40 protein-coding genes and 1 tRNA gene are annotated in these 46,457 nt (G+C 62.8%); 21 read left to right on the top strand and 20 right to left on the bottom strand.

Features of this window, described 5'->3' with window-relative positions; all coding sequences use genetic code 11:
• Positions 1-154 precede the first annotated feature (154 nt).
• Positions 155-928 (bottom strand): DUF6597 domain-containing transcriptional factor, encoded by a 774-nt coding sequence (locus ACP7B7_RS26895; protein WP_426078735.1) that lies wholly within the window; start codon positions 926-928, stop codon positions 155-157.
• Between the two features lie 144 nt (positions 929-1,072).
• On the opposite strand from ACP7B7_RS26895, the gene leuS reads away from it, so the two are divergent.
• The 10 genes from leuS to ACP7B7_RS26845 all read left to right on the top strand — a co-directional run bounded on the left by leuS (position 1,073) and on the right by ACP7B7_RS26845 (position 14,731).
• Entirely contained in the window at positions 1,073-3,712 is a 2,640-nt protein-coding gene (leuS, locus tag ACP7B7_RS26890; protein ID WP_426078734.1) for a leucine--tRNA ligase, read from the top strand.
• 4 nt (positions 3,713-3,716) lie between these two features.
• On the top strand, positions 3,717-4,328 hold the full coding sequence (lptE, locus tag ACP7B7_RS26885) for an LPS assembly lipoprotein LptE (protein WP_426078733.1): 612 nt from the start codon (positions 3,717-3,719) through the stop codon (positions 4,326-4,328).
• A gap of 9 nt (positions 4,329-4,337) precedes the next feature.
• Positions 4,338-5,354, top strand: coding sequence for a DNA polymerase III subunit delta (gene holA / locus ACP7B7_RS26880; protein ID WP_426078732.1), 1,017 nt, complete (start codon positions 4,338-4,340; stop codon positions 5,352-5,354).
• Between the two features lie 27 nt (positions 5,355-5,381).
• A complete protein-coding gene (locus tag ACP7B7_RS26875; protein ID WP_426078731.1) occupies positions 5,382-6,647 on the top strand; it encodes a glutamate-5-semialdehyde dehydrogenase in 1,266 nt (421 codons plus the stop codon).
• Between the two features lie 89 nt (positions 6,648-6,736).
• The gene (locus tag ACP7B7_RS26870) at positions 6,737-7,171 is read left to right on the top strand and encodes a CopD family protein (protein ID WP_426078730.1); all 435 of its coding nucleotides are present in this window, start codon (positions 6,737-6,739) and stop codon (positions 7,169-7,171) included.
• Positions 7,172-7,182: 11 nt separating this feature from the next.
• On the top strand, positions 7,183-7,797 hold the full coding sequence (locus ACP7B7_RS26865; protein ID WP_426078739.1) for a 2-hydroxychromene-2-carboxylate isomerase: 615 nt from the start codon (positions 7,183-7,185) through the stop codon (positions 7,795-7,797).
• A 104-nt stretch (positions 7,798-7,901) separates the two neighbouring features.
• Positions 7,902-9,104: a THUMP domain-containing class I SAM-dependent RNA methyltransferase gene (locus ACP7B7_RS26860; RefSeq protein ID WP_426078729.1), complete on the top strand. Its 1,203-nt coding sequence runs from the start codon at positions 7,902-7,904 to the stop codon at positions 9,102-9,104.
• A 179-nt stretch (positions 9,105-9,283) separates the two neighbouring features.
• Positions 9,284-10,579 carry a multidrug effflux MFS transporter gene (locus ACP7B7_RS26855; protein WP_426078728.1) on the top strand — a complete coding sequence of 432 codons (1,296 nt, stop codon included), beginning with the start codon at positions 9,284-9,286 and terminating at the stop codon, positions 10,577-10,579.
• Between the two features lie 155 nt (positions 10,580-10,734).
• On the top strand, positions 10,735-11,439 hold the full coding sequence (locus ACP7B7_RS26850; protein ID WP_426078727.1) for a DUF4197 domain-containing protein: 705 nt from the start codon (positions 10,735-10,737) through the stop codon (positions 11,437-11,439).
• A gap of 283 nt (positions 11,440-11,722) precedes the next feature.
• The gene (locus tag ACP7B7_RS26845; RefSeq protein WP_426078726.1) at positions 11,723-14,731 is read left to right on the top strand and encodes a YjbH domain-containing protein; all 3,009 of its coding nucleotides are present in this window, start codon (positions 11,723-11,725) and stop codon (positions 14,729-14,731) included.
• A 99-nt stretch (positions 14,732-14,830) separates the two neighbouring features.
• On the opposite strand, the gene ACP7B7_RS26840 is transcribed toward ACP7B7_RS26845, so the two are convergent.
• Both ACP7B7_RS26840 and ACP7B7_RS26835 read right to left on the bottom strand, forming a co-directional pair.
• The gene (locus tag ACP7B7_RS26840) at positions 14,831-15,187 is read right to left on the bottom strand and encodes a diacylglycerol kinase (RefSeq protein ID WP_426078725.1); all 357 of its coding nucleotides are present in this window, start codon (positions 15,185-15,187) and stop codon (positions 14,831-14,833) included.
• Positions 15,188-15,461: 274 nt separating this feature from the next.
• Positions 15,462-15,725, bottom strand: coding sequence for a hypothetical protein (locus tag ACP7B7_RS26835; protein ID WP_426078724.1), 264 nt, complete (start codon positions 15,723-15,725; stop codon positions 15,462-15,464).
• A gap of 306 nt (positions 15,726-16,031) precedes the next feature.
• Here ACP7B7_RS26835 and ACP7B7_RS26830 point away from each other — a divergent pair.
• The 3 genes from ACP7B7_RS26830 (at position 16,032) to galE (ending at position 17,975) form a co-directional block, all read left to right on the top strand.
• Positions 16,032-16,105: transfer RNA gene (locus ACP7B7_RS26830), tRNA-Gly, on the top strand.
• Positions 16,106-16,196: 91 nt separating this feature from the next.
• On the top strand, positions 16,197-16,877 hold the full coding sequence (gene trmB, locus ACP7B7_RS26825) for a tRNA (guanosine(46)-N7)-methyltransferase TrmB (RefSeq protein ID WP_426078723.1): 681 nt from the start codon (positions 16,197-16,199) through the stop codon (positions 16,875-16,877).
• A gap of 78 nt (positions 16,878-16,955) precedes the next feature.
• A complete protein-coding gene (galE, locus tag ACP7B7_RS26820) occupies positions 16,956-17,975 on the top strand; it encodes a UDP-glucose 4-epimerase GalE (protein ID WP_426078738.1) in 1,020 nt (339 codons plus the stop codon).
• 27 nt (positions 17,976-18,002) lie between these two features.
• On the opposite strand, the gene rfbC is transcribed toward galE, so the two are convergent.
• The 5 genes from rfbC to ACP7B7_RS26795 form a co-directional block, all read right to left on the bottom strand.
• The gene (rfbC, locus tag ACP7B7_RS26815) at positions 18,003-18,548 is read right to left on the bottom strand and encodes a dTDP-4-dehydrorhamnose 3,5-epimerase (RefSeq protein ID WP_426078722.1); all 546 of its coding nucleotides are present in this window, start codon (positions 18,546-18,548) and stop codon (positions 18,003-18,005) included.
• A 41-nt stretch (positions 18,549-18,589) separates the two neighbouring features.
• Positions 18,590-19,483 carry a glucose-1-phosphate thymidylyltransferase RfbA gene (gene rfbA / locus ACP7B7_RS26810; RefSeq protein WP_426078721.1) on the bottom strand — a complete coding sequence of 298 codons (894 nt, stop codon included), beginning with the start codon at positions 19,481-19,483 and terminating at the stop codon, positions 18,590-18,592.
• A complete protein-coding gene (gene rfbB / locus ACP7B7_RS26805) occupies positions 19,483-20,562 on the bottom strand; it encodes a dTDP-glucose 4,6-dehydratase (protein ID WP_426078720.1) in 1,080 nt (359 codons plus the stop codon). Before rfbB ends, rfbA begins: the two co-directional genes overlap by 1 nt.
• 383 nt (positions 20,563-20,945) lie before the next feature.
• Entirely contained in the window at positions 20,946-22,232 is a 1,287-nt protein-coding gene (locus tag ACP7B7_RS26800; RefSeq protein ID WP_308924139.1) for a Glu/Leu/Phe/Val family dehydrogenase, read from the bottom strand.
• A 148-nt stretch (positions 22,233-22,380) separates the two neighbouring features.
• On the bottom strand, positions 22,381-23,352 hold the full coding sequence (locus ACP7B7_RS26795) for a LysR family transcriptional regulator (RefSeq protein WP_426078719.1): 972 nt from the start codon (positions 23,350-23,352) through the stop codon (positions 22,381-22,383).
• Positions 23,353-23,523: 171 nt separating this feature from the next.
• On the opposite strand from ACP7B7_RS26795, the gene ACP7B7_RS26790 reads away from it, so the two are divergent.
• Positions 23,524-26,283 carry a M16 family metallopeptidase gene (locus ACP7B7_RS26790; protein WP_426078718.1) on the top strand — a complete coding sequence of 920 codons (2,760 nt, stop codon included), beginning with the start codon at positions 23,524-23,526 and terminating at the stop codon, positions 26,281-26,283.
• A 43-nt stretch (positions 26,284-26,326) separates the two neighbouring features.
• Here the strand turns inward: ACP7B7_RS26790 and recQ are convergent, their stop codons facing one another.
• The 4 genes from recQ to ACP7B7_RS26770 all read right to left on the bottom strand — a co-directional run bounded on the left by recQ (position 26,327) and on the right by ACP7B7_RS26770 (position 31,143).
• Entirely contained in the window at positions 26,327-28,150 is a 1,824-nt protein-coding gene (recQ, locus tag ACP7B7_RS26785) for a DNA helicase RecQ (RefSeq protein ID WP_308924142.1), read from the bottom strand.
• 6 nt (positions 28,151-28,156) lie between these two features.
• Positions 28,157-29,002 carry an undecaprenyl-diphosphate phosphatase gene (locus ACP7B7_RS26780; RefSeq protein WP_426078717.1) on the bottom strand — a complete coding sequence of 282 codons (846 nt, stop codon included), beginning with the start codon at positions 29,000-29,002 and terminating at the stop codon, positions 28,157-28,159.
• 172 nt (positions 29,003-29,174) lie between these two features.
• Positions 29,175-30,335, bottom strand: a complete 1,161-nt coding sequence (locus ACP7B7_RS26775; protein WP_426078716.1) for an MFS transporter — start codon at positions 30,333-30,335, stop codon at positions 29,175-29,177.
• Positions 30,336-30,369: 34 nt separating this feature from the next.
• The gene (locus ACP7B7_RS26770) at positions 30,370-31,143 is read right to left on the bottom strand and encodes a DeoR/GlpR family DNA-binding transcription regulator (RefSeq protein WP_426078715.1); all 774 of its coding nucleotides are present in this window, start codon (positions 31,141-31,143) and stop codon (positions 30,370-30,372) included.
• 168 nt (positions 31,144-31,311) lie between these two features.
• Here ACP7B7_RS26770 and ACP7B7_RS26765 point away from each other — a divergent pair, with 168 nt between their 5' ends.
• Complete coding sequence (locus tag ACP7B7_RS26765) at positions 31,312-31,527, top strand: hypothetical protein (RefSeq protein ID WP_426078714.1); 216 nt, start codon at positions 31,312-31,314, stop codon at positions 31,525-31,527.
• Positions 31,528-31,547: 20 nt separating this feature from the next.
• Here the strand turns inward: ACP7B7_RS26765 and ACP7B7_RS26760 are convergent, their stop codons facing one another.
• From ACP7B7_RS26760 to ACP7B7_RS26730, 7 genes are all read right to left on the bottom strand, one after another.
• A complete protein-coding gene (locus ACP7B7_RS26760) occupies positions 31,548-31,745 on the bottom strand; it encodes a Fe-S-cluster oxidoreductase (RefSeq protein ID WP_426078737.1) in 198 nt (65 codons plus the stop codon).
• A gap of 158 nt (positions 31,746-31,903) precedes the next feature.
• Positions 31,904-32,776, bottom strand: a complete 873-nt coding sequence (locus ACP7B7_RS26755; protein ID WP_426078713.1) for a head GIN domain-containing protein — start codon at positions 32,774-32,776, stop codon at positions 31,904-31,906.
• A 145-nt stretch (positions 32,777-32,921) separates the two neighbouring features.
• The gene (locus tag ACP7B7_RS26750) at positions 32,922-34,427 is read right to left on the bottom strand and encodes a DASS family sodium-coupled anion symporter (RefSeq protein WP_426078712.1); all 1,506 of its coding nucleotides are present in this window, start codon (positions 34,425-34,427) and stop codon (positions 32,922-32,924) included.
• A gap of 152 nt (positions 34,428-34,579) precedes the next feature.
• Positions 34,580-35,659, bottom strand: coding sequence for a porin (locus ACP7B7_RS26745; RefSeq protein ID WP_426078711.1), 1,080 nt, complete (start codon positions 35,657-35,659; stop codon positions 34,580-34,582).
• 73 nt (positions 35,660-35,732) lie between these two features.
• Complete coding sequence (locus tag ACP7B7_RS26740) at positions 35,733-37,292, bottom strand: aldehyde dehydrogenase (NADP(+)) (RefSeq protein ID WP_426078736.1); 1,560 nt, start codon at positions 37,290-37,292, stop codon at positions 35,733-35,735.
• Positions 37,293-37,416: 124 nt separating this feature from the next.
• Positions 37,417-38,331 (bottom strand): 5-dehydro-4-deoxyglucarate dehydratase, encoded by a 915-nt coding sequence (kdgD, locus tag ACP7B7_RS26735; RefSeq protein WP_426078710.1) that lies wholly within the window; start codon positions 38,329-38,331, stop codon positions 37,417-37,419.
• A gap of 167 nt (positions 38,332-38,498) precedes the next feature.
• Positions 38,499-39,245, bottom strand: a complete 747-nt coding sequence (locus ACP7B7_RS26730) for a FadR/GntR family transcriptional regulator (RefSeq protein WP_426078709.1) — start codon at positions 39,243-39,245, stop codon at positions 38,499-38,501.
• 200 nt (positions 39,246-39,445) lie between these two features.
• On the opposite strand from ACP7B7_RS26730, the gene ACP7B7_RS26725 reads away from it, so the two are divergent.
• Both ACP7B7_RS26725 and garD read left to right on the top strand, forming a co-directional pair.
• Complete coding sequence (locus tag ACP7B7_RS26725; protein WP_308924152.1) at positions 39,446-40,855, top strand: MFS transporter; 1,410 nt, start codon at positions 39,446-39,448, stop codon at positions 40,853-40,855.
• Positions 40,852-42,414 carry a galactarate dehydratase gene (gene garD / locus ACP7B7_RS26720; RefSeq protein WP_426078708.1) on the top strand — a complete coding sequence of 521 codons (1,563 nt, stop codon included), beginning with the start codon at positions 40,852-40,854 and terminating at the stop codon, positions 42,412-42,414. Before ACP7B7_RS26725 ends, garD begins: the two co-directional genes overlap by 4 nt.
• 9 nt (positions 42,415-42,423) lie before the next feature.
• On the opposite strand, the gene ACP7B7_RS26715 is transcribed toward garD, so the two are convergent.
• Positions 42,424-42,882 (bottom strand): nuclear transport factor 2 family protein, encoded by a 459-nt coding sequence (locus ACP7B7_RS26715; RefSeq protein WP_308924153.1) that lies wholly within the window; start codon positions 42,880-42,882, stop codon positions 42,424-42,426.
• Between the two features lie 172 nt (positions 42,883-43,054).
• On the opposite strand from ACP7B7_RS26715, the gene ACP7B7_RS26710 reads away from it, so the two are divergent.
• The 4 genes from ACP7B7_RS26710 (at position 43,055) to ACP7B7_RS26695 (ending at position 46,341) form a co-directional block, all read left to right on the top strand.
• A complete protein-coding gene (locus ACP7B7_RS26710) occupies positions 43,055-43,705 on the top strand; it encodes a TetR/AcrR family transcriptional regulator (protein WP_426078707.1) in 651 nt (216 codons plus the stop codon).
• A 165-nt stretch (positions 43,706-43,870) separates the two neighbouring features.
• Positions 43,871-44,521, top strand: coding sequence for a protein-L-isoaspartate O-methyltransferase family protein (locus tag ACP7B7_RS26705; RefSeq protein ID WP_308924155.1), 651 nt, complete (start codon positions 43,871-43,873; stop codon positions 44,519-44,521).
• A gap of 15 nt (positions 44,522-44,536) precedes the next feature.
• Complete coding sequence (locus tag ACP7B7_RS26700) at positions 44,537-44,860, top strand: rhodanese-like domain-containing protein (protein ID WP_426078706.1); 324 nt, start codon at positions 44,537-44,539, stop codon at positions 44,858-44,860.
• Positions 44,861-45,000: 140 nt separating this feature from the next.
• A complete protein-coding gene (locus tag ACP7B7_RS26695; RefSeq protein WP_308924157.1) occupies positions 45,001-46,341 on the top strand; it encodes a TolC family outer membrane protein in 1,341 nt (446 codons plus the stop codon).
• Positions 46,342-46,457: the final 116 nt, after the last annotated feature.

Here is a 46,457-nt window from a genome sequence, read left to right as displayed (position 1 = left end):
TCTTGTTGTCATGTTCAACTCCTCAGGTGGTGTATTTTCCACCTATCGAGGTGTCCGAGCAAATTAGACCACAGCAATGTGCTGCTCCTCTGAAGTTGAATGGAGGGTGCCAGCATGCCACGTTCGCCGGCGCCCTGATTGTAAAAATGGAAGCTCAAGCCCGGTGCCGCGCCAGCCAGGCATCGGGCGAGGCACGCGCAAAGTCGCGGAAGTCATGGATCAGGTGCGATTGGTCGAAATAACCATATTGCAGGGCCACCTGGGCCCAGTCGGCGTGTGCCGGCAGGGTCTTGAGCGCACTGTTGACGGCGCGAAATCGGCTGATGCGGGCAAACAGCTTGGGGCTGATGCCGACATGCTGGCGAAATTGCAGCGCCAGGTGCTGGCGCGAGACATGCAACTGCGCCGCCAACTGCTCGACGCGCAAGTCGCCACGGGCGTTGTCAATCAAGGCGACCGCGTGCAGGGCCAGGCTGGACATCGACGGCGCCGGTTGGCTTCGCAGGCGCAGCAGCAAAAAATCTTGCAGGATCTGCATGCGTTGTGTATCCGGCAAGGGCTGTGTCCACAGCGCATCGCCAAGGCGTGCCGCCAGCTCGCGGCCCCACAGCTGCCGCAACTCGGTACGCCCATCGTTCAGCTCGCAAAGCGGCAGCTGGAAAAAGCGCGCCGCCGCGCCGGGCTTGAAGCGGGCCGCCACCGTCTGCACCAGGCCGCAGCTGACCACCTGGATCGGCGCCGTCATCATGCCGACCGCAAAGCTGGCGTCCTGCTGGTCCTGGCACAGGATGTCGATGCAATTGTCAGGCAGCACCTGGTGCGCCATGGGCCGGTCGCGCGCGTGCACGCGGCAGGTCCAGACGCAGTCCAGCCAGGGCCGCAGGGCAGGGACGGGGGCGGTTTCCTGGTAGACGAACATGGCCTGCATCAAGGAGCATGAGATTGCCGCATCTTACACAGCATATTTGTACGCCGGCAAAAATATGCGCGCCCGGGGCGGCGGCCCGCCGCGCTACAGGGCGGCGACAACCAGTATAATGCTCGGTTCATATCCACTAATTGGTCGCACATCATGCAAGATAAATATAGTCCCGCCGACGTCGAACAAGCCGCCCAATCGCACTGGAAGGCAATCGAGGCCTACAAGGCCGTCGAACACGACCCGCGTTTCCCGAAAGGCAAGTACTACGCTTGCTCGATGCTGCCTTACCCTTCGGGCAAGCTGCACATGGGTCACGTGCGCAACTATACGATCAATGACGTGATGTACCGCTACCTGCGCATGAACGGCTACAACGTGCTGATGCCGATGGGCTGGGATGCGTTCGGCATGCCTGCGGAAAACGCGGCGATGGAAAATAACGTGCCGCCGGCGCAATGGACCTATTCGAACATCGCGCACATGAAGCAGCAGATGGAATCGATGGGTCTGGCGATCGACTGGTCGCGCGAAATGACCGCCTGCAAGCCGGAATACTACAAGTGGAACCAGTGGATGTTCCTCAAGATGCTGGAAAAAGGCATCATCTACCAGAAGACCGGCACCGTGAACTGGGACCCGATCGACCAGACCGTGCTGGCCAACGAACAGGTGGTCGACGGCAAGGGCTGGCGCTCGGGCGCGCCGATCGAAAAGCGCGAAATCCCCATGTACTACGCGCGCATTACCGACTACGCCGATGAATTGCTGGCCTATGCCGACGACAAGCTGCCGGGCTGGCCCGAGCGCGTGCGCACCATGCAGACCAACTGGATCGGCAAGTCGACCGGCGTGCGCTTCGCCTTCCCGCATGAGATCAAGGACGCCGACGGCGTCCTGATCGGCGACGGCAAGCTGTATGTGTTTACCACCCGTCCGGACACCATCATGGGCGTGACCTTCTGCGCCGTGGCCGCCGAGCACCCGCTGGCGCTGCACGCCGCGCAAGGCAATCCCGAGCTGGCCGCCTTCAACGCCGAATGCAAGCTCGGTTCCGTGATCGAAGCGGACATGGCGACGATGGAGAAGAAGGGCATGCCGACCGGCCTGTTCGTCACCCATCCATTGACCGGCGCGCAAGTCGAAGTGTGGGTCGGCAATTACGTCTTGATCACCTACGGCGACGGCGCCGTGATGGGCGTACCGGCGCACGACGAACGCGATTTCGGCTTTGCGAAAAAATATGACCTGCCGATCAGGCAGGTCATCGAAGTCAAGGGCCAGGAATTCTCGACGGACGCGTGGCAGGAGTCGTATGGCAGCAAGGAAGGCGTGTGCATCGCCTCGGGCAAGTACGACGGCCTGCACTTTGCGTCCGCCGTTGATGCGGTGGCGGCCGACCTGGCGGAACTGGGCCTGGGCGAAAAGAAAACCACCTTCCGCCTGCGCGACTGGGGCATTTCGCGCCAGCGCTACTGGGGCACGCCGATCCCGATGATCCATTGCGCCGACTGCGGCGTGGTGCCGGTGCCGGAAAAAGACCTGCCGGTGGTGCTGCCGGAAGACTGCGTGCCGGATGGCACCGGCAATCCGCTGAACAAATACGAAGCGTTCCTGCAGTGCGACTGCCCGCAGTGCGGCAAGCCGGCGCGCCGCGAAACCGACACCATGGATACCTTTGTCGATTCGTCGTGGTACTACATGCGCTATACCTCGCCAGGCAGCAATGACGCCATGGTCGACGAGCGCAATGACTACTGGATGCCGATGGATCAGTATATCGGCGGCATCGAGCACGCCGTGATGCACTTGCTGTACGCGCGCTTCTGGACCAAGATCATGCGCGATTTCGGCCTGGTCAAGTTCGACGAGCCGTTCGTCAACCTGCTGACGCAGGGCATGGTGCTGAACGAAACCTATTACCGCGAAGACGCCGCCGGCAAGAAGACCTGGTTCAACCCGGCCGATATCAATCTGACGATGGACGACAAGGGCCGTCCGCAAGCGGCCACCCTGGTGGCCGACGGCGCGCCGGTGGAAATCGGCGGCACGGAAAAAATGTCGAAGTCGAAGAACAACGGCATCGACCCGCAAGCGCAGATCGAGCAGTACGGCGCCGATACGGCCCGTTTGTTCACCATGTTCGCCTCGCCGCCGGAACAGACGCTGGAATGGTCGGGCAGCGGTGTCGAAGGCGCGAACCGCTTCCTGCGCCGCGTGTGGAATTTCGGTTACGCGCAGTCGGCGACGATCCAGGCCGCGCTGGCTGGCGGCGCCGCGCCGGCCACCGGCGACGCGCAGAAAAACCTGCGCCGCGAATTGCACAAGATTTTGCAGCAGGCCGACTACGACCTGAAACGCATCCAGTACAACACCGTGGTGTCGGCCTGCATGAAAATGCTCAATACCCTGGAATCGGCCAAGCTCGATGACAGCGCCCAGTCGAAAGCCCTGATCGCCGAAGGCTATTCGATCTTCCTGCGTTTGTTGAATCCGGTGGCGCCGCATATCACCCACGTGCTGTGGCAGGAGCTGGGCTACGCCGGCGTGCATGGCGATCTGCTCAACGCCGAATGGCCGCAAGTCGACCCGCAAGCTTTGGTGCAATCCGAGATCGAAATGATGATCCAGGTGAACGGCAAGCTGCGCGGTTCGATCACGGTGGCCAAGGATGCGGACAAAGCCAGTATCGAAGCGCAAGCGCTGGCCTGCGAGAGCGTGCAGAAGTACATTGAAACCACGCCGAAGAAAGTCATCGTCGTGCCGGGCAAGTTAATCAGCATCGTGGTGTAACGTTATGACGACTTCTTCTTCCGGTTTGCTTGCACTTGTCCGCGTCCGCGTCCTGTTTGCCGTGTGCCTGGTATTGACCTTGTCGGCTTGCGGCTTTCACTTGCGCGGCTCGAACGGCAGTTTCATGCTGCCGTTCGCGACGATGAATATCGGCTTGCCCGATACTTCGCCGCTGGCGATCGACCTGAAGCGCTATATCCGCGCCATCGGCAGCACGGAAATCGTTGACACCAGGGAGGCGGCCGACGCCACCCTGGAAGTGCTGGCCGACCCGGAGAAGACGCGCACCAAGTCCATCCTGTCGCTGAACAGTAACGGCCGCGTGCGCGAATACCAGCTCGGTTATTCGATCCAGTTCCGCGTGGTGGACAAGGCCGGCAACGTGTTGCTGGGCCTGACCACCATCGCGCTGAACCGTCCGATCGCCTTCAATGAATCGCAGGTGCTGGCCAAGGAAACCGAAGAAGCGCAGCTGTACCGCGACATGCGCAACGACCTGGTGCAGCAGATCATGCGCCGCCTGGCCGCCATCAAGCCGGTGCTGCCGGCCATGTCGGTCGCGCCTGTCGCGCCGGTGACCCCGGTCCCGGTCCCGGTGCCGGCCGTGCGGCAGTAAGGCTACGCCATGCAATTGCGGATAGACGCGCTTGACGCGCATGTGGCCAAGCCGCTGGCGCAGCTGTATGTGATCACCAGCGACGAACACCTGCTGGCGCTGGAGGCGGCCGACAAGATCCGCCGCGCCGCGCGCAAGCAGGGCTACACCGAGCGCGATGTGCTCAGCGTCGAGCGCAGTTTCAAGTGGGGCGAGCTGCTGGCGGCCAACCAGGAACTGTCGCTGTTCGGCGATAAAAAACTGATCGAGCTGCGCATCCCCACCGGCAAGCCAGGCAAGGATGGCGGCGCGGCGCTGCAAAGCTACGCCAAAAACCTCAGCCCCGACAACCTCACCCTGATCACGCTGCCCAAGCTGGACTGGGCCACGCAGAAGGCGGCCTGGGTCGCCAGCCTGCAGCAGGCGGCCGTCTATATCGATATCCCGAATGTGGAGCGGGCGCAGCTGCCGGCCTGGATCGGCCAGCGCCTGGCCGCGCAAGGCCAAAGCGCCGAGCGCGCCAGCATCGACTTCATCGCCGAACGGGTGGAGGGCAATCTGCTGGCCGCGCACCAGGAAATCCAGAAACTGGGGCTGCTGCACGAGCCGGGCAAGCTGACCTATGAACAGGTGCAGGACGCGGTGCTGAACGTGGCCCGCTACGATGTGTTCAAGCTGTCCGAAGCCATGCTGGGCGGCGATCCGGCGCGCCTGGTGCGCATGCTGGAAGGCTTGAAAGGCGAGGGCGAGGCACTGCCGCTGGTGCTGTGGGCGGTGTCGGAGGAAATCCGCACATTATTGAAACTAAAAGCCGGCATGGCGCAGGGCAGGCCGCTGGGCGCGCTGATGAAGGAAATGCGCATCTGGGGCCCGCGCGAGCGCATGATGGAACCGGCCTTGCGGCGCGTGTCGCTGCCGGTGCTGGAAAAGGCGCTGCAGGAAGCGGCGCAGGTCGACAAGATGATCAAGGGCCTGCGCGCCAAGGCACATGCGGGCGACGCCTGGGACGCGCTGCTGCAGCTGGCCCTGACGATCTGCCGAGGCTAAGCTTACGTAACCATTATGGATAAAAGCATGGATATCAAACAGTATATGCAAGACGTGGGCACGCGTGCCCGCGCCGCCTCGCGCGCCATGGCCCGCGCCGACAGCGCCACGCGCAACCGCGCCTTGAGCCTGATCGCCGCCGCCATCGTGCGCGACGCCGACCTGCTGCGCGCGGCCAACCAGCGCGACCTGGACGCTGCGGCCGCCGCCGGCCTGGCGCCGGCCATGCTCGACCGCCTGACCCTGTCCGATGCGGCGATCGCCACCATGGTCGAAGGCCTGACGCAGATCGTCTCGCTGGCCGACCCGATCGGTGAAATCTCGAACATGAAGTTCCGCCCCTCCGGCATCCAGGTGGGCCAGATGCGCGTGCCGCTGGGCGTGATCGGCATTATCTATGAAGCCCGTCCGAACGTGACGGTGGACGCGGCGGGCCTGTGCATCAAGAGCGGCAACGCGACCATTCTGCGCGGCGGCTCGGAAGCGATCCACTGCAACCGCGCGCTGGCGAAACTGGTGGCCGAAGGCCTGGCCGGCGCCGGCTTGCCGGAAGACGCGGTGCAGGTGGTCGACACCACCGACCGCGCCGCCGTCGGCGCGCTGATCACCATGCCGGAATATGTCGACGTGATCGTGCCGCGCGGCGGCAAGGGTCTGATCGCACGCCTGATGGACGAGGCCACCGTGCCGATGATCAAGCACCTCGACGGCATCTGCCACGTGTATATCGACGCCAAGGCGGATATCACCAAGGCGCTGGACATCGGCTTCAACGCCAAGTGCCACCGCTACGGCACCTGCAACACCATGGAAACGCTGCTGGTGGCGCGCGCCATCGCGCCCACCGTGCTGCCGCAGCTGGCCGAGCGCTATTTGACGAAACAGGTCGAACTGCGCGCCGATCCGGAAGCGCTGGCGATCCTGCAAGGCTACCCGCACCTGGTGGCCGCGACCGAGGAAGACTGGCGCACCGAATACCTGGCGGCCATCCTGTCGGTCAAGGTGGTCGACGGCATCGACGAGGCGATGGACCATATCAACCGGTATTCATCGAAACACACCGAGTCCATCATTACCGAAGACTACAGCGACGCGCTGCGCTTTTTGCGCGAAGTCGATTCGGCGTCGGTGATGGTCAACGCCTCGACCCGCTTTGCCGACGGCTTTGAATATGGCCTGGGCGCCGAGATCGGCATTTCGAACGACAAGCTGCACGCGCGCGGCCCGGTGGGCCTGGAAGGCCTGACCTCGCTCAAATACGTGGTGTTCGGCCACGGCGAAGTCCGCAAATAAAGTCGCAAACAAAGTACGAAAACAAGCCGGCGCTGGCCGCTCGCAAGGCGGCCCGCGTTTCACCTCCACCCCTGACAGCGGACACCCACATGGCATTTCTCTGGATCAAAGCCTTCCACATCATTTTCGTCATCTCCTGGTTCGCCGGCCTGTTCTACCTGCCGCGCATTTTCGTCAACCTGGCGATGGAAACGGAAACCGTGGCCACCGAGCGCCTGCTGCTGATGGCGCGCAAGCTGTACCGCTTCATGTCGCTGCTGGCGCTGCCGGCCATGGTGCTGGGCCTGGCGCTGCTGTGGATGATGTATGGTGGCGCGGGCGGCATGAAGATGCCGGGCTGGATGCATGCCAAGCTGACCTTCGTGGTGCTGCTGCTCGGTTACCACCATGCCTGCGGCGCGATCCTGCGCAAGTTCGAAAAAGGGATCAACCAGCGCAGCCACAAGTGGTTCCGCTGGTTTAACGAGGTGCCGGTGGTGATGCTGCTGGCGGTGGTGGTGCTGGTGGTGGTCAAGCCTTTCTAAGGGAGTCGATGATGAGTGCAAGCCAGAACAAGGTAATCCAGTATTTCTTTGCGCCCCATTCGCCATGGACCTACCTGGGCCACGCGCGCGTGATGGCGATCGCCAAAAAGCAAGGCGCGCAGATCGACGTACGCCCGTTCGACCTGGGCAAGGTCTTCAGCGTCTCCGGTGGCCTGCCGCTGGCCAAGCGCGCGCCGCAGCGCCAGGCGTATCGCCTGGCAGAACTGGCGCGCTGGTCGGCCTTCCTGGACGTGCCGTTGACCCTGCAGCCGAAGTTCTTTCCCGTCTCACCGGAAGCGTCGGCCAAACTGATCATCGCCACGCGCCTGGCGCACGGCGTCGACGCCTCCTTGACCCTGGCGCACGCCATCATGCGCGGCGTGTGGGCCGAGGAGCGCAATATCGGCGACGAAGACACCCTGGCGCAGATCGCGCTGGACGCCGGTTTCGACGGCCGCCAGTTGCTCAAAACGTCCGAGACGGCCAGCGTGCAGGCCGAATACGACGCCAACACGGAAGCCGCCACCGCCGCTTCCGTGTTCGGCTCACCCTGGTATATCGTCGATGGCGAAGGGTACTGGGGCCAGGACCGCCTCGATTTTGTCGAGCGCGCGCTGGCGAAGTAGTGTTAGCAGCAGACGCAGGTCGGATTAGCGCTTCGCGCGTAATCCGACAAGCTTTTGGATTTTTTAGTTAATTTGTTTTTCAACGGATAAAAGGTATCCTTATTATGGCTTCATATTTTTGCCCATGCCCGCGCGGCATGGAAGCGGCGCTGGCCGAGGAACTGGGCGAGATCGCCCAGGACAGTGCGACCATGAAGGTCCACAACCAGGTGCCGGGCGGCGTCCACTGCTCGGGCGACCTGGTCGATTCCTACCGCATCAACCTGCATTCGCGCATCGCCTCGCGCGTGCTGATGCGCATGGCCCATTCCGGCTACAAGACGGAAAACGACATTTATGACCTGACCCTGGCGCAGCCATGGGAAGACTGGTTCGGCGTGCATCACACCATCCGCGTCGACGTCACGGCCGTCAAATCGCCGCTGCGCAGCCTGGAGTTCACCACCCTGAAAATCAAGGATGCGATCTGCGACCGCTTCCGTGACCAGTTCAACGAGCGCCCGTCCGTCAACACCAAGACGCCGGACATGCGCATCGTCGGTTTCCTCGACGCGCATACCTTTACCGTCTACCTCGATACCTCGGGCGAAGCGCTGTTCAAGCGCGGCTGGCGAGAAGAAACGGGCGACGCGCCGCTGCGCGAAAACCTGGCCGCCGGCCTGTTGCGCGTGTCGGGCTGGAAGCCGGGCATGGTGCTGTTCGACCCGATGTGCGGCTCCGGCACCATCCTGGCCGAAGCGGCGCAGATGGTGCAGGGCATTCCGCCGGGCGCTTCGCGCAGCTTCGCGTTCGAGAACTTCCACGACTTCGATCCGGCGCCATGGAACGCCTTGCGCAACGCCATCACCGCCAATCCGTTGCCGGCGGAGCCGACCATTTTCGGCAGCGATATTTCCGGTGACATGGTCGCCATGACGCGCCACAACCTGCGCTGCGCCGGCGTGCGTTTCGATGTGCCGCTGAAACAGATCGAGGCGCAGGAAGTCAAGCCGCCGAGCGACGTGGCCGGCATCATGCTGACCAATCCGCCATACGGCGAGCGGATCGGCGTGCGCGGCGACAGCAGCCTGCCGGAAGACGAATTGTCAACCTCGTTCTACACGGCCATGGGCACCACCCTGAAACAGCGCTTTGCCGGCTGGACCGTGTTCCTGTTTACGGCAGACCTGGGCCTGCCGAAACTGCTGCGTTTGAAAGAAGCGCGCAAGACGCCGTTCTTCAATGGCGCGCTGGAATGCCGTCTGTTCCGTTTCGATATGGTCGCAGGTTATAACCGCCGCGAAGAAGCGAAACCAAAAAACATCTGATTAAACCTGCTACGCGTTGCCACTTGCGGCCTGCGATGCTCACCGTACCTTCGTACGGTTCTGCTTCTCGGCCACAATTGGCTGCCGCTCGCTACGGTTTTCTCAGGTGTTTTAAAAACTGAAAAATGCCGCATCCCGCGCGGACCGATGCCGGTCCGCGCTTCCCACCTTGGACAACCATGTTTCCCACCCCTCCGGCGGACTTGCCGCCCGACCCCGTCACGCCCGTGCCGCCCCCCGTTCCCAGCCATATGGCGCCATTGAGCCGCGGTGCGCTGGCGCTGATGCTGGCCGGCCTGTCGATGCTGGGCCCTTTGTCGATCGATACCTATTTGCCGGCCTTCGGCGCCATCCAGGGTTCCTTGCATGCGTCGCCGCTGGAAGTGCAGCAGTCGCTGACGTTCTACATGCTGGCCTTTGCCGGCATGGTGCTGTGGCATGGCGCGCTGTCCGATACCTTTGGCCGGCGCAATGTGATCCTGGTGTCGCTGCTGATGTTCGCCATCGGCTCGCTGGGCTGCGCTTCGGCCCATACCGTGCACTACCTGTGGTTTTTCCGGATATTGCAGGGCGTGTCGGCCGGCGCCGGCGTGGTGATCAGCCGCGCCATCATCCGCGACCTGTACGCCGATGCGGCCGCCGCCAGGCTGCTGTCGCTGGTGACGATGATCTTTTCGATCGCCCCGGCCGTCGCGCCCATCCTGGGCGGCTGGATCGTGATCTGGTTCGACTGGCGCTCGATCTTCCTGTTCCTGGCGTTGTATACGGTCGTGCTGCTGGCGTTCTGCTACTGGCGCCTGCCCGAGACCTTGCCGTTGTCCAGGCGTCAGCCGTTCAATCCGCGTTTCCTGGCCCAGAGCTATGGCGAGATCCTGCGTTCGCCGCTGTTTCACATCAAGGCCGGCATCGTTGCCCTCAATTTTGGCGGCCTGTTCCTGTTCATCACGGCCGCGCCGGAAATGCTGCCCAAACAACTGGGGTTGGGACCATCGCAGTTCGCCTGGCTGTTCATTCCCTGCGTCAGCGGGATTTTCATGGGCGCCCTGGCGGCCAACCGCCTGGCCGGCAAAATCAGCTTTGCGCGCCAGATCGGCATCGGTTTTGCCTTCCTGCTGGGCGCGGCCAGCATCAACGTGGTGTTCCACCTGGTCTTGCCGCCGATGTTGCCGTGGAGCGTGCTGCCGCTGTTCTTCTACACCTTCGGCATGTCGCTGGTGGGGCCCGGCGCCACCTTGCTGGCGCTCGATCTGTTCCCGCATATCCGCGGCACGGTCGCCTCATGCCAGTCGTTCGCCAGCACCCTGCTCGGCGCGATCGTGGCCGGCGTGGTCTCGCCGATGCTGTCGGGCTCGGTGCTGTGGCTGGCCTCGGGCCAACTGGCCTTTACAGCCCTGGCGCTGGGTTTGTGGCTGATTTCACGGCGTTTCCGTCATCGTCTGCTGGGGCCGTTGAAACTGAGGACAGGCGGGCGCTAACGTGCGCGAATACAACAGCATGTGCGCTATAGTCACCGCCCGCCGCCTCTGGCGCGGCGCGGCTGTCTAAAATACTGGCGTCCTGGGTGTTTTGCTGTGCTAAGGTTTTGATGCCTGCATTGATAATTATTTAAAGTTTCTTATAAAGGAAAAAAATGCGCCAGAGTGCCTTTCCTGTCCGCCGCGTCATCATCCTGTGTGCGTTGACCCTGTTATCGTCGACCGCCGGCGCCGCCTTGTCGCTGGCCTCGCTGAGCAACCAGGACGCCAGCAGCGGCCTGAAAGCGGCGCTCGATGCCGGTTCGGCCGCCGCCGTCGCCAAGCTGGGCGTGGAAAATGGGTTTCTGAACAATGACAAGGTCAAGATCAAGCTGCCCGGCATCGTCGAGCAGGCCAGGCCGCTGCTGAAGATGACGGGCCGCGGTCAGCAGCTCGACGAGCTGGTGGTGGCGATGAATCGGGCGGCCGAATCGGCGGTGCCGCTGGCCAAGCCCTTGCTGCTCGACGCCGTGAAATCGATGAGCGTGACCGACGCCAAGAATATCCTGTCCGGCGGTGATACTTCAGTGACCGACTTTTTCCGCCAGAAGACCGCCACGCCATTGGCCGCCAAATTCCTGCCCATCGTCAAATCGGTCACCGATCGTTCCGGCCTGGCCGCCACCTATAACGGCACCATGAGCCAGATCGGCAAGACCGGCCTGGTGCCGCAACAGCAGGCGACGGTGGAAGGCTATGTTACCGACCGCGCACTGGCCGGTTTGTATTTGATGATAGGCGAAGAGGAAAAAGCCATCCGCCGTGATCCGCTGGCTTATGGCAGTAAAATCATCGGCAAGGTGTTCGGCAGCCTGAAGTAGGCCAGGCCCTTGCAATGCGGCGGCTACTGTGTCGAACACGAAACAAGTCACGCATTTAATACAAGAAAACAATGTTAAAATCTTGCGGCATGGATTCTTGACGGCCTGATGACGCTGTTTTCACCGCGGGGTCTCAAGCATACTTTAGTGGCGAACTGATGTTCGGCAGTCATGCCCCACAGTTGGCCTTTTTTTGTTTCTTCCAAGTTGCTTCAGCCGATTTTACCTCTGAGTATCTTGTCAGAAATTTCAGATGCAGGATATAGAGATAAGGTAGTCGGATTTGTTAAGCGTACTCAGAAAATCAGTCAAATATACATGGTGTGGATGCTTGGTCCTCGGCGCGCATGGCGCGATCGCGGCGACCCCCAATCATGGCGGCCAATCCGGCTATATCAACATGCCCAGCGCCGTGGTGGAACCGGACGGTACCTTCAGCGTCGGTTACAGCTACGACAGTCCGTATGGCCAGTTGTGGGTGACGTCGAACATACTGCCTTTCCTGCAAATGACGGGCCGTTATGTATCGATTTCGGGCATTCCTGGGTTCTCGAATGTACCTGGGGAATATGGCAGCGGCTATGGCCGCTACAAGGACAAGGTCGTTGACGCAAAAGTGCGCCTGTGGCAAGAAACGACATGGCTGCCGTCGGTTGCCCTCGGTGCCACCGACTTGTTCGGTACCGAATTGTTCAAGGGCCAATATGTGGTGGCGACCAAGACGTTTGGCGCCACCAGGAACATCGAAGCCAGCCTCGGTTACGCCCGCAGCCGTCCTGACGGGCCGTTTGCCGGCGTGCGCTGGACGCCCGCGGCCTTGCCGCGCTGGTCGGTCGTGGCCGAGTACGATACCACCAATTATGTGCGTGATTTCCGTGCTGCCGAGACCAGTGCCGGTGGCCGTCGCAAAGGGCCGTCCATGGGCCTGGAATACCGTTGGGGCTGGCTGGCGCTGCAGGCTGCCCGTAGTCGCGACCAATTCAGCGTCAATGCCTCTGTCAGCATTCCATTTGGCGAGCGCGAGTTTATCCCCAAAGTGTTCGAACCGGCCTATTTTGTCGATGACAAGAACCCACCACCACTGCCGACCAGGGAGCAATGGCGCAATGACGCCGGCTATGGCGCCGACCTGGTCAATGCCCTGGTCAAACAGGATTATAAAAACATCCGCGTGGTGCAAGAGGGTAATACGCTGGCCCTGACCCTGACCAACAGCCGCATTTCCAACCTGGGCCGCGCCGTCGGCCGCGCCGCGCGCACGGCCCTGGCATTCACGCCCAAGGGCGTGAGTAATATCCGCATCACGTATACCAAGCTCGACCAGCCGATCGCCACCTATGAATTTCTCGATCTGCCCAAGCTGAATGATTATTTTGCCGGCAAGATCGATCGTCAGGCGTTTCTCGACGTCGTGCTGGTGCGCTATCCGGAACGCGGCGATGTCATTCGCGATGACCAGCAAGCGTGGTTGAACGAATTCCTCGACCGTCCGGCCCAGGCCAAGCCGGCTGCTGTTGCCACCACGCCGGTGTTCGTGGCCGCGCCCGCTGCTGTGGCATCAGCCGCAGGTCCTGCCGATGTGGCTGTCGCGATGCCCATACCGGCAGTCGTCAAGGCGGCCAATGCCGTACAGAGCGATGGCAAGCTGGCGGTGGGCCTGGGTGTCGACGGTGACGTGGTGCAGGTCAAATCGCTGGACCGCGAAGCGAACCGCTTCAAGATCGCCCCCAAGGTTGGCTTCTTCTTCAACGATCCCAGTGGCGCTTTCCGTTATTCGATCTCGGCGCTGGCCAATTACGACCAGCGCCTTGGCGATGGCCTGTATCTGAATGGCGCGGCCAACCTGCAGTTGCTGGAAACCGTCTCGGGCGTCACGCAGCCGTCGAACAGCGAATTGCCGCATGTGCGCAGCGATGTGGCGAAATATATGCGCGAAGGGCGCTTCAAGCTGAGCCGCATCCTGCTGAACAAATATGACAATCCAGCCGAGCGCGTGTATACCCGCCTGTCGGCCGGTCTCTACGAAGACATGTTCCGCGGTGTCGGTGGACAAGTGCTGTATTTGCCGAAAGACAGCCGCTGGGCCGCCGACCTGGCCGTCGATGCGCTGCAGCAGCGCGGCTACAAGGGCCTGTTCGATTCACTCGACTATAAAACCGTCACGGCGATCGGTTCCCTGCATTACCGCCTGCCGCACGATATTACCGTGACGGCGCGCGCTGGCCGTTTCCTGGCCAGGGACGCGGGCGTGCGCGTGGAAGTCAAGCGCCGCTTCCAGTCCGGTATCGAAGTCGGTGCCTGGTATACGCATACCAATGCCAACGATATCACCACACCGGGCAAGCCTGACAATCCTTACCAAGACCGCGGCATTTTCCTGTCGGTACCGCTGAATAGCATGTTGCCGATGGATACGCAGTCGACCGCTGCTTTTTCGATTTCACCATGGACGCGTGATGGCGGCCAGATGGTGGCGTCGCCGGGCGATCTGTATGACATGGTGGAGCGTCCGCGTGCCGATATGCACAGCTATGACGGCCTCGGCAATTTTGCGGAACGTGCCGACGAGCAGAATCTGCCAGCGGTCAATCCTCCGGTCCGGCCATTTGTCAGCCCTTGGCCAGCCATGCGCGCGCGCCTGGAGCAATCGTCGTCCGCCGTGCCTGAAGCTGCTGACTGGCTCAAGGCGACCGCCCTGGTCGGTGGCGTGGTGGTGGCATCGGCACTGAGCGACAAGCCGGTCGACCGCTTTGTCAAGAAACATCAGGATTCCAGCGTGCTGCGCAACTGGGACAAGGTGGGCAAAGTCATGCCGTTCGCGCTGGTGGGTGCCGCCGGCGCCGCCTTTGCCCTTGGCGACGAGCGCATGCAAAATATCGGCCTGATCTCGATGCAGTCGGTCGCTGCCGCGACAGGCCTGGCGCTGGTGGGGAAATATGCGATCGGCCGCGCCCGTCCCGGTGAGGATCGCGGTCCGTGGACCAGCGTGGGCGAGGGCAAGAAGCGTTCGGACGCTTCCTTCCCATCGGGACATTCGACGATCGCGTTTGCCGCCGTGACGCCGTTTGCCCAGGAATACGACGCACCGTGGCTGTATGGCGTGGCGGCGCTCGGTTCTGCGGGCCGTGTCGCCGGCCGCAAGCACTGGGTGTCCGATACCGTTGCCGGCGGCATCCTGGGCTACGCCGTGGGTACCTGGTTGTGGCAGGCGCAGCGTGACCAGAGCAAGTCCGGCCTGTCGATCAATCCGGGACCGAAAGAAATCAGCGTTACCTGGCAGAGCAAGTATTAAAGGCTGCCCGGAAAAGCCGGCGATGCGGGGTAAACCACGCATCGCCGGCTTGCACGGCGATTGCCGTCATTTACCCTGTAAAGATCGACGCCTGATCTTTCACATCTGAAAATATTCAATCAAAAAAGCAATAAACACCGCCACGGCGCTCATGCTGAGGAGCAGCACTGCGCCTGCGGCGCAATCCTTGGCGATTTTAATGCTGGGATGCAAGGCCGGGTGCAAATGGTCGATCAGGTGTTCAAGCGCCGTGTTGAACAACTCCGCCGCCAGCACCATGCCGCAGTTGAGCAGCAGTAGCGCCCACCAGGTCATGGATGGCCTGGCGCAGGCCAGTACGATCACCACGACCAGAGCGGCAAGGCATTGCAGGCGGAAGCTCGATTCCATGCGCAGCGCCGCAGCGATGCCATGCAAGGCAAAAACCACGCGTTTGTGAAAAGGCTGGTTTTTCATCGGAATGAGAATGCTAAGTGAATGACTGGCATGAAACAAATTTGGTTTAAAAGTGGAACACATGGCAAAGGCAGGTCAGCTTGCTTCGCGCATGGCGACAGGTCATGTCGAATTCTTTGCGGAAAAATAAAGAGCCCGTTTCAAATGAAAGGGGCTCTTTTTTTTGAGGTGAGCATCATTGACGATTTCACCTCACACCACGTCAGACTGCCACCGCCGGTTGGAGATCAGCCGGTCGGCTTGGCCTGCCTTGCGCTGCCTGGGCAGCCAGGGATTAGTGGTGGCTGGTGGTGCCGTGGTGGCTGGTGGTGCTCGAATCCGAGCTTGCTGCGCCGGCAACGACAGCAACGGCTGCGCCGATGGCGATCAGGGCGCTGGTGCTCAGGCCGGCAACGGTGCCGCCGGCAGCTGCGCCGGTAGCGCCAGCTGCTGGAGCTGCTGCTGGTGGCACTGGAGCGCCGCCAACTGGAGCGGTGGTTTGCGCCATTGCTTGTGCCGAAGCGAACAGGATTGCCGAAGCGATCAGAACTTTTTTCATGGGATATCCTTTAGAGTTAAACAGGGAGGTAAAACGCAAACTTATGAATCTAGTACACGATTGTAGCAACATTCCACACATAAGTCTGCGATGCACACTCGTGATGGCAATAATTAAAGGCAATCAACTCCTATCTTAAAGCATTTTTTTGCGTTTCCCGCAGGTTGTTGCTCGAAATTCACAAAAAACCCCTGGAAAGCGCATGCTTCAAGGAAATTATCTGCGCCATCCCGATTTGCCACAGTAGCATGGCCGGCACCTGAGCGTTTGCCAAGTGCTTGCCATCGCGCGTAAAATGCAGGCTTCGCGGGTGTAGCTCAATGGTAGAGCAGAAGCTTCCCAAGCTTACGACGAGGGTTCGATTCCCTTCACCCGCTCCATTTTTGCCGGCATCCGGCACGCGCGTGGCGCGGCTACTTTTTTCTCATTCCCATGTCTTCTGATACTCCAGCAAACGGCCCGGCGCGGCCGATGATGTACGATCCGACCGAACACCGCATCCGCAGTTTCGTCACCCGCGCGGGGCGCCTGTCGGTGGCGCAGGCGCGCGCGCTCGAGACGCTGGGACCGCAGTTTCTGTTGCCTTTCAATAAGGACGCCTTGAATTTCGAACAGGTATTCGGCCGTCAGGCGCCTGTGATCCTGGAAATCGGTTTCGGCATGGGCGCCACCACTGCGCATATCGCCAAGGCGATGCCGGACAAGGACTTTATCGGCGTCGAAGTGCATACGCCGGGCGTGGGCAGCTTGTTGAAACTGATCGGCGAAGAGTCGCTGACCAATCTGCGCCTGCTGCAGCACGACGCCGTGGAGGTGCTGACGCACATGATACCGGCCAATTCGCTGGCCGGCATCCACGTGTTCTTCCCCGATCCCTGGCACAAGGCGCGCCATAACAAGCGCCGCCTGATCCAGTCGCCGTTCGTGCGGCAGCTGACCGAGCGCCTGGCGCCGGGCGGCTATCTGCATTGCGCCACCGACTGGGAAGATTACGCGGTGCAGATGCTTGACGTGCTCGGCGCCGAGCCGCAACTGCAAAACAGCGCCGAAGCTTACGCGCCGCAGCCGGCCTATCGTCCGCTGACCAAGTTTGAAAACCGCGGCCTGAAGCTGGGCCATGGTGTGTGGGACCTGGTATTCATCAAAAAATAAACCGGCAAGCGTGTGCGGGCTGGCTGGTCAAGTCTGCACAATTGGGCTAAGCTTGATTTTTTTGCATGGATTGCGATGATGGCCAAGAAAATTCTCGTGACCGGCGCGTCCGGCTTTATCGGTTCGCACACTTGCGTTGAATTGCTGGCCGCAGGCTTCGATGTGATTGCGGTGGATAATCTGTGCAACAGCGCGCGCGAGGCACTGCTGCGCGTCGAGCGCATTGCCGGCAGGAGCGTGCCGTTTTATCAAGCCGACGTGCGTGACCGTGCCGCCATGGCCGCCATCCTGGCTGAGCACGTCGTTGACGCGGTGATTCATTTTGCCGGCCTGAAGTCGGTCGGCGAGTCGGTCACCGTGCCCCTGATGTACATGGATAACAACGTCAGTGGTACCGTGGCGCTGCTCGAGGTGCTGGCCGCGGCCAATGTGAAGCGCTTTGTATTCAGCTCGTCAGCCACCGTGTATGGCGATCCGGAAGTGCTGCCCATCCTGGAAACGTCGCGCCTGTCGGTGACCAACGCGTATGGCCGTTCCAAGTTGATGGTCGAGGAAATCCTGGCCGACCTGGTGCATGCCGATGCGCAATGGCAGGTCGGCGTGTTGCGCTACTTCAATCCGGTGGGGGCGCATGCCAGCGGCCTGATCGGTGAAGATCCTTCCGGCATTCCCAACAACCTGATGCCCTTTATCGCGCAAGTGGCCGTTGGCCGCCGCGACAAGCTGTCGGTGTTCGGCAACGATTACCCGACACCGGACGGCACCGGCGTGCGCGACTACATCCACGTGGTCGACCTGGCGCTGGGCCATGTAGCGGCCCTGAACCGCCTGTTTTCCACCGAGGGCGGCTTTACCGTCAACCTCGGTACGGGCCACGGCTACAGCGTGCTCGATACCGTGCGTGCTTTTGAAGCGGCCAGTGGCCGCCCGGTGCCGTACCGGATCGTGCCGCGCCGCCCCGGCGACATCGCCAGTTGCTATGCCTCGGCCGAGCAGGCGCGTGAACTGCTGGGCTGGACGGCGCAGAAGACTATCGACGACATGTGCCGGGATCACTGGCGCTGGCAGCATCAGAATCCGCAGGGCTATGCCGTGTAAGCCAGCGGCACTGCCCCGCTGTCCGGCTCAATCGTAGACTTCGGCGTTGGCCAGCAAGGTTCCTGTTTTATCCTTGCCGGACAGCAGTGGCTCGCCGTCAAGTGGCCAGTCGATGCCGATGGCCGGGTCATTCCACAACAGGCTGCGTTCGAACTCGGGTGCCCAGTAATCGGTTGTTTTATACAGAAACTCGGCGTGCTCGCTGAGCACCAGGAAGCCGTGGGCGAACCCTTCCGGTATCCACAACTGGCGGTTATTCTTGGCCGATAGCACCGTACCGGCCCATTTGCCGAAGGTGGCCGAGCTTTTGCGCAAATCGACCGCCACGTCGAAGACTTCACCGCTGGTAACGCGCACCAGTTTTCCTTGCGGCTGTTTGATCTGATAGTGCAAGCCACGCAGCACGCCCTTGGCGGACTTGGAATGATTGTCCTGCACAAATTCGCACGTGACGCCGGTCATGTCGGCAAAGCGCTGCCGGTTGTAGCTTTCATAGAAAAAGCCCCGGTCGTCACCGAATACTGTCGGTTCAATCAGCAGAAGATCAGGTATCGCTGTGGTTTTTATTTGCATGGTATTGGTAGCTTGTCATGGAGTGAGGAACCTGCGGTGCCTCAAAAAACTTTGTTGGTCAGCAGGCGCAGAAGATATTGACCGTAGGCATTTTTTTTCAATGGCTGTGCCAATTGTTCCAGCCTTTCAGCATTGATATAACCTTTGCGATAGGCAATTTCTTCAGGGCAAGCCACTTTCAGGCCCTGGCGGTTTTCGATCGTGGCAATGAACTGGCCGGCCTCGAGCAGGGAGTCATGGGTGCCGGTATCGAGCCAGGCCATGCCGCGTCCCATCAGCTCGACGGTCAGTTGGCCCTGTTGCAGGTAGGTACGATTGACGTCCGTGATTTCCAGCTCGCCACGCGGTGACGGACGAATGCCGGCGGCGATATCGCAGACCTGATTGTCGTAGAAATACAGACCGGTGACGGCATAATTCGACTTTGGCTTGAGCGGTTTTTCCTCGATGCTGATGGCCAGTTGCTGTTCATCGAAGTCGACCACGCCATAGCGTTCCGGGTCGTGCACGTGATAGGCAAACACGGTCGCGCCGGTGGTGCGTGCCGATGCGTCGCGCAACTGCGTTTCAAAATCGTGTCCGTAATAAATATTGTCGCCAAGGATCAGTGCGGATGGCGCGTCACCGACAAATTCCTTGCCGATAATAAATGCTTGCGCGAGGCCATCCGGGCTGGGCTGCACGGCGTAGCTCAGGCTGATGCCCCACTGGCTGCCATCTCCCAGCAGTTCCTGGAAGCGCGGCGTATCCTGCGGGGTCGAAATGATCAGGATGTCACGTATGCCCGCCAGCATCAGGGTGGTCAGCGGATAATAGATCATCGGCTTGTCGTACACCGGCAGCAGCTGTTTCGACACGGCCATGGTGACCGGATACAGGCGCGTGCCGGAGCCGCCGGCCAGGATGATGCCCTTGCGTGCGATAGCGGTGCTCATCAGATGGTTTCCTTTGCGGCCTCGCGCGCCGCGTAGTTTTTTTCCACCCACTTCAGGTAGTCGCCCGATTGGACTTCGTGCACCCAGGCCTGGTTGTCGAGGTACCACTGCACCGTCTTGCGGATGCCGGTCTGGAAGGTTTCCGCCGGTTTCCAGCCCAGTTCGCGTTCGATCTTGCGCGCATCGATGGCATAGCGGCGGTCGTGGCCGGGGCGGTCCTGCACATAGGTGATCTGTGCGCGGTAGCTGCCCGAGGCTTTCGGCGCCAGCGTGTCGAGGATGTCGCACAAGGTGTGCACCACGTCCAGATTGGCCATTTCGTTCCAGCCGCCCACGTTATACACCTCGCCCGGGCGGCCCGCCTCCAGCACGCGGCGGATGGCCGCGCAGTGGTCGCCGACATACAGCCAGTCGCGTACCTGCATGCCATCGCCGTAGATCGGCAGGGGCTTGCCGGCGCGGGCATTGCTGATAATGAGAGGAATCAGTTTTTCCGGGAAATGGAAAGAGCCATAGTTGTTCGAGCAGTTGGTGGTGAGCGCCGGCATGCCATAGGTATGGAAATAGGCGCGCACCAGGTGGTCGGAGGCCGCCTTCGATGCCGAATAGGGGCTGTTCGGCGCATATGGCGTGGTTTCGGTAAACGGCGGATCCTGCGGTCCCAGGGTGCCATACACTTCATCGGTCGACACGTGCAGGAAGCGGAAGCCATCCCTGGCGTCGCCGGTCAGGCCGGACCAGTAGGCGCGCGCCGCTTCGAGCAGGCTGAAGGTGCCGTTGACGTTGGTGGTGATGAATTCACCTGGGCTGTGGATCGAGCGGTCGACATGGCTTTCGGCGGCAAAATGCACGATGGCGCGCGGCTGATGCTCGGCCAGCAGGCGGGACACCAAGGCGGTGTCGCCGATATCGCCACGCACGAAAAGATGCCGGGCATCGTGTTCCAGGCTGGCCAGATTGCCGAGGTTGCCAGCGTAGGTCAGCTTGTCCAGGTTGATGACGGGCTCATCATTGTGTGCCAGCCAGTCGCGGACAAAATTGGAACCGATGAAGCCGGCGCCGCCGGTCACTAAAATCATGTTGTTTCCTTTGTTATCGACGCCAGTCGCTTGCCATGCCTTGCCTGTCATGCGATGGATTGTTTTGATCAGGAACGGGCTGCCATCTCTGTCGTTATAAGCTGAACTGCCTGAAATGCAAGCACTTACTGGCGGGATGGTGATCTCGGTCGCGTCGCATGGCCGCGTGAAGTGGCGTTAGTATAAAACGACAGGTGGCGGCGCAAGTTTCCAGAAATATCTGGTTACATTATGGCTGTCACAGCTGTGTCCGGCGGAAGGGTAAAGCGGGGAAACTGAGCGGAATTGACGGCGCGCGAAGGGAGCAGGCGCAAAAAAGCCCGGAACTGGCGCGGCATGGCCGCACTGTCCCGGGCTTGGTTCAGGCCACGTTGTTCAGGCCATTAAGGATACAGACCGCGTACCTCGCGCGCCTGCAGCACGCGCGTGCAGGCCAGGATAAAGGTCGCGGTACGCATCGAGACTTTTTTCTCTTGCGACACTTGCCACACCGCGTCGAACGCTTCGCGCATGATGCGCGTCAAGCGGCTGTTGATCTCTTCTTCGGTCCAGAAGAAGCTCGAGAAGTTCTGCGACCATTCGAAGTAGCTGACGGTCACGCCGCCGGCGTTGGCCAGCACGTCCGGCACGATCAGCACGCCCTTGTCGTTCAGGATGTCATCGGCGGCCGGCATGGTCGGGCCGTTGGCGCCTTCCAGGATGATTTTTGCCTTGATGATGTGGGCGCGCTCGGCGGTGATCTGCTGTTCCAGCGCGGCCGGGATCAGGATGTCGCAATCGATGCCCCAGAAATCGTCGCGCGGCACGAACGCTTCGGCGCCCGGGAAACCTTCGACGCTGCCCGCTTCGGCCACGTGCGCCAGCAGTTGCGGAATGTCCAGGCCGCCCGTGTGCACCACGGTGGTCTTGTGATCCTGCACCGCGACGATTTTCGCGCCCGCTTCGGCAAACATGCGCGCGGCCACGCCGCCCACGTTACCGAAACCTTGCACGATGATCTTCGCGCCTTCGATCTGCATGCCGACCTTGGCGGCCGCGTCGCAGCCGACCACGTACACGCCGCGGCCGGTCGCATCGCGGCGGCCCAGGCTGCCGCCGAGCGAGATCGGCTTGCCGGTCACCACGCCGGTCGACATATTGCCGTTGAGCATGGAGTAGCTGTCCATCATCCAGGCCATCACCTGTTCATTGGTGTTGACGTCCGGCGCCGGGATATCCTTGTTCGGGCCGATGATCATGCTGATTTCGCTGGTGTAGCGGCGCGTCAGGCGCTGCAGTTCGTTGCGCGACAGGGTCTTCGGATCGACACGGATGCCGCCCTTGGCGCCACCGTAGGGCACGTTGACGGCCGCGTTCTTGACCGTCATCCAGGCCGACAGCGCCATCACTTCCGACAAGGTCACGTCCTGGTGGAAGCGCACGCCGCCCTTGCCCGGGCCGCGCGACATATTGTGCTGCACGCGGTAGCCTTCGTAGTGGGCGATGCTGCCGTCATCGCGCTCGATCGGCACGTCGACCGTCAGGATGCGCTTCGGACGTTTCAATGTTTCGACCCAGCGCGACAGGCTGCCCAGGTAAGGCGTGACGCGCTCGATCTGCTCGAGGTAGACGCCCCATGGGCCGAGATCTTCAGGGTTGAGGTAGGAAGGCAGTGCGTGCTTGCTGGTCATGCTTGATAAGCTCCTGGACAATACGAATACGTGAGAGGCGCAGCCGAATGCAGCTGTGCGCAGCGGAACCGCATCGTAGGCGATGGCCTCATGCCCCGGCCAATGCTTTGTGCGCATCCGCTCATGCATTTATTGCATAGTTATTGCCTCAGGATTTCGGGGTGCCGCGCTTGCGCCGGCGGCTGCCGCGCGCGGCATTTTCCTGCGCTTGCACCAGGTACTGCCACAGGCTTTCGACGATGGCCTTGCCGGGCCGCTGGCCGTTCGGGCGTTCGCGGTACAAACGGATTTCCAGCTCGATTTCCCAGCCCGGCGCGCCGCCGTCGGCCAGCGCCAGGTGCTTGTACTTGACGTCGCGCAGCACCGCCGATTCGGGCAGGAAGGCGATGCCGCGCCCTTCCAGCGCCATCATTTTCAGGCCTTCGGCCATGTCGGTTTCGTAGCAGGTGTCGAGAAACAAGGGCGTCTTCGCGTCGGCCATCAGCAGTTCGACCATGCGCCCCAGGTAGGCGTTGCTGGTGTAGGAAAGAAAGGGTACCGGATCGTCGGCGCTGCCCGGCAGGACGAAATCGGGCACCTTGTCGGCGCCGCAGCGGGCATAGGCGCGCACGGTTTCGCGGCCCATGACGAGCATGTCGTAGCGGCCCGGATCGAGCTGCACCGGCTGGCGCGGATGGTGGTAGCACAGCAGCAAATCGCAGCCGCCATCGACCAGCTGCAGCACCGCGTCGTGCACGTTGAGCGCCATCAGCCTGCTGTTGATCGGCGCAAAGCCTTCTTCTAGCGCGGTCAGCCATTTCGGCATGAAGGTCAGCGACAGGGTGTGCGGCACGGCGAAGTCGACGCTGGTCTGGGTGGCGGCGCGCTTGCCGCGCAGCAGGGCGCGCACGCCGTTGATCTGGCCCAGCATTTCCAGCGCCTGTTCATAAAACACGGCGCCGGCCGGCGTCAGCCGCGTGGGGTAGGAGGTGCGGTCGACCAGGTCGATGCCGAGCCAGTTTTCCAGCGACTGGATGCGCCGCGAAAAGGCCGGCTGGGTGACGTGGCGCAGGGCCGCGGAACGGCTGAAATTATGCGTTTCAGCGAGCGAGATGAAGTCTTCCAGCCATTTGGTTTCCATCGCAGGATCGTACCGTTTTTGGGCGCCCATGCATAGGCCGGCGGCGCGCTTGCCGAAAATTGCTGAAATGAAATAAATAATTCTTTGCCATCTACAACATCTGGCAAAATATCCGCACTCCCGCCGCCGGCGTGCGGCGGTTTGACCGTGATGTGTTTTTCGAGGTGACGAATGAAACAGAAACTGTGGTTGTCCGTGGCGCTGCCGTTGGTGTTGGCCACACATATGGCGCCGCCGCTGCACGCCGCCACGCCGGTGGCGCAGGCGCCGTTCCAGCGCAGTACCTACGCCTTGAAGCAGCAGAAATTCGTGCTCAAGAACGGCCTGACCCTGGTCGTGCATGAGGATCACAGCGTGCCCGTGGTGGCGGTAAACCTGTGGTACCACGTCGGTTCGCGCAACGAGCAGCGCGGCAAGACCGGCTTTGCGCATCTGTTCGAACACTTCTTCTTCAACGGCTCGGAAAACTATCCGCACGGTTTTCGCGAAGCGATGGATGACCTGGGCGCGAACAACCGCAACGGCACCACCAATGGCGACCGCACCAATTTCTATGAAGACGTGCCCGTATCGGCGCTGGAGCGCACGCTGTACCTGGAGTCGGACCGCATGGGCTACCTGGGCAACTACATCTCGAAGGAGATGCTCGAGCGCGAACGCGGCGTGGTGCAGAATGAAAAGCGCCAGGGCGAGAACCAGCCCTATGGCCGCGTGTGGCAGGAAATCAGCGCCCAGATGTATCCGTATTCGCACCCGTATTCGTGGTCGACCATCGGCAGCATGGACGACCTGAACGCCGCCTCGCTGGACGACATCAAGCAGTGGTACCGCAGCTATTACGGGCCGAACAACGCCGTCATTGCGCTGGCGGGCGACATCACGCCCGAGCGCGCGCTGGCGCTGGTAACGCAGTATTTCGGCGCGATTCCGCCGGGTCCGCCGCTGCCGCGCACGCAGCGCTGGATCCCGCGCCTGGACAGCGATATCCGCAGCGAGATGGAAGACCGCGTGCCGCAGGCGCGCATCTACCGCAGCTACCATGCGCCGGCCGTCGGTGATCCGGAGCTGGGGCGCCTGTCGCTGCTGGCCGAGGTGCTGGCCGGCTCGAAAAGCGCGCGCCTGGAACGCCGGCTGGTGTACGAAAAAGGCCTGGCCACGGCCGTCAATGCCGGCGTCAATGACGCCGAACTGGGCAGCACGTTCAATATCATCGTCACGGTCAAGCCGGGCGTGGCGCCGGCGGACGCCGAGCGCGAGATGGACAATGTATTGCGCGAACTGCTGGCGCAAGGGCCGACGGCGGCCGAACTGGCGCGCGTCAAGACCAGCAGCCTGGCCGCCTTTGCGCGCGCCAACGAGCGCCTGGGCCGGCGCGCCGACCTGCTGGCCGAAAACGCCACCTTCGGCGCCACGCCGGAAGCCTACCTGGACCAGCTGGAAGCGGCGGCCAGGGCGACGCCGGAGCAGGTCAAACGCAGCGGCGCGGCCTGGCTCAATGCCCACAGCCATACGATGACGGTCAAACCGTTTGCCCAGCTGGCGGTGGAAAAATCCACGCTGGACCGCAAGCTGCTGCCGGCGCTGGGCACGCCGCCCGAGGTGGCGTTTCCCGCCATCGAACGCGCGCAGCTGAAAAACGGCGTGAAAGTGGTGCTGCTGCAGCGGCACACGGCGCCCATCGTCAACGTGACCCTGGCGCTTGACGCCGGCAGCGCGTCCGACAGCAGCGCCAAGGCCGGCGCCGCCTCGCTGGCGATGGACTTGCTCGACAAGGGCACGCGCACGCGCAATGCCTTCCAGCTGTCCGACGCGCTCGAATCGCTGGGTGCGCAGATGTCGGCCGCGACCCTGGCCGACCTGTCGCTATTGCGGCTGCAGTCGACCGCCGGCAACCTGGCGCCGTCGCTGGCGCTGATGGCCGACGCGGCCCTGCGCCCGGCGTTTGCGGACGCGCTGTTCACGCAGCAACAGCAGCGCCGCCTGGCGCAGATCGCGCAGGAAAAGGCCCAGCCCACCAGCCTGGCCATGCGCATCGTGCCGGGCATCCTGTATGGCGCCGACCGAACCTATGGCCGTCCCGCCTCCGGTGACGCCGACAGCGTGAGCCGCCTCACGCGGGACGATGTGGCGCAGTGGCACGCCAGCTGGTTCAAACCGGGCAGCGCCACCATCGTCGTCAGCGGCGACACCACCCTGGCGCAGCTGATGCCGGCGCTGGAAGCGTCGTTCGGCGCCTGGCAGGGCGGCAGCGCACCGGCCAAGCCGGCCGCCGCGCCCGCGCGCACGGCCGGCAAGCGCGTGTTCCTGATCGACAAACCCGATGCGCCGCAATCGACCATCGTTGCCGCGCAGCTGACGCAATTGCAGGGGCAGCCGGAAGACCTGGCGATGGAACCGGTGATGCAGAACTTCGGCGGCATGGCCACCTCGCGCCTGAACCGCAACCTGCGGCTGGACAAGCACTGGAGCTACGGCACCAGCGGCCAGCTGACCAATCCGCGCGGCCAGCGCGCCCTGCTGGTGGTGGCGCCCGTGCAGACCGATAAAACCCGCGAAGCGATGGTCGAAGTGGCCAAGGAAATCCGCGGCGTGGCCGGCGAGCGCCCGCTGCAGGGCGAAGAGTTCAACAGCATCATGCGCAACATGGGCGCGCGCCTGGCGGGCCGTTTTGAAACCTTGGCCGCGCTCGACTCGGCCGCGCTGACCAGCCTGAACCTGGGCCTGCCCGACGATTACTGGTCCGGCTACTCGGCCAGGCTGCGCCAGCTGGCGCCGGCGCAACTGGCCGGCGCCGCCGCCAAATTCGTGCAGCCCGATGACCTGGTCTGGGTGGTGATCGGCGACCTGCGCAAGATCGAAGCGGGCGTGCGGGAGCTGGGCTGGGGCGAGGTGACGGTGCTCGATACGGACGGCAAGCCTGTCGCACGATAGAGGTGAAAACGGCGCCCGCGGGCGCCGTTTTTTTATCCTGCCGTCAGATCATTTCCAGGATCATGGCGACGATTTCATCGCCGTAGGACGCCAGCTTTTTCTCGCCCACGCCGCTGACGCTGCGCAGCTGTTCCAGTGACGTCGGCTTGGCCTTGGCGATTTCGCGCAGGGTGGCGTCGACGAAAATGACATACGCCGGCACATTGTGGGTGCGCGCCGTTTCCACCCGCCACCAGCGCAGCTTGTCGAAGATCGCTTGCTCGCTGGTGGACAGATCCATCTCGACATAACCCTTGGCCACGCTGGTGCTGCGCTTGCTGGTTTTCACCGGTTTCTGGTACTGGCGCAGCTGCACTTTCTGGCCGCCCTTGAGCACCGGGCGCGAGGCGTCGGTCAGTTTCAATGAGCTGTATTGTTCATGGTCGACGGCCACCAGGCCCAGCGCGATGGCCTGGCGCAAAATCGACTTCCATTCCGCTTCGCCCAGGTCGGCGCCGATACCAAACACCGATAAACTATCGTGGTGCCAGGTCTTGATGCGCTCGGACTCCATGCCGCGCAGGACGTCGATCACGTGGCCGCCGGCAAAGCGCTGGTCGACGCGGTAGATCGCCGACAGCAGTTTTTGCACCGGCACCGTGCCATCGAAGGACACCGGCGGCACCAGACAGGTGTCGCAGTTGCCGCATGGGGAAGCTGGCTCGCCGAAGTATTCGAGCAGGCGCATGCGCCGGCAGCTGAGGGTTTCGCACAGGCCCAGCATGGCGTCGAGTTTCACGCCCAGCACGCGCTTGAAGGTTTCGTCGGCTTCCGACTCGTCGATCATGCGCCGCTGCAGCACCACGTCCTGCAGGCCATACGCCATCCAGGCATTGGCGGCCATGCCGTCGCGGCCCGCGCGCCCCGTTTCCTGGTAATAGCCCTCGATGCTTTTCGGCAGATCCAGGTGGGCCACGAAACGCACGTCGGGCTTGTCGATGCCCATGCCGAAGGCGATGGTGGCCACCATCACGATATTTTCCTCGCGCAGGAAGCGCGCCTGGTTGGCGCTGCGTTTCGCGTACTCCATGCCGGCGTGATACGGCAAGGCGCGGATGCCGCTCTGGTTCAGAAATTCGGCCGTCTCTTCGACTTTTTTACGCGACAGGCAATAGACGATGCCGCAGTCGCCCGCGTGCTCGGTGTTGATGAAGTCGAGCAGCTGCTTGCGGCCATTGGCCTTTTCGACGATCTGGTAGCGGATGTTCGGCCGGTCGAACGACGACACGAACTGGCGCGCGTCGTCCAGCTGCAAGCGCAGCGCGATTTCGGCGCGCGTCTGCGGGTCGGCGGTGGCCGTGAGGGCAATGCGCGGCACGTCCGGGAACTGCTCGTGCAGCACCGACAGCTTGATGTATTCGGGACGGAAGTCGTGACCCCACTGGGCCACGCAGTGCGCCTCGTCGATGGCGAACAGGGCGATTTTCGAGGCCTGGAACAGGTCCAGGCAGCGCTGCGTCATCAATCGCTCGGGCGCCACGTAGACCAGGTCGATCTGGCCGGTGCGCACCAGGCGCTCGATGCGGCCCGCTTCTTCGTAGGTCTGGGTGGAGTTCAGGAACGCGGCGCGCACGCCCACTTCGGCCAGCGCGTCGACCTGGTCCTGCATCAGCGCGATCAGCGGAGAGATCACCACGCCGACGCCGTCGCGCAGCAGGGCCGGGATCTGGTAGCACAGCGACTTGCCGCCGCCGGTGGGCATCAGTACCAGCGCGTCGCCGCCGTGGCTGACATGGTCGACGATATCGGCCTGCTGGCCGCGGAAGGCCGGATAGCCGAAGACGGTTTGCAGCGTCTGCAGGGCTTGCGCGTTGAGGTCTTGATTCATGGTGCCTTATTCTGCCCAGACAACCCAGCCGTAATGGGCGCTGGCGATCACCAGCACGCCAAACACGATACGGTACCAGGCAAAGAATGTGAAGTCATGCGAACTGATGTAGCGCAGCAGCCAGCGCACGCACAAAAACGCGGAGACGAACGCGGCCAGGGTACCCAGGGTAAACAGCGGCAAATCGGTGGCCGACAAAATGTCGCGCGCCTTGTACAGCGAATAAAAGGTGGCGGCCAGCAAGGTGGGAATGGCCAGGAAGAACGAGAACTCGGTGGCCGTCTTGCGCGACAGGCCCAGCAGCATGCCGCCGATAATCGTCGAGCCCGAGCGGCTGGTGCCGGGAATCAGCGCGAAGGCCTGGGCGCAGCCCACTTTCAGGGCGTCGAGCGGGGTCATCTCATCGACCGAATTGACGCGCACGGTGACCGGGTTCAGGCGCGCGCGGCGCTCGACCAGCAAAATGATCACACCGCCGATGATAAAGGCCAGCGCCACCGGCACCGGCTTGAACAGCGCGTGCTTGATCATCTTGCCGATCGCCAGGCCGATAATGGCCAGCGGCAAAAAGGCGATCGCCACGTTCAGCACGAACTTGCGCGATTTGATTTCCGTACTGAAGGTCGACAGCACCGAGCCGATGCGCGCGCGGTATTCCCAGCACACGGCCAGGATGGCGCCGGCCTGGATCGCGATCTCGAACACATCCATCACGTCTTTCGACACATCGTTGGTAAAGTCGAGCAGGCTGCCGGCAAGAATCAGGTGGCCGGTGGAGGAAATCGGCAGGAATTCGGTAAAACCTTCGACCAGCCCCATGATGATGGCTTTAAATGCAAGAATCAGATCCATGTATCGGTATGTTTAAGTGGGTAAGCGACAAGGGGAGGGGGAGACCGCGCAGCGTCACGATGTTGCACGATGGTGCGCGGGGTCGAAGCTTACCACGAGAGCGGCTTGCCGACGCGATTGGGGCGCTGCCCGGCGGCGCTTTTTCAGCGCCGCCGGGCAGGCAAGAGGAGGATCAGGCTGCCGCTTTGGCCGCCGATGCTGGCGCTGCGGCCAGGCGTGCGCTGGCCGCAACCAGCAGCAGCGAGCCGCCGAGGATGGCAAACGCGATATTGAGGCTGGTGGCGTGGGCGACAAAACCGATCACGGCCGGCCCTGCCAGGATGCCGGCATAGCCGATGGTGGTAATCGCCGCCACCGCCAGGCTGGCCGGCATGGCCGTCTGGTTGCCGGCCGCGGTAAACAAAATGGGCACGATATTGGCTGCGCCCAGGCCGACCAGCACGAAGCCCAGCAGCGCCAGCACCGCGCCGGGCGCGGCCACCGCCAGGAAGAAGCCGCCGGCCGCGCACAGGCCGCCCACAGCGAGTACCCGCTTGCCGCCGAAGCGGCCAACCACCTTGTCGCCCGTAAAGCGGCCGACCGTCATGGCGATGGCAAACGCGGCGTAGCCCAGGCCGCCCTGGCTGGCGTCCACGCCGCGCGTGGTGGTCAGGAACAGGGCGCTCCAGTCGAGGATGGCGCCTTCGGCCAGGAACACGATAAAGCACAGCAGGCCGATAAAGATCACGGCGCCGTGCGGCATCACGAACAGCGGCGTCTTTTCGCCGCTGGACGATACCGTGCGCAGCAAATGGCCTTGCGAGGCGCCGATCACCGCGCCCAGCAGGACCATCAGCACCGCGCACGACCAGGCGGGCGTGAGGCCCAGCCACAGCAGCAGGGCCATGCAGCCGGCGCCGGCAAAGCCGCCCACGCTGAACAGGGCATGAAAGCCGGACATCATCGCGCCGCCATTGGCTTTTTCAATGATCACGGCCTGGATATTCATGGCCACGTCCATGGTGCCCATGGCCGCGCCGAAGGCCAGCAGCACCAGGCCAAGCTGCAGCGGCGTGGCGGCCAGCGCCAGTCCCGGCAAGATGGCGATCAGCAGCGCGCCGGCCCACAGGATCACGCTGCGGCAGCCGAAGCGGCCCGCCAGCACCCCCGTAAACGGCATGGCGCACAGGGAGCCCGCGCCCAGGCACAGCAATAAAAATCCCAGGGTGGCTTCATCAAGACCCAGGCGGGTCTTGGCGTATGGCACCAGCGGCGCCCAGGCCGCCATGCCGAGGCCGGCGGCGAAAAAGACCAGGCGCGTGGCGCGTTGTTGCAGGGTACCGGTAAGGTGCATGGCGAGACTTTTCAAAAAAGTGGTGAAAGAAAATTCAACGGGCGCGGGCGCGCAGCACCTGCACGCCTTGCCGTTCAAACGCGGCGACATGGATGGCATCGGCGCCCGCTTCCAGCACCAGGTGCTGCAGCAGGCCGGTGGCCAGCACGCCGAACGGCGCAGCCGTGCCCAGCTTGTCGCTGGTCACGGCCACCACCACCGCCCGGCTGGCGCCGGCGATGCTGCGCTTGAATTCGGCCTCGTCATAGTTGTAGGCGGTGACGCCCGCCTCGGCGTCGGCGCCGCAGGCGCCGAGGAAGCATAGATCCGGGTGCATGCGCTCGACCGTGCGCAGCGCCTGCGGTCCCAGGCTGGCGCCGGCGCGCCGGTCGATCCGCCCGCCGGCCATGATCAGTTCGATCTCGGGCCGTTCCATCAGCGCCATGGCGATCGCCGGCGCATTCGTGATCACCGTCAATGCCAGCGGCGGCAGCGCGGTGGCGATCGCCAGGTTGGTCGAGCCGGCATCGAGAAACAGCACCTGGCCCGCGCGCACCAGCGACACGGCCGCCTGCGCCAGGCGCGCCTTGCTTTCGGGCGACTCGTGCTGGCGCTGGGTCAAGGTGCCGCCATCGGGCGCCAGCGGCAGGGCGCCGCCATATACGCGCTGGCACAGCCCGGCGGCGGCCATCTCGCGCAGGTCGCGCCGTATCGTGTCTTCCGACACATCGAGCTGGCGCGCCAGGTCCAGCGCCAGCACCCGGCCATCGGCTTGCAATTGTTGCTGGATCAGCGCGTGGCGCTGTTTGAGAAGCAGGTTGGCGGTCATGAGATTCTTAATCGTGCAGGAATGTGCATGAATATACGCAATCGTGCAAACAGAGTCAAGCCATTCCTGCTTGGCCGAACATCAAAATATTGTTATTAGGATATAAAAAATGTTACATTCCTGCTATTGCATGTCAGCGGGGGAGTGATGAAGACAAACAAGTTTTCCATGGCAGCCTTGCTGCGCATGACCGTGCGTCGTCACGGCCTGGGTTGCCTGGCAATGGTGGGAGTGGTCCTGCTCACGCATTATTGGCGGCACGGTACACTCGAGCTGGCCGACATGGGCCACGCTTTGCTCGCGCTGCTGACGTTTGCCGTCATCTCGCTATTGATTGAATACAACCGCATGGTCAACGGCAAGCAGGATTCCGCCCAGCGCTGAGGATGGCGGCCGAGGGGATATCAGGGCGCCGTCAGCCGCTCCAGCTCACCCAGCCAGTGCACCGCATAGTCACGGCTGTCGCCACACATTTCTAAAGATGGCTGCAGCCCGCCGCAAAATTCCGGCCGCTCGGGCTGGCCGAAGATGCGGCACCGGTTGTCATCGGCCAGCTGCACGCAGCGCACGCCGGCCGGTTTGCCATTCGGCATGCCGGGTATCGGGCTGGTGATCGAGGGGGCGGTGCAGCAGGCGCCGCAGGAAGGGCGGCATGCCAGGGAGGCGGAAGTCGGCATGGCGGTGGCGTGAAAAGCGAAAAGGGGCCGACAGTATAGCAAGCCCCCGCCGCTACAACTTGCGCAGACTTATTGCACCACGCTTATTGCACCACGCGCACGCGCGAGCCCGACAGGGTGCGTTTGGCCGGCTCGCCATGCACGGTGATGCGGCCCGAGCCGCTGGAGCGGGCGTTGACTTCATTGGTGGCGGTGGCATCGATATCGCCCGAGCCGTTGCTCGACAAATACGCAATCTCGCTGCGCAAGGGCGCCAGGTTGAGGTTGCCCGAGCCATTCACGTTGGCGTCCAGGCGCTGGACAAAACCGCTGGCGCTGATGCTGCCCGAACCATTGACGGCCACATTGACGCGCTCGCCGCGCAACTGGCCCAGGTGGATGCGGCCCGAGCCGTTCTGTACGGCATCGCTGTTGGCGCTGACCAGCCCGGCCGCATTGATGCTGCCGGAACCGTAGTTGGCCAGGTCCAGGCGGCCCACCTTGCCCGACAATTCACTTTTCATCGAGCCGTGCTGGACCAGGGTCAGGTCGTCGCCGTTGAAACCGCTGGCCACCAGGCGCCCGCCGCTGAGCATGCTGATCTTGTTCAGGCGCGGGGTGGTGTAGATGATGTGGATGTCGTTGCTGCGGCGCAGATTGGCGTCGCTCCAGATGCGCAGGGTGTTGCCGCTCACTTCGCTTTGTACCAGCGGCAGCACGTTGCTGTCCGCCTCGATCACCAGCGAGGCGACCGGGCCGACGCGCACGTCGATCCTGGCGTCGGCGCCGTTCAGGCTGCCGATATCGAGCACCGTCGCGTTGCTGATCGTGCGCGCATCACGGCTGAGCTGCTGGTTGCCTTCGACGGCCTTGCCGCCGGAATCCGTGCTGTAGCGCACGTCGCCATCGTTGGGGTTGATGACGATGGCGCAGCCGCCAACGGCGACGGCGCAGCACAGGGCCAGCAAAGCACGCATGATATTTCCTTTGATTGGTATCGTTGAATGAAAAAAGCCGGCGGCCGCGCTGCGGCTGCCGTGCTGTCGATAGCAAGATAGCAAAGTCCCCCTGTTGCCTGTGGCGCAATGCGATGAACTGCGCAAAACGGGGGCTGAACTGCGCTTACCAGTAGCCCAGCACCTTCCACCAGATGGTGCCCACCACCGCAAAGATCGCCAGTTCCACCAGGCACATGATCAGCCCCGTGCGCCACCAGTTGCCCATCGTTACATAGCCGCTGCCGAAGATGATGGGCGAGGTGCCGGTGGCGTAATGGGTCAGGGTCATCATGATGGCCGACCCCGCCGTCATCATCAGCATGAAGGGAATCAGGTACTGGGGCGGGATCAGCTGCGCGCCCACTGTCAGAAAGGCCAGCAGCATGGCGCTGATATGGGCCGTGGTGCTGGCAAAGAAATAGTGCGAAAACACGAATACCAGCACCAGCACGCTGGCCACCGGCAGCCAGTCCATGCCGCTGGCGACGATGGCGCCTTTCATGCCGGCTGAGAACCAGGCGATCACGCCGGTCTTGTTCAACTGCTCGGCCATCATCACCAGCGCGCCGAACCACACCAGCGTGTCCCACGCGCTTTTCTCGGACAGCACGTCGTCCCAATCGATGGTGCCGGTAATGATCAGCACGAACAGGCCGACAAAGGCGACCACCGTGGGGTCGAGCGTCAAGGCCGGGCCGAACAGCATGGCCGGCACATTCGCCCACAGCACCAGCAGCAGGCCGAAGGTGCCCAGCATGACTTTTTCGGCGGCCGACAGCGGGCCCATGGTGTTCAGTTCCGCCCTGGCATAGTCGACCGCGTCCGGCGTGGCCTTCAGTTCCGGCGGCGACAACAGATAGATCACCAGCGGCATCACCAGCAGGCACACCAGGCCCGGCAGCAGCATGCACAGCGCCCAGGTGGTCCAGCTCAGGTGAAAGTTCTGGTTGCTGACGCGCGCCACGTAATCGACCACCAATGGATTGGGCGCGGTGGCCGTCAAAAACATGGCCGAGGTAATCGGGTTGGCGTGGTAGTTGACCAGCGCCAAATAAGTGCCCACCTTGCGCTCGGTGCCCTTGGCCGGATCGGAGTCAAACGCGTTGGCGATCGACTTCATGATCGGATGCACGATGCCGCCGCCGCGCGCGGTGTTGCTGGGCGTAAACGGCGCCAGCACCAGTTCGCAGATCGCCAGGCCATAGCCGATGCCGATGGTGCGCTTGCCCAGCAGCGAGATGAACAGCAGGCCGATGCGGCTGCCCAGGCCCGTCTTTTTCAGGCCGCGTGAAATCAGGATGGCGACCACGATCAGCCAGATCAGCGGATTGGCAAAGCTGCTCAGCGCATCGGTGATGGCGCCCTTGGACGACGTGGAGGTAACTTGCGACAGCGAAACGATGACGATCGCCATCATGGCCATCACCCCGATCGGCATCACCTTCAAAATGATGGCGACGATGGTGGTGAGGAAAATCGCCACCAGCGCCCAGGCCTTGGCCGTGAGGCCATCGGGCGCGGGCAGCAGCAGCAGGGTCACCAGCACGATGGTGGAAATGATGGCCGGCCCCAGGCGGAACGGCACGGCTTCCTTGAAATGGCGCAGCAGTTCGCCGACAGTCTTGAACATCTTGATCCTTTCCGATCCCCGCCTGCCGGTGAAGGCATGCTTTAAGATAATATTGCAGACATCATAAGGCAATGCCGGCAAGGAAAAGAAAGCGATCTGGAGAGGATGGCCGCGAAGTCAATTTTTCATGAATATTCTGGCCGGGCGCCTGCTCAGAAACTGTGGCGCAGGCCCAGGTTCATGCCGCGGTTGCCGCTGCCCGATTCGCTGTTGTTGGCCACCGTGTAGCCGGCGCCGTTGCGGTTGCTGATCGCCGCATAGGCGCCGTACAGGCTGCTGCGTTTCGAGAGTGGATAGATATAGCCCACGCCCCAGGAGCGCGCATCCTGGTTGAAGCGGGTTTTATCATCCTTGCGCATGATGGAGGCGATCAGCGAGCCGCCGCCGACGGGCGCCGTGAAGCCGAGCAGGAGTTCATTGCCGTCGGTGGACGCGGTCGGGCGCACGCCGCCGTATGGGTTGTTGGCATTGCCCAAGGGGGCGCTGTTGAAACCCTTGTCGACGCCATAGGCGGCAAACAGCTTGACCACCTTGAAGTCGTAATTGGCCGCCAGCAAGGTGTTGCGGCCATTGCCGTTGCGCACCGCCACCACGCCCGGCGCCGTTTCCACGTCGCTGTTCTTGTTGTTGTAGGCCAGGCGCACCGTCAGCGGACCGCTGGCGTAGCCGAGCGAAGCACCGACCTGGCGGCCGGTGGCGCTGCTGGATTTCTCGCCGGCGCTGTAGGCCAGCTCGCCCGTAAAACCGTTGCTCACGGGACTCGTGTACAGCACGGTATTGCTGCTGCGCACATTCGCGCCCGAATCGGGAAACAGGTTTTTCGAGGTGCCCGCCAGGCCCGTGCCGAATGGGTCGGCCACGCTGGCCAGCGCCGTATGGTAGGGCGTGTACTGGCGCCCCAAGGTGACGCTGCCGGCCTTGCCTTTCAGGCCGACATAGGCCTGGCGGTTGAAGATGGTGCCGGCCGCGTCGACCTCGCCAGTGTCGATCTTGTAGCCTGTTTCCAGCAGGAAGATGGCCGACAGGCCGCCGCCCAGGTCTTCGCTGCCCTTGAAGCCGAGGCGCGAAGCCGAGGCGGCGCCGCTGTTGACCTTGTTGACGGTGCCGGCCGCGCCGCCGCTCTCGCGCGTGATGCCGGCGTCGGCAATGCCGTAGATCACGACATTGCTCTGGGCCAGTGCCTGGGTGCCGCAGGCGGCCGCGATGGCCGCCACGATGATGCTGCTCTTCATTTTTATTTTCCTTGTATTGGATAAGGCGGGTGTCTCAAGCCCATGGGGTGAAGATGGTATGACTGGCAGGTGTTCAGGCCTGCGTCAGGGCGCCGTCGCGCACGCGCCACAGCTGCAGCGGATTGTCGTCCTGCAGGGCGGCGGGCAGCAGCCAGGCCGGCAAGTCCTGGTAGCTGACGGGGCGCAGGAAACGGTCGATGGCGCTGGCGCCCACCGAGGTGCCGCGGCTGTCCGAGGTGGCCGGGAAGGGACCGCCATGCACCATCGCATGCGACACTTCCACGCCGGTCGGATAGCCGTTCACCAGGATGCGGCCGGCCTTGCGTTCGAGCACCGGCAGCAGGGCGCGCGCCTGTTCCTGGTCGTCCTGCTCCAGGAACAGCGTCGCCGTCAGCTGGCCGTCGAGGTATTCGGCGATCTGCCGGAACTGCGCCGCATCCTGGCATTTGACCAGCAGCGAGCTGGCGCCGAAGACCTCGTCTTCCAGGTCCGGATTGGCAAGAAAGGTGGCCGCGTCGGTGGCGAACAGGGCGGCCTGGCCGGCGCAGCTGGCGCTGCCCTGCTGGCCGCGCGCCAGCAGGGTCACGCCGGCATGCCGGCCCAGGCGCGCCACGCCATCATGGAAGGCGGCGTGGATGCCGGGCGTCAGCATGGTGCCGGCCGCCTTGCCCTCCAGGGCGGCGACGGCGGCGCTGCAAAAAGTGTCCAGGTCCGGCCCGTCGATGGCGATCACCAGGCCCGGATTGGTGCAGAACTGGCCGGCGCCCAGGGTCAATGAATCGACAAAGCCGGCGCCGATGCGCGCCGCGTGCCGCGCCAGCGCGTGCGGCAGCAGGAACACCGGATTGATGCTGCTCATCTCCGCATACACGGGGATCGGTTCGGCGCGCGCGGCGGCGCTGCGCACCAGCGCCAGGCCACCCTGGCGCGAGCCGGTGAAGCCGACCGCCTTGATGGCCGGATGCGTGACCAGCGCCTGGCCGATGGTGCGCCCATCGCCATGCAGCATGGAAAACACGCCTTCGGGCAAGCCGCAGGCGGCCACCGCGGCTTGCACCGCGCGCGCCACCAGTTCGGAGGTGCCGGGGTGGGCGCCGTGCGCCTTGACCACCACCGGGCAGCCGGCCGCCAGCGCCGAGGCGGTGTCGCCGCCGGCCACCGAAAACGCCAGTGGAAAATTGCTGGCGCCGAACACGGCCACCGGACCCAGGGCGATCTTGCGCAGGCGCAGGTCGGGACGCGGCGGGGTGCGCTGCGGCAAGGCCGAGTCCAGCGCCGTGGCCAGCCAGGCGCCATCGCGCACCACCTTGGCGAACAGGCGCAACTGGCCCACGGTGCGGCCGCGCTCGCCTTCCAGGCGTGCCTGCGGCAATCCCGATTCCTGCATCGCGCGTTCGATCAGGGCCGGACCAAGATCGAGCAGTTGGTCGGCGATGGCTTCCAGGAAGGCGGCGCGCGCTTCCAGGGTGGTGTCGCGGAAGGTGTCGAAAGCCTGTTCGGCCAGGGCGCAGGCGCGCTCGACATCGTCGATGGTGGCGCCGCCAAAGGCCGGTGCCAGCGGCTCGCCGCTGGCCGGATCGATGGCGAAAAAGGGCGTGGCGCTGCCGTGCACGGCGTGCCGGCCGATCAGCATGTCGCCGCGCACGGCGTCAGTTGAGGTATTGGTCAAGCGTATCTCCTTGCGTTGCATGCAAGCCGGCGCGCGGTGACGTGGATCAGCGCGCGCCGGCAAAGTGGGCGGTAAGGCTGGCGCCGCTTTATTGCGGGCCGAGCTTGGCGATCAGCGCGCCCAGTTCCTCGCATTCCTGCGGGTTCAGGTCGATCAGCGGCGTGCGTACCGGACCGGCCGTGTGGCCGACCAGGGTGGCGCCGGCCTTGACGATGCTGACGGCATAGCCGGCCTTTTTATTGCGGATGTCCAGGTAGGGCAGGAAGAACTGGTCGATCAGGCGTTCGGTGGTGGCAAAGTCGTCGGTGCGCACCGCTTCGTAGAATTCGATCGCCGTCTTCGGGATGAAGTTGAATACGGCCGAGGAATACACGGGCACGCCCAAGGCCTTGTAGGCCGAGGCATACACTTCGGCCGTCGGCAGGCCGCCCAGGTAAGTGAAACGGTCGCCCAGTTTGCGGCGGATGGTGACCATGTTTTCGATTTCGCCGACGCCGTCCTTGAAGCCGATCAGGTTCGGGCAGCGCTCGGCCAGCAGCAGCAGCGATTGCGCGTTGAGCTTGCAGACATTGCGGTTGTACACCACCACGCCGAATTTTACCGACTTGCACACCGCCTCCACGTGCGCCACCAGGCCATCCTGGCTCGCTTCGGTCAGGTAGTGCGGCATCAGCAAGATGCCGTGCGCGCCCAGGCGCTCGGCTTCCTGGGCATAGGCGATCGCGGTGCGGGTCGGGCCGCCGGCGCCGGCCAGTACCGGCACCTTGCCGCGGCAGGTTTCCACCGCGATCTTGACGACCTGGGTGTAGTCCTCGGGTGTCAGCGAAAAGAATTCGCCGGTGCCGCCAGCGACGAACAGGGCGGTGGCGCCGTAGGGGGCCAGCCAGTCCAGGCGGTCGGCATAGGCGCCGGGCACGAAGTCGCCTTGCGCGTCGAAGTCGGTGATCGGGAACGACAGCAGGCCGGACGAGAGGATCTGTTTCAGGTCTTGCGGAGTAAACATGGTGAAGGCGCCTATAAAAAGAGGAAGGGAAGCGATGACGTTGCACACCGAACGCCTCACTGTTGTAAGACATCGTACAACATGAATTTGCGAAGCGCAAGCATGACGGCGATAAAAAAACAGCGCCGGCAACTGCGGGCGCTGTTTTTGGCGAAGAACGGCAGGGTTTACTGGGCCGCTTCGATCGCTTCCTGAGCGCGGCGCAGGCGCTCGCGGCTGTTGCTCAGGTGGGTGCGCATGGCGGCGCGCGCCGATTCCGGGTCCTGGCGCGCGATGGCGTTGAAGATGTCTTCGTGTTCGCGCTGCACCCGTTCCATGTAGATGGCCGGATCGTCCTGCGCCAGCTTGGCCGAATTGAGGCGCGCGCGCGGGATGATATTTGTGCCCAGGTGGCTGAGGATATCGTGGAAATAACGGTTGCCCGACGCCAGCGCGATGGCCAGATGGAACTGCACGTCGGCCGCCACCGTCTCGTCGCCCCCCTGCGGCAGCGACTGGAAATGGTCGAGCGCCGCGCGCAGTTGCTGCAGCTGCGCTTCGCTGCGCCGGCTGGCGGCCAGGCCGGCTGATTCGGTTTCCAGGCTGATGCGCAATTCCAGGATCGCCAGCACGTCGCGCATGGTGATCACGGTGCCCGGATCGATGCCCAGGCTGGGTGCTGGCGCGGGCGCCAGCACGAAGGTGCCGATGCCGTGCCGCGTCTGCACCATGCCGGCCGCCTGCATATGCGAGATGGCTTCGCGCACCACCGTGCGGCTGACGCCGTGCAGGCGCATGATTTCCGATTCGGTCGGCAGTTTTTCGCCGGGGTTCAGGCTGCCCTGGCGGATGCTGTCGGCAATATGGGCCACGACGCCCTGTGCCAGGTTGCGGTGTTTCCTGGGCGGTGGCGCGGCGATGGTGGGAGAATTCATGGACCTGGCCTGCTAAAAAAAAGGGTAAAAAACGCGATTGCTATTTCCGTATGCCGTGATTATACTACGACGTCGGTTGTCTGACGACTGATGACAAAACGGCCGACACCCTACATGACTGCAAAACAAGAAACCGATACGGCGCTTCCCCGCCGGTCCAGGTTCGTGCAGCGCCCTTAGCGATCCATCTGGAGACAATAGTGAAAACACAGCCATCCATACAGCCTGGCGCCGCCAGTGCCAAGGCCACCCGCGTGCGGTGGGGCATCCTGGCCATCCTGTTCATCGTGACCACCATCAATTACGCCGACCGCGCCACCATATCGATCGCCGGGCCGGAGCTGAAAAAGCTGCTCGGCCTGTCGCCGGTGGAAATGGGCTTCATCTTTTCCGCCTTTGCCTGGTCCTACGTGCTGGCGCAGCTGCCGGGCGGCTGGCTGCTCGACCGCTTCGGCTCCAAGATCACCTACTTTTTCAGCATCTTCCTGTGGTCGGTATTTACCCTGATGATGGGCTGGGTGGGCTTCTTCACGGGCGGCACGGCAGTGGCCATGCTGATCGGGCTGCGATTGCTGGTCGGCGCGGCCGAAGCGCCTTCGTTTCCCGGCAACAGCCGCATCACCTCGGCCTGGTTCCCCACCGCCGAGCGCGGCAAGGCCGCCGCCATCTTCAACTCGGCGCAGTATTTCGCCACCGTGCTGTTCGCCCCCATCATGGGCTGGCTGGTGCATAGCTATGGCTGGCAAAGCGTGTTCTATGTGATGGGCCTGCTCGGCATCGCGATGGCCTTTATCTGGCGCAAGACCATCTACAGCCCGAAAGACCATCCGCGCATCAACGCCGCCGAACTGGCCTATATCGAAGCGGGCGGCGGCCTGGTCGACCTCGACAGCGGCGTGAAAAGTGCCGCGCCGAAAATCAACACCCTGGCCTGCATCAAGGAACTCTTGAGCAGCCGCATGTTGCTGGGCATTTATATCGGCCAGTACTGCATCAACACGCTCACGTATTTCTTCCTGACCTGGTTCCCGGTCTATCTGGTGACCGAACGCCACATGACGATCTTGAAGGCGGGCTTTATCGCCGCCTTGCCGGCCGTCGCCGGTTTCCTCGGCGGCGTGCTGGGCGGCGTGATTTCCGACCGCATGATCAAGGCCGGCTATTCGCTGTCGGTGGCGCGCAAGACGCCGATCGTCGGCGGCATGCTGCTGGCGATGAGCATGATCTTCTGTAATTATGTGTCGGCCGACTGGCTGGTGGTGGCGATCATGGCGGTGGCCTTCTTCGGCAAGGGCATCGGCGCGCTGGGCTGGGCCGTGGTGTCCGATACCTCGCCCAAGGAAGCGGGCGGCCTCAGCGGTGGCTTGTTCAATACCTTCGGCAATACGGCCGGCATTACCACGCCGATCGTGATTGGCTTTATCCTGCAGGCAACCGGCTCGTTTGCCGGCGCGCTGGTCTTCGTCGGCGCCAATGCGGCGGTGGCCATCCTGTGCTACCTGTTCATGGTGGGCGATATCAAGCGTTTTGAATTCAAGAAATCCGTGCCGCAATCGAACGCCGTGCCGGCGCCTGGCGGTGCGGCGGCCAGCAGCAAGGCGGGCGCATGATGAACGACATTACTTTGCAGGAGTTGGCGGTGAAACCTTTATATATCCGCATGCATGACAACGACAACGTGGCGATCGTCGTCAATGACGGCGGCTTGCCCGCCGGCACCGAGTTTCCGGGCGAGTTCATCTTGCAGGACCGCGTGCCGCAAGGCCACAAGATCGCCCTGTGCGACCTGCGGGAAGGCGACGCCATCGTGCGCTACGACGTCGTGATCGGCTACGCCGTGCGCGACATCGCCCAGGGCAGCTGGATCGAAGAATCCTTGGTGCGCATGGCGCCGGCGCGCGAGCTGCACGGCCTGCCGATCGCCACCCGCAAGGCGCCGGAGCAGGCGCCGCTGGAGGGCTATACCTTCCAGGGCTACCGCAATGCCGACGGCAGCGTGGCCACGCGCAATATCCTGGCCATTACCACCACCGTGCAGTGCGTCTCGGGCGTGGTCGAACACGCCGTCAAGCGCATCAAGGAAGAATTGCTGCCGCTGTACCCGAACGTCGACGACGTGGTGGGACTGGAACATATCTATGGCTGCGGCGTGGCCATCGATGCGCCGAATGCCGATATTCCGATCCGCACCCTGCGCAATATCAGTCTCAATCCCAATTTTGGCGGCCAGTCGATGGTGGTCAGTCTGGGCTGTGAAAAACTGCAGCCGCAGCGCCTGATGCCGGAAAGCGCGATCCAGGTGCGCAACGGCGCCTATATCGTCACCTTGCAGGATGAAGCCCACGTCGGTTTCGAGTCCATGGTGCAGTCCATCATGGACATGGCCACCCTGCGCCTGATCGCGCTGAACCTGCGCACCCGCGTCACCTGCAGCGCGGCCGACCTGGTGGTCGGCGTGCAGTGCGGCGGCAGCGATGCGTTTTCGGGCGTGACGGCCAACCCGGCGGTCGGCTACGCCACCGACCTGCTGGTGCGCGCCGGCGCCACCGTGATGTTCTCGGAAACCACCGAAGTGCGCGACGGCATCGATCAATTGACCGCGCGCGCCATCAATGAAGAGGTGGCAAATGGCATGATCCGCGAGATGGCCTGGTATGACGACTACCTGCAAAAAGGCGGCGTCGACCGCAGCGCCAATACCACGCCCGGCAACAAGAAGGGCGGCCTGGCCAATATCACGGAAAAAGCCATGGGCTCGATCGTCAAGTCGGGCAGCAGCGCCATCTCCGGCGTGCTGTCGCCGGGCGACAAGCTGACGCAAAAAGGCCTGATCTATGCGGCCACGCCGGCCAGCGATTTTATCTGCGGCACCCTGCAACTGGCGGCCGGCATGAACCTGCACATCTTCACCACCGGCCGCGGCACGCCATATGGCCTGGCCGCCGTGCCGGTGATCAAGGTCGCCACGCGCGACGACCTGGCGCGCCGCTGGCACGACCTGATGGATGTCAACGCGGGCCGCATCGCCACCGGCGAAGCCACCATCGCCGACATCGGCTGGGAACTGTTCCATCTGATGCTGGAAGTGGCCAGCGGCAAGAAAACCTGGGCCGAACACTGGAAGCTGCACAATGCGCTGGCGCTGTTCAACCCGGCGCCGGTGACCTGATCCACCTGTTCAGAACATGGGATTGCCGCTGGCGGTCTTTTCCGGGATCGCCTGCGTCACATCCCAGTGTTCGACAATCTTGCCGTTTTCCAGTTTGAAAATATCGACGATGGCGTTGCCGCGCGTGCCAGGCTCGCGCACTGCATGCACATGCAGGATCACATGGTCGCCATCGACAAAGCTGCGCACGATCTCGCTGTGCGACTGCGGATACTTGTCGCGCAAAAAGGCGATGAACTGCTTGAAACCTTCCGGCCCATCGGCCGCATTCGGGTTGTGCTGCACATAGCGATTGCCGACATACTTCAAGGCGGCATCGGCATCCTTGCGGTTCAGCCCGGCTTCGTAAAACCGCAGCACCACCTGGCGATTGGCTTCCTGTTGCGCGGGCAACGGGCTGGCCGTGCTGGCGCAGGCGCTCAGCAATATCGCCGGGAGCACGGCGGCGAGCAGGAAAAATGGGCGCATGATGTATTCCTCTTTCAATGAGTGGTTCGCTTGCAGAGCATATCCCAGCTTGCCTGTCAGAAAAACTGCCCAATGGCATGGGAGCCGGGGCGCGATGCCGACATTCCGTCTTGACCTTGCTTGTATACAAGTCTAAGATTAATGACTCAAAAGTAAGTTACCGGAATCGCATATGGAAGTCCCGATGGATAGCAAGCCGCGCTGGGAGCGGCGCAAGGATGCGCGGCCGCAGGAATTGCTGGCCGCCGCGCTCGATCTGTTTGTCGAGCGGGGCTTTGCCTCGACCCGGCTGGAAGACGTGGCCAAGCGGGCTGGCGTGTCGAAAGGCACCTTGTACCTGTACTTTGAAAACAAGCAGGAGCTGTTCAAGGCGGTGGTGCGCGACAATATCGTGCACTCGATCGGCGAGGCGGAAGAGAGCATGGCCGCGTCGGACGCCAGCAGCGGCGAGCTGTTGCGCAGCCTGATGATGCAGTGGTGGGAAGAGTTCGGCGCCACCAAGCTGGCCGGGCTGACCAAGCTGATGATGGCGGAAACCAACAATTTTCCCGAACTGGCGCAGTTTTACAACGAAGAAGTGGTGCAGCGCGGCAATGCCCTGATTGCCAGCCTGGTCGAGCGCGGCATGCGGCGCGGCGAGTTCCGCCAGGTCGATCCGGTGCTGGTCAGCGCCATCTTGTGCGCGCCGATGACCATGCTGATGATGTGGACCCATTCCTTCCTGCCGTGCGACGTGAATGACATCGATCCCATCGCCTACCTCAATACCTTTATCGACATGAGCCTGCGCGGCTTGCAGGTAACATTGCCCGTGGGCGCTTGAGCCACGGGCAATGTTACCGTTCAGTTAGGCCTTTGCCAGCTTCACCCCCTCAAATCTGCAGATCGTCGCAAATTTCCTCCAACGCCCCTCTTTATGGTTAACATGTGCTTTCAGCCAGTTCAACGATAAAATGGCGGATTATTACTTCACTTACCGAGTCCAAAGATGAATATCGAACAAGCCCGCTTCAATATGATCGAACAGCAAATCCGTCCCTGGGACGTATTGGATATCGACGTGCTGGAGCTGTTGAACGTGGTCAAGCGTGAAGATTTTGTTCCGGCTGCCTACAAGAACCTGGCCTTTATCGATACCGAAATTCCATTGGGCGGTGGCGAAAGCATGTTCACGCCCAAGCTCGAAGCGCGCATCTTGCAGGAAGTTGCCGTTAAAAAGCACGAAAATGTCCTGGAAATCGGTACCGGCAGTGGCTATATGGCGGCCTTGCTGGCGCACAAGGCGCGTCATGTGCTGAGCGTGGAAATCCAGCCGCAAGTCAAGGCGCAGGCCGAAAAGACCCTGGCCGCGAATGGCGTGACCAATGTCACCGTGACCCTGGGCGATGGCGCGCAGGGCTGGAGCACGGGCGCGCCGTACGATGTGATCGTCATTTCCGGCGCCCTGGCGGTGCTGCCTGAGGCGATTTTGCAACAGGTCAAGGTGGGCGGCCGCATCCTGGCCATCATCGGTGAAGCCCCGATCATGTCGGCGCACCTGATCACGCGCACTTCGGACAAGGCCTACGACACGCGCAAGGTATTTGAAACCAGCGTGGCGCCGCTGCAAGCCGTGCCGCCGTCGCACTTCCAGTTCTGACGCGGCGAGGATGCAATGGAGATCTTGAGCGCACCGCAGCTGGCCGCCTGGCTGGCTGACCCTGCCCGTCCGCGGCCCCTCCTGCTCGACGTGCGCGAGCCGTGGGAATTTGACCTGTGCCGGCTGGACGACGCCACCCTGATGCCGATGAACTCGATCCCGGCGCGCATCGACGACCTCGATGAAGAAGCCGAGATCGTCTGCATCTGCCATCACGGCGCGCGCAGCATGCAGGTAGCGGCCTTTTTGGAACGTAATGGGTTTGGCAAGGTCAGTAATCTGACGGGCGGCATGCACGCCTGGGCGTTGCAGGTCGACGCCAGCATGGCAAAATATTAAGTAATTTCTTGTAGACGCAATCCCGGGCCTGTGCAGTGCGCAGGCCCGAGGAGACCTGCACCCGTCTTATCCGGAGGGGCCGCAGGCAGCACCCGATTCTTGTATCCATCAACTTTTGACGACTCCCACGGAGAAATGCAATGCGGAAACCCCTTATCGCCGTACTGATGACCAGCGCCTTTGTCTCGATGACATGCTCGCTGCAAGCACAGGCGGCCGATCTCATCCAGGTCTACCAGCAGGCGCTGGCCAATGACGCGCAGTATGCCAGCGCGCGCGCGGCCCTGTCGGCCGGGATGGAAAGGGTGCCGCAGGGCCTGGCCGGTTTGCTGCCGCAGGTGTCCGCCTCGGGCAGCAATACGCGTGGCGACAACGAGCTGATCACGCAAAACCAGGGTGGCAACAAGATCACCTCGCCATCGGTTAACGTGCGCACCAACAGCTATAACCTGACCCTGGCCCAGCCGCTGTTCCGTTGGGACCGCTGGGAAACCTATCAGCAAAGCAAGCTGGCGCAGGCGATTGCCGAAGCCCAGTTCGCGCAGGTGCAGCAAGACCTGATCACGCGCGTGGCGCAGGCGTATTTCGATGTGCTGAGCGCGCAGGACAACCTGGGTGCGACGCAGTCGCAAAAAGCGGCGACCACCGAGCAGCTGGCGTCGGCCAAGCGCAATTTCGAGGTCGGCACGCAGACCATTACCGACACGCATGAAGCGCAGGCGGCGTATGACTTGGTGGTGGCGCAGGAGTTTGCCGCCATCAATGACCTGGCCAACAAGCGCAGCGCCTTGCAAACGATTATCGGCGAAGCGCCGGCGAATTTGTCGACCATGCGCACCGGCGTGGTCCTCAGCGCGCCGCAGCCGGCCACCATCGAACCGTGGGTCAGCTCGGCCGAAGAGCAGAACTTCGGCGTCGTCACGGCCCAGTTCAACGTGGAGTCGGCCAAGCGCGACATCGGCCGCAACCGCGCCGGCCACTACCCGACCTTGGACCTGATCGCCAATGCCGGCCATACCTATTCCTCGGGTGGCGGTACGGGCAGCGGCAACAACAACAACGCCATCGGCGTGCAGTGGAGCATCCCGATTTTCAGCGGCTTTGCCGTCACCAGCAAGGTGCGCGAATCGATCGCGCTGGAAAACAAGGCCCGCAACGACCTGGAAACGGCGCGCCGTTCGGCCTCGCAAAATGCGCGCCAGGCTTTCCTGGGTGTCAACAGCGGCATGGCGCAAGTGAAGGCGCTGGAGGCGGCGGAAGTGTCGAGCAAGTCGGCGCTGGAATCGAACCAGCTCGGTTACCAGGTGGGCGTGCGCATCAATATCGACGTCTTGAATGCGCAGAAACAACTGTTTTCGACACAGAAAGACCTGTCGAAAGCGCGCTACGACACCATCATGAACGGCCTGCGCTTGAAGGCGGCCGCCGGCACCCTGAAGGAAACCGACCTGTTGCCTGTCAACGCCTTGCTCGACCGTTAAGCGGTTCTTGCGATCACAAAAAAACCAGCGCCTGCGCTGGTTTTTTTCTAGGTCAGCACATTTAGCTCATCGCACAGTTTCTCCAGTCCCGCCAGATAGTGGGCGGGATCCTTGCG

The sequence above is a fragment of the Janthinobacterium sp. PSPC3-1 genome (assembly GCF_049896105.1).
In the GTDB taxonomy this organism is placed as follows: domain Bacteria; phylum Pseudomonadota; class Gammaproteobacteria; order Burkholderiales; family Burkholderiaceae_D; genus Janthinobacterium.
The sequence above is the reverse complement of the archived record's forward strand: the minus strand, read 5'-3'. Positions and strand labels throughout refer to the sequence as shown.

Excerpts from the sequence above, each read along its gene's own strand:
- ACP7B7_RS26895 (WP_426078735.1), bottom strand. The coding sequence starts at position 928 with ATGCAGGCCATGTTCGTCTACCAGGAAACCGCCCCCGTCCCTGCCCTG.
- rfbC (WP_426078722.1), bottom strand. The coding sequence starts at position 18,548 with ATGCAAATAAAAACCACAGCGATACCTGATCTTCTGCTGATTGAACCG.
- ACP7B7_RS26695 (WP_308924157.1), top strand. The coding sequence starts at position 45,001 with ATGCGGAAACCCCTTATCGCCGTACTGATGACCAGCGCCTTTGTCTCG.
- kdgD (WP_426078710.1), bottom strand. The coding sequence starts at position 38,331 with ATGTTTACTCCGCAAGACCTGAAACAGATCCTCTCGTCCGGCCTGCTG.
- ACP7B7_RS26755 (WP_426078713.1), bottom strand. The coding sequence starts at position 32,776 with ATGCGTGCTTTGCTGGCCCTGTGCTGCGCCGTCGCCGTTGGCGGCTGC.
- ACP7B7_RS26870 (WP_426078730.1), top strand. The coding sequence starts at position 6,737 with ATGGCATTTCTCTGGATCAAAGCCTTCCACATCATTTTCGTCATCTCC.
- lptE (WP_426078733.1), top strand. The coding sequence starts at position 3,717 with ATGACGACTTCTTCTTCCGGTTTGCTTGCACTTGTCCGCGTCCGCGTC.
- ACP7B7_RS26770 (WP_426078715.1), bottom strand. The coding sequence starts at position 31,143 with ATGACCGCCAACCTGCTTCTCAAACAGCGCCACGCGCTGATCCAGCAA.
- recQ (WP_308924142.1), bottom strand. The coding sequence starts at position 28,150 with ATGAATCAAGACCTCAACGCGCAAGCCCTGCAGACGCTGCAAACCGTC.
- ACP7B7_RS26865 (WP_426078739.1), top strand. The coding sequence starts at position 7,183 with ATGAGTGCAAGCCAGAACAAGGTAATCCAGTATTTCTTTGCGCCCCAT.
- ACP7B7_RS26840 (WP_426078725.1), bottom strand. The coding sequence starts at position 15,187 with ATGAAAAACCAGCCTTTTCACAAACGCGTGGTTTTTGCCTTGCATGGC.
- galE (WP_426078738.1), top strand. The coding sequence starts at position 16,956 with ATGGCCAAGAAAATTCTCGTGACCGGCGCGTCCGGCTTTATCGGTTCG.
- ACP7B7_RS26745 (WP_426078711.1), bottom strand. The coding sequence starts at position 35,659 with ATGAAGAGCAGCATCATCGTGGCGGCCATCGCGGCCGCCTGCGGCACC.
- ACP7B7_RS26860 (WP_426078729.1), top strand. The coding sequence starts at position 7,902 with ATGGCTTCATATTTTTGCCCATGCCCGCGCGGCATGGAAGCGGCGCTG.
- ACP7B7_RS26780 (WP_426078717.1), bottom strand. The coding sequence starts at position 29,002 with ATGGATCTGATTCTTGCATTTAAAGCCATCATCATGGGGCTGGTCGAA.
- trmB (WP_426078723.1), top strand. The coding sequence starts at position 16,197 with ATGATGTACGATCCGACCGAACACCGCATCCGCAGTTTCGTCACCCGC.
- ACP7B7_RS26855 (WP_426078728.1), top strand. The coding sequence starts at position 9,284 with ATGTTTCCCACCCCTCCGGCGGACTTGCCGCCCGACCCCGTCACGCCC.
- rfbA (WP_426078721.1), bottom strand. The coding sequence starts at position 19,483 with ATGAGCACCGCTATCGCACGCAAGGGCATCATCCTGGCCGGCGGCTCC.
- ACP7B7_RS26730 (WP_426078709.1), bottom strand. The coding sequence starts at position 39,245 with ATGAATTCTCCCACCATCGCCGCGCCACCGCCCAGGAAACACCGCAAC.
- ACP7B7_RS26765 (WP_426078714.1), top strand. The coding sequence starts at position 31,312 with ATGGCAGCCTTGCTGCGCATGACCGTGCGTCGTCACGGCCTGGGTTGC.
- rfbB (WP_426078720.1), bottom strand. The coding sequence starts at position 20,562 with ATGATTTTAGTGACCGGCGGCGCCGGCTTCATCGGTTCCAATTTTGTC.
- ACP7B7_RS26700 (WP_426078706.1), top strand. The coding sequence starts at position 44,537 with ATGGAGATCTTGAGCGCACCGCAGCTGGCCGCCTGGCTGGCTGACCCT.
- ACP7B7_RS26835 (WP_426078724.1), bottom strand. The coding sequence starts at position 15,725 with ATGAAAAAAGTTCTGATCGCTTCGGCAATCCTGTTCGCTTCGGCACAA.
- ACP7B7_RS26715 (WP_308924153.1), bottom strand. The coding sequence starts at position 42,882 with ATGCGCCCATTTTTCCTGCTCGCCGCCGTGCTCCCGGCGATATTGCTG.
- ACP7B7_RS26875 (WP_426078731.1), top strand. The coding sequence starts at position 5,382 with ATGGATATCAAACAGTATATGCAAGACGTGGGCACGCGTGCCCGCGCC.
- ACP7B7_RS26800 (WP_308924139.1), bottom strand. The coding sequence starts at position 22,232 with ATGACCAGCAAGCACGCACTGCCTTCCTACCTCAACCCTGAAGATCTC.
- holA (WP_426078732.1), top strand. The coding sequence starts at position 4,338 with ATGCAATTGCGGATAGACGCGCTTGACGCGCATGTGGCCAAGCCGCTG.
- garD (WP_426078708.1), top strand. The coding sequence starts at position 40,852 with ATGATGAACGACATTACTTTGCAGGAGTTGGCGGTGAAACCTTTATAT.
- ACP7B7_RS26850 (WP_426078727.1), top strand. The coding sequence starts at position 10,735 with ATGCGCCAGAGTGCCTTTCCTGTCCGCCGCGTCATCATCCTGTGTGCG.
- ACP7B7_RS26740 (WP_426078736.1), bottom strand. The coding sequence starts at position 37,292 with ATGCTGATCGGCCGGCACGCCGTGCACGGCAGCGCCACGCCCTTTTTC.
- ACP7B7_RS26750 (WP_426078712.1), bottom strand. The coding sequence starts at position 34,427 with ATGTTCAAGACTGTCGGCGAACTGCTGCGCCATTTCAAGGAAGCCGTG.
- leuS (WP_426078734.1), top strand. The coding sequence starts at position 1,073 with ATGCAAGATAAATATAGTCCCGCCGACGTCGAACAAGCCGCCCAATCG.
- ACP7B7_RS26705 (WP_308924155.1), top strand. The coding sequence starts at position 43,871 with ATGAATATCGAACAAGCCCGCTTCAATATGATCGAACAGCAAATCCGT.
- ACP7B7_RS26790 (WP_426078718.1), top strand. The coding sequence starts at position 23,524 with ATGAAACAGAAACTGTGGTTGTCCGTGGCGCTGCCGTTGGTGTTGGCC.
- ACP7B7_RS26710 (WP_426078707.1), top strand. The coding sequence starts at position 43,055 with ATGGAAGTCCCGATGGATAGCAAGCCGCGCTGGGAGCGGCGCAAGGAT.
- ACP7B7_RS26775 (WP_426078716.1), bottom strand. The coding sequence starts at position 30,335 with ATGCACCTTACCGGTACCCTGCAACAACGCGCCACGCGCCTGGTCTTT.
- ACP7B7_RS26795 (WP_426078719.1), bottom strand. The coding sequence starts at position 23,352 with ATGGAAACCAAATGGCTGGAAGACTTCATCTCGCTCGCTGAAACGCAT.